The following is a 55,981-nucleotide window of genomic DNA, read 5'->3' as shown; positions in this document are numbered from 1 at the left end:
TCAGCACATCATTGCCCGCCTCTCCGAACACCTGATCGTCATTCCCCGCGCCATTGAGCGTATCGTTGCCTTCGCCCCCGCGCAGCAGATCGTTGCCGAAACCACCGTCGATGCGGTCGTCGCCCAGACCGCCTTCGCCCTGATCATCGCCTTGTCGCAGAAGGATCTCGTCAGCGCCGTCGCCGCCGAAGACCACATCGCTGCCAGAGCTGCCCTCGAACGTATCGTCACCGCCCAGCAGAAAGGTCGTGAGGTCCGGGCCTGCGGCGGTCAGCGCATCGGCGTCTTCGGTGCCAAACACGTCGCTGACCAACACAGGGGCCGCGACGTCATCTTCGTCATCGTCCTCCGCCCCGTTCACCAACGGGACAAGAAACCCCAGCAGGAAGAAGAGCGCATTCCCAATATCGGCCCAATACACGTCCAGATCGCCTCTCGGATTTACCTCAGGCAGGTCTCTAAAGCAGTGGGCTTAAGGAGCGATTAAAGCGCGTAGAGGTCCTCGAATTTCGCCTCAAGGTAGTCCAGCAGCGGCGCCTCGCTCGGCTCGAACCCGCAGGCATGCACGATGGTGTCGCGGGGCTCGCGCAGGCCGCCATATTGCTGCAGGTGCTCACGCAGCCACGCCGTGGCCTTGGTCGTGTCGCCCTGCGCCAAGTCCGCGTCCAACGACGGCACGGCCTTGCGCAAGGACTGGTACAGGCAGCCCGCATAGACATTGCCCAGCGAATAGGTCGGGAAATAGCCAAACAGGCCGAACGACCAATGCACGTCCTGCAACACGCCGTTGGACGGCTTGTCGACCGCGACGCCGAAATCGGCTTCAAAGCGCGCGTTCCAGGCGTCTTCAAGGTCGGCGACCTCCAACTCGCCCGCGATCAGCTGGCGCTCCAGATCAAAGCGTAGCATGACGTGCAGGTTGTAATGCACCTCGTCGGCCTCGGTGCGGATGTAGCCGGAGGACGCGCGGTTCACGACCTTGTAGAACGCATCCTCATCCGCCACGCCGAAATCACCGAACTGGTCGCGCATTTGGCCGTAGAGCCAGCCGGTGAAGGCCCGCGAGCGGCCCAGCTGGTTCTCGTAGATCCGCGACTGGCTTTCATGCACGCCCATCGACACACCCGCGCCCAAGGGCGTCAGCGCATACGCGTCGCGCACGCCCTGCTCGTAGCAGGCATGGCCGACCTCGTGCACGGTGGAGTAGAAGCAGTTGAACGGATCGCGCGGGCTGGTGCGCGTGGTGATCCGCACATCGGTTCCGGAGCCGCTGGAAAACGGGTGCACGGCCTTGTCGATGCGGCCGCGCGTCAGGTCATAGCCAAAGGTGGCGGCCAGTTTTGACGACAGCGCCATCTGCCCTGCCTCATCGAATTCCCGGTCCAACGGGGCGGGCGCATCCGCCGCCAGCACCCGCGCGCGCAGGTCCACCAGCCGGGGGCGCATGGCGTCAAACATCGCCTGCAACTCGGCCCCGGTCATGCTGGGCTCGTAGTCATCCAGAAGCGCGTCATAGAGATCACCACCCGCGGCAAGGCACGCGGCCTCTTCCCGCTTCAGCTCGATCATGCGGGCCAGCGTCGGCGCGAACGACGCGAAGTCGTCCTCCGCCCGCGCCTTGGCCCAGATGCCTTGGCCTGCCGAGGTGTGACGGGCGATATCCGTCGCCAGCTTCTCGGGGATCTTGGTGTTGCGCGCGAAGGAGCGTTTGAGATGGCGCAGCTTGGCCTTGTCTGCCTCGTCAGAGGCTTCGGCCTTCATCAGCCACTCGCCCAGACGCGGGTCGGTGCGGCGGGCGTGCAGCACGCTTTCCAGCGCCGCCATCTCCTCGGACCGCAGCGCCGCTGCCCCTTCGGGCATCACCGTTTCCTGATCCCAGCCCGTGCGGCCCGCGACCGAGGCCAGCGCCTGCGTCGTGCGGTCAAACTCCATCAGCGCGTCGAATGCGGAAGATGCGGACATGGGGACTTAGCTCCTGAGCGATTGGGCGGGCGGGTAAAGCGCCATGAAGCGCGCCCGCAGGATCAGGCAGATCAGCACGACCGCCCCGAATTGGTGGACGATGGCGAGGTGCCAGGGGGCCGCGTAAAGCACCGTGCCGATGCCCAGCACCATCTGGCCGAACATCATCACCGCGACCCAGTCGAAGGATTGCTTGACCGCCCGGCTCGCCGCCCCGCGGGAGCGCCACCAGACGAACAGCCCGAAGGCGAACAGGATGTAGCCGAGGATGCGGTGGTTGAACTGCACCAGAGCCTCGGACTCGAAGAAGTTGCGCCACCACGGCTCGACCTCGAAGGCGAGGCCGGGGAAGAACTCACCTGCCATCAGCGGCCAATCGGTGTAGGTGCGGCCCGCGTCGATGCCCGCCACCAAGGCGCCCACGACGATCTGCAGGTAGGCCAGCGGCACCAGCACGGTGGTCAGCCCCACCAGGGACGCCACGCCAGAGCGACGCGCCTGCATCAAATCCGCCTCCGTGCGGCCCAGCGTATAGACGTACCACGCGATCAGCCCAAGGATCACAAAGGCGAGGCCCAGATGCGTCGCCAAGCGGTAGGAGGCCACATCGAGCATCGTGCCCGTCAGCCCGCTCGACACCATCCACCAGCCAATCGCGCCCTGCAGCCCGCCAAGCGCGCCGAGGCCCAGCAGACGGCCTGTCCAGCCGGTGGGGATTTGCTTGCGCAGCAGGAACCAGAAGAAGCCCACAGCCCAGACCAGACCGATCACACGGCCAAGCTGGCGGTGGCCCCATTCCCACCAGTAGATCACCTTGAACTCGGACAGGCTCATGCCCTTGTTTTGCAACTGGTATTCGGGGATCGCGCGGTATTTTTCGAATTCGCTTTCCCATTCCGCTGCAGATAGTGGTGGGATTGAGCCCGTCACGGGTGCCCATTCGGTAATCGACAGCCCTGAATCCGTCAGGCGGGTCAGCCCGCCCACCGCGATCATCACCACGACGAGCGCGAACAGCACCATTAGCCACGCGCGGATGCCGCGGCGGTTCCCGCGGGACGCCGCACGGTCGATCGCGCCGGGCTGCGCCACGGGCTTCTCTGCGCTCGCTACTTCCTCGAAAATACTACGTTTTTCGGCCATCCCGCCCTCTTATCTGTCTTTGTGCGCAACGTAAGCCTGCCCCCCTCGGGCGGCAAGTCAGTCGCCACGTTCCTTCCAGCGCACAAATTGCCGCAGCATGCCGTGGAAGGTCTGCACATCCATCTGGGTCAGCGGCATGCGCGACAGCATGTTGCGCAGGTTCATCTGCATGGAGTCCGCCTTGTGGTCGGGGAAGAAGAAGCCCGCATCGTCCAGCCTCTGCGCGAAATGCTCGAACAGTTTTTGCACCTCGACCTGGCTCGCAAACTGCGTGCCGGCCATCTCGACCACCTCGGGGGCGTCCTCGCCCGTCTGACGTCGCCACTCATAGGCCACCAGCAGCACGCATTGCGCAAGGTTCAGCGACGCAAAGCCCGGGTTCACCGGGACCGAGACGATGGCGTTGGCCTGCACGATATCGGCGTTCTCCAGCCCGGCGCGTTCCGGCCCGAACATCACGCCCACGCGCTTGCCCTCACCGATCAGGGCGCGAGTATGGGCCATGGCGCGCTCGGGCGTCATCACGGGCTTGGTCAGGTCGCGAGAGCGCGCGGTCGTCGCAAACACGTAGTCCAGATCGCCCAACGCGTCCGCCGTGCTCTCGAACACGCCCACATGGTCCAGCACCCGCGACGCGCCGGATGCCGTCGCCACGGCGGCGGGGTTCGGCCAGCCATCGCGCGGGGTCACGAGCCGCATCCGCTCCAGCCCGAAATTCCACATCGCGCGGGCGGCAAAGCCGATATTCTCGCCCATCTGAGGTGCGACCAGCACCATAACGGGCTGTGGTCCGCTCCAGTCCGCCTGTGCGCCGTGGTCTGTGCCTGACATGATGCTCCCTCGCGGCAAAGTCGCCCGGGTTTAGGCCTACGCGCCCGCCATCGCAACAGCCTTGTGAGGGCGCAGCCGGGCCGCTATGAGAGGCCAAACAAAGGGATAAACACCAATGGCCCAGACCGACACCGCCCAAGAGGCCCCCGAGACCCCGCAAACCTACCTGATCACCCCGCCGGAGTTCGAATTATCGAGCTTTCCGGCCACGTTGGCGCGCGTGCTGGACGACCACGAGATCGCCTGCATCCGCCTGAGCCTGGCGACCCGCGACGAGGACCGCATCTCGCGCGCAGCCGACCTGATCCGCGAGCAGGCCCATGCCCGCGACATCCCCCTGATCATCGAGGCGCATTTCCTGCTGGTCGAAAAGCTAGGCCTCGACGGGGTGCATCTTCTCGACGGTGCGCGCTCCGTGCGCAAGGTGCGCAAGGAAATCGGCCCGGACGTGGTGATCGGGGCCTTCTGCGGCCCGTCCCGCCATGACGGCATGTCGGCGGGTGAGGCAGGCGCGGACTATATCGCGCTCGGCCCCGTGGGACAGACCGCTTTGGGCGACGGCGAAGTCGCCGAGACGGAGGCCTTCGAGTGGTGGTCGCAAATGATCGAGCTGCCGATCGTGGCCGAAGGCGCGCTGAGCGTCGAGGCGGTGGAGCGGCTCGCGCCCTACACGGATTTCTTTGCCGTGGGCGACGAGATCTGGGGCAGCGATGATCCTAGCCGTGCGCTGACAGATATTCTTGCGCCTCTGGCGTAAGTTCCAGCCCGCCCCGCACGATCTTCTCGCAGGCCAAGGCCAGCTCCTTGCGGCTGGCATAGTCGGACACTTTCAAAGGTGCGTGGTACGTCACGGTAATGAGGCCCTGCGGCCGCGCGGCAAGCGTCTGCAACAGGTGCGGCGCAAACTCCATGTCGCCCCACCACCCATAAAGCCGCGGATCGCCGCCGCCGGGCGCGCTGTAGGACAAAGTGGCGGGTTGGATATAGAGCTTATCACGCAGATTATCCGTGAAGAACGCCGCGAAGAGCGTTGATTTAAATGGCAAAACCCGCAAGCCATCCGTGCTGGTGCCCTCGGGGAAGAATAGCAGCTTGTGGCCCGCAAGCAGCCGATCCTCGAACACCTGCTTTTGCGCCCGCGCCTGCTTGGGGTCGCGGTCGATGAAGACGGTTCCGGTGGCGCGTGCGAGCCAGCCGATGCCGGGCCACTTCGCCACCTCAGACTTAGAGACGAAATAGACCCGCTTGCGTGCATTCAGCGAGAAGATGTCGAGCCAGCTGCAATGGTTCGACACCACCGCGCCGGGCTGGCTCATCGGGCTGCTCTTGGAGCGGAACTTGATCCCCAGAAGGATCAGCGCCGTGCGGCAGACCACCCGCGTGATATGCGGCGTCCAGGGGCGGTGCAGCCCGTGAATCGGTGCCTCGACCAGCCTCACCAGCAGCAGCACCGCCAGCCCGCCGAAGACCAGCAGCGCCAGCGGCACCGCGCGCAGCACCGCGACCGCCCATTGCGCAGGTCCCAGCCGCAGATGCGGCGGCGCGTCGGGGCTTTCCCAGGTGCTCATTGCGCGGGCGCGGCCTGGCTGCGCGGCTTGGAGTAGATATCGCGGTGGCGCTTGGACATGCGCGCCGTATCCATCACAAGACACACGTCTATCGTGTTGAATTCATGGTCAATATAGGCGCCGTCCCCCACCGTGCCGCCAAGGCGCAGGTAGGCTTTGATCAGCGCGGGCGTGTCGCGCATGGCGGCGGGGCGGTCGATCTGATCGGGGGGGATCAGGTCCATCGGCTGATGGACGGTCGCGCGCGGGCGCAGCGGCTCTGGGGCGAGATGGGCGTGGTGCAGGTGGGACAGCGACTGCGCCACCGCATCCACGTCAGTGCCGTGGAAGCTTGCGACCCCGAACATCACCTCGATGCTGTGGGTTTGGACATACTCGGCCAGCCCCTGCCACAGATGATACATCGCCGTGCCGCCGCGATAATCGGGATGCAGGCAGGAGCGGCCCAGCTCCATCACCCGGCGGCCCGAGCCTTTGAGCGCCGACAGGTCATACTCAGCCTCGCTGTAGAAGCGCCCGCCATCGGGCAGCATGTCGCCGCGCAGCAGGCGGTAGACGCCCACCACGGGCGCGTCGCAGCGCGCATGGTCGAGCAGGATCAGGTGGTCGTAGAGCGGGTCGAACGCGTCGCGCTCCAGCCTAGCCTCGTGGTCGACCAGCGGACCATCGCCGCCCAGCTCTTCGACGAAAACCTTGTAGCGCAGCTGCTGGGACGCGCGCAGATCGCCCGCGTCGCGGGCAAGCCGGGTCTCGAACACTGGCGCGTCAGAAGTCATCGAAAGTCGCTGTGGCCCCACTTTTGCGCCTCAGATACGCGCCGCGGCCGGTTCGCGCAATGGTTAGACGTCAAATTGCAAGGTCAGGTCTACCCGCGTTGCGTCGAGAGTCATTTTGCCCATATTCTCAAAGTTAACTGTAATTTTACCGTTTATGTTGGATTGAACTTGTCCAAGGCCCCAATCGGGTTCGGCCGGGTTTCGCACCAGCATCCCCGGCTCCAGCAAGGAGTTCATATTGTCCGACATTGCCCGCTCTCCCGTGTCCGAGGATGACGCCCCGAAGGTTGTGCACGACACCGCCTCTTTGCTGGCCTCGCGCATCTGTCATGATCTAATTAGCCCCATCGGCGCAATCAGCAACGGCATGGAGCTGTTGGTGATGTCCGGCCTGCCTCGCTCGCCGGAGCTGGCGCTGATCGAGGAAAGCATCGCCAACGCCAACGCGCGCGTGCGGCTGTTCCGGCTGGCGTTTGGTACGGCCAGCGAGGGGCAGAAATTCTCGCGACAGGATGTGGTGAAGCTGCTGGCCGATTGCTACGGCACAGGCCGCGTCTCGGTGCAGTGGGAGCCGGTCTCTGACCTGACCCGGGTGCAGGCCAAGCTTGCCCTGCTGGCGGTGCTGTGCCTCGAGGTCACCCTGCCCCTTGGCGGCCAGATCGTCGTGCGGTGCGAGCGTGACCAATGGCAGATGCAGGCCTACGGCGAAAAGATCCGCTACGACGATGATGTCTGGGCGACGCTCAACAGCAGCCTGCGCGGCGCGCTGGCACCGGCCCATGTGCAGTTCATCCTGCTGCGCGAGGCATTGGACCGGCTCGGCGCGGAGCCGATGTGCGGCCATTCCGACAGCGCCGTGTCGATCCGCTACACGCTATAGCGCCTGCAGCCCGTCGCGGAAGCGGCGCATCTTGGCCTGATAGCCGAGAGCGGAGTTGAGCAGCATCTTCTGCGCGCTCGCATCGAGATCGCGGATGACCTTGCCCGGCGCGCCCATCACGAGCGCGCCATCGGGGATGTCCTTGCCTTCGGTGATCAGCGCGCCCGCGCCGATCAGGCAGCCTTTGCCGATCCTGGCCCCGTTCAGCACAGTGGCCCCCATGCCGATCAACGTCCCCTCGCCGATATCGCAGCCGTGCAGCATCGCCTTGTGGCCGATGGTGCAATTGGCGCCGATGACCAGAGGGTAGCCGATATCGGTGTGCAGCACGCAGTTCTCCTGCACGTTCGAGCCGCGCCCGACGGTGATGCGCTCATTATCGCCGCGCAAGGTGGCGCAGAACCAGACCGAGACGTCTTCCTCGATCACGATGTCGCCGATCAGATTGGCGTCCGGCGCGATCCAGAACTCATCGCCCTCGGGCAATTGGGGCGCCACCCCATCCAGCGCATAGAGCGTCATGTGCGGGCCTCGTATTCCTCGTTCAGGTCGCGCACCAGCGTCATCAGACCGGGCTGGCGCGACCGCTTCAGCCGCTCGGCGGTCAGGATCGCCTGCAGCTCTGCCTCGGCCACATCGAGATCGCGGTTGATCAGGCAGTAATCATATTCGGCCCAATGGCTGATCTCGTCGCGGCTTTTCTTCATCCGCGCCGCGATCACCGCGTCGCTGTCCTGCGCGCGGCTGCGCAGGCGCTTTTCCAGCTCCACAATCGAGGGCGGCAGGATGAAAATCGACACCACGTCTTCTGCAAGCCCGGAGTTGCGGATCTGCTGCCCGCCCTGCCAGTCAATGTCAAAAATCACGTCACGGCCGGCCGAGATCGCCTCCTCCACCGGGCCGCGGGGGGAGCCGTAGAGATTGTCGAAGACCTCGGCGTGCTCCAGCATCTCGCCTTCGGCAACCATGGTCTGAAACTCCTCGCGGGAGCGGAAGAAGTATTCGCGTCCGTCCTGCTCGCCCTCGCGCGGGGCGCGCGTCGTGGCCGAGACCGAGAAGGACAGCGTGTCGTCCCAGGCCATCAGGCGGCCCGCGAGCGTCGACTTCCCCGCGCCCGAGGGCGAGGACAGGATGATCAGAATGCCGCGCCGCGCTGTCGGTGCTGCCATTGGGGCCTACTCCACGTTTTGAACCTGCTCGCGCATCTGGTCGATCACCGCCTTGAGGTCAAGGCCTGTGCGGGTCAGCTCCGGCGCGCCGGATTTCGAGCACAGCGTGTTCGCCTCGCGGTTAAACTCCTGCATCAGGAAGTCGAGCTTGCGGCCCACGGGGCCGTCGCTGTCCAGAAGCGCCTCGGCGGCGGCGACATGGGCGATCAGGCGGTCGATCTCTTCCGAGACATCCGCTTTGACGGCCAGCATCGCCAGTTCCTGCGCGACCCGATCCGGGTCCGCGCCGTCCACATTGTCCATCACGCGCGCCAGATTGGTCTTCAGGGTCTGCGCCATCTGCGGCTTGCGCGCCTCGGCCTGTGTCGCGGCCTCGCCTGCGAGCCGGGCGATCTGGGCCAGCTGGTCGCGCAGCACGACATCAAGCGCCGCGCCTTCCGAGCGGCGCATGGACGCGAAATCGGCAATCGCGGCATCGAGTGACGCCATGATCGGCTCCACCGGCATCTCGGCGCCCGCGGCGTCGGTGCGGATCACGCCGCGCAGGCCCATGTAGTCCGCCGCCGACGCCTCGATCAGGCGCAGGCCGATATTCTTGGCAATCGTACGCCCGCGGATCGCGGCGCGCACATAGGCCTCGAACACGTCCTCATCGAGCTTGGGCAGGCTGGCGGCGGCCTCTTCCTCGATGCGCAGGGTCAGGCTGATATTGCCGCGGGCGAAGTTTTTGGACAGGCGTGTGCGCACGGCCTGCTCGTGTTCGATCATCCGCTCGGGCAGACGCAGGCGGATATCGAGCCCCTTGGCGTTCACGCCGCGCATCTCGAGCGTCCAGGACAACCCGCGCGATTGGCCGGTGGTGGATGCGAAGGCGGTCATGGAAGAGATCATGGCGAATTAACCTATTAACACTTTAGAAACCCACTTTGGGCCACATTTGTGCCATATTAAGACAACGGTAACGATTTGGGACTCGGCGTAGCAAACCGCCCCCCGGATCACAACCACCACGACACATCGGCGCCGCGGCGTCGGCCATATTCAAGGGGGCGCGGTGCCACGGCTGAGGGGCCACATCCGCATCCCGAAGGGGTAGACAGATGACACATCGCGACGGCCCGTCCTCGGGCGCACGCAAAGATGGCGAACGGGGCGCGGAGATCGTCTCGCTCTGGCAGCATCAGGCCAAGACGGAGCATTCCGCCCTGTCCGAGATGCGCAGCTACTGGGAAAGTCTGCGCGCCGGGCGGCTGGTGCCTTTGCGCTCGGAGATCGATCCGCGCGAGATTTCCGGCGCGCTGGAATTCGGCTTCATCCTGGAGCGTATCCAGCCCGGCGCGGTACGCTTTCGGCTCGCCGGCATGCATCTGTGCGATCTGATGGGCATGGAGGTGCGCGGCATGCCGCTGCGATCCTTCATCTCGCCCACCAGCCGCGCGGCCTTTTCCGCGACGCTTGATCGGGTGTTCACGAAGCCGCAGATCCAGGAGCATTCCATGGTGTCCGAGGACAGCCGCGGTGCCAAGCTCAACGCGCGCCTGCTGATCCTGCCCCTGAAAAGCGACAGCGGTCAGGTCGACCGCGCGATCGGGTGTTTCACGACGGACGGGATTGTGGGGCTTGCGCCGCGCCGCTTCCGGGTGCTTGAGACGCGGGTGACAAACCTGCTGACCGGCGCCGAAACCCGCGAAGATTCGACACCTGAGCGCGACACCTCCGCGCCGCAACCCGTAGCTGGCTTTGCCGAGCCGCAGGAGGATTTCACCCCTGCCCCGACGCAAAAGGCCGAGCGCCCGCAGCTGCGCCTTGTGGTCAGCAATCGAGACGAGATGGTCTGACCCACGCCTCACATCGCGAAGACGAAAAAGGCCGCGCCCCCATTCCGGGACGCGGCCTTTGTTCATGTCACATCCGGCGCGATTAGACGGCGGCGCGCTCCTGCTCGGCGCGGCGGGCCACCAGCTCCTCGGCGACGAGGAAGGCCAGTTCCAGCGATTGCGACGCGTTCAGGCGCGGGTCGCAGGCGGTGTGGTACCTATCCGACAGGTCCTCGTCCGTGACGGCACGGACACCGCCGGTGCACTCGGTCACGTCCTGGCCGGTCATCTCGAAATGCACGCCGCCGGGGATCGTGCCCTCGGACGCATGGACCCCGAAGAACTCGCGCACCTCGCGCATGACGCTGTCGAAGGGCCGGGTCTTGTAGCCGGTGGACGACTTGATTGTGTTGCCGTGCATCGGGTCGCAGGACCAGACGACGTTGGCCCCCTCTTCCTTCACCGCCTTGATCAGGCGCGGCAGGTGCTCGCCCACGGAACCCGCCCCGAAGCGCGCGATCAAGGTCAGACGACCTGCCTCGTTCTCGGGGTTCAGTTTTTCCATCAGGACCTTAAGGTCGTCTGCGGTCGTGGTCGGGCCGCATTTCAGGCCGATGGGGTTCTGCACACCGCGGCAGAACTCCACATGCGCACCGTCGGGCTGGCGCGTGCGGTCGCCGATCCAGATCATATGGCCAGAGCCTGCCAGCGGCAGGCCGGAGGTGCTGTCGATCCGGCACAGCGCCTCTTCATACTCCAGCAGCAGCGCCTCGTGGGAGGTGTAGAAATCCACCGACTGCAGCGTGTGTGCCGTGTCCTGGTTGACGCCCGCAGCCTTCATGAAGTCGAGCGCGGCGGAGATGTTGTGGGCCATGTCGCGGTATTTCGAGGCCTTCTCGCCCTCGGTGAAGCCCAGGGTCCAGGCATGGACCTGATGCACGTCGGCGTAGCCGCCGGTCGAAAACGCGCGCAGCAGGTTCAGCGACGCGGCGGCCTGCGTGTAGGCCTGCAGCATCTTGCCGGGATCGGGGATACGGGCCTCGGGCGTGAAGGCCAGCTCGTTGATGATGTCACCGCGGTAGCTTGGCAGCTCGACGCCATCCTTGACCTCCGTGGGGGCCGAGCGCGGCTTGGCGAACTGGCCCGCCATGCGGCCAATCTTGACCACGGGCACCTTGGCGCCATAGGTCAGCACCATCGCCATCTGCAGCATCACCTTGAACGTGTCGCGGATATTGTCGGCGGAGAATTCCGCGAAGCTTTCGGCGCAATCCCCGCCTTGCAGCAGGAAGCCCTCGCCGCGCGACACGGCAGCCAGCTGGGCCTTCAGCTTGCGTGTCTCGCCTGCAAAAACCAGCGGCGGATACTTGGAAAGCTGCGACTCCACGGCCGCGAGGGCTTGCGTGTCGATATAGTCAGGCATCTGCACGCGAGGTTTGTTGCGCCAGTCCGACTTTTTCCAGGCTTGAGCCATGGTTCTATGCTCCATTCATGATAGCGGTACCAAATCAGGGTTCGGGTATAACCCCAGCACCCGGGGCTTGCCAATGTCGAAAACTCAGCTAAGGGTGGCTTTCGAGGCGTAATATTTTACACTCGACGAAACGACACCTGCCCGAGAGCACCTGGATTGGGAGGTCCGCTGCTTGACCGACGCCTCGCCCCCGGACGCACGCGACAAACCGCGCGGCTATGTCTTTGTTCTGATGGACAACTTCACGATGCTCAGCTTCGCCGGGGCGGTCGATGCGCTCCGGATCGCCAATCGCATGGTGCCGGGCAGCTACAGCTGGGTTCTGGCGGGCGAAGGCGGCGAGACGGCCACCTGCTCGGCCGGGATCAGCTACAAGCTGGACATGGACCTCGAAGAGGTGAGCCGGGACAACACGATCATCCTGTGCGGTGGCACCTCGGTGCAGGACGCGACGACCAAGCGCCTGCTGAACTGGCTGCGCCGCGAGGCCCGCCGTGGCCCGCGCATCGGCGCGCTCTGCACCGCCTCCTACGCGCTGGCGCGGGCGGGCCTGCTTGATGGCAAGCGCGCCACCATCCACTGGGAAAACCAGGACAGCTTTCTGGAGGAATTCGAGGAGGTCGAGCTGACCAAATCGGTCTTCGTCGTGGACGGCAATCGCATGACGACGGCGGGGGGCACCTCGTCGATTGACCTGATGCTCAAGATCATTGCCTCCGATCTGGGGGAAGACGTCGCAAACATGGTCGCGGACCAGCAGATCTACAGCTCGATCCGCACCGATCAGGACCAGCAACGCCTATCGATCCCCACCCGCATCGGGGTGCGCCACCCCAAGCTCAGCCGCGTCATCCAGATGATGGAGCAAAACATCGAAGAGCCGATCAGCCCGTCCCTGCTGGCCAAGGAGGTCGGCATGTCGACCCGGCAGCTGGAGCGGCTGTTCCGCCGCTACCTGAACCGCTCGCCCAAGCGCTACTACATGGAAATCCGGCTGCAAAAGGCGCGCAACCTGCTGATGCAGACCGATATGAGCGTGATCAATGTGGCGCTGGCCTGCGGCTTTGCCTCGCCGTCGCATTTCTCGAAATGCTACCGCGCGCATTACGACACCACCCCCTACCGCGAGCGCGGCAGCCACGCGGCGCGGGCGGCGGAGGCCTGAGCCCCCGCCTGCCGGGCTATTCGGTGACGGTGATCGTGATGACCTCGGTCTCGACCGAGGGCTCGAACGGCACATGGTTGAGATCCGCAAACACGATCTGCAGCGTGTGCTCACCAGCGGGCAGGTCCAGCGTGGTTTCGGTCTGGCCGCCGCCGTAATGGATCAGATTGTCGGAGCCCACGAGCCCATACTCGTATTCCTCCATCCCGTCCTCACCCTGACCGAGCGCGGGGCGGTTGATCAGCAGGTGGTGATGGCCGGTGCCGTCCTTCTCGACACCCGCGGGGGCCACGCCCATGCCCTTGATGCCGAAACGCACGGTCACGGGGGTTTGCACGGTGTCGCCGTCGCTCAGGCCGATGAAATAGGCCTCTGCGCCGTCGACCGGCGCGCGGTCACCGGCAAAGGCCTGTGCGGCCAGGAATACGGCCCCGGCAAGGGTCAGGCTGAGACAAGTCGTTTTCATGATAGGGTCCTCCCGAATGAATGTGGCGTGTGTCGCATCTGTCGCGTTGCGATCTTCACTGGCCTGGAGGTAGCCCAAATTCACCGGATTTAAATGAATTGACGACATAAGCCTCCGAAGCACGGACCGCCGCGCCCGGAAAGCGTCACCGCATGAGCCCAAGCGATACCGACATCAGCGACGAGACCCTGACCGCCTATCTGAACGGCGCGCTGAGCCAGCCGGAGGCGGATATGGTGGCGGATGCGCTGATCGACAGCCCCGCGCTGGCGGCGCGGCTGTCGGCGTTGGAGGTGCCGATCTCCGAGCTGCGCCCGGCGCTCTCGCAGATGCTCGAAGAGATGCCGCCGGGCGTGTTGCCGCCCTCGCATGATCGCTCCACGCAAGGTCGCCGTGGTGGCCTGATCATGGCGGGTTTCGCGTTGCTCTTAGGCCTTGGGATCGGGGCATTTGCGATCCCGCGACCGCCCCCCGGCTGGCACGACGACGTCGCGCGAATTCAGGCACTTTATGTGGCCGATACGCTGAGGGTGACGGACCAGACGCCCGAGGCCACGGCCGATCAACTGGCCCTTGTCGCCGCCCGTCTCGGACGCTCACTCGCCCCCGCAACGGACGTGCCGGGGCTTGCATTCAAGCGCGCGCAAATTATGGGCTTTCGGGGGCAAGCACTGGCGCAGCTGGCCTATCTGGCCGAAGACGAAACGCCGATCGCGCTGTACGTTCTCAAATCCGCCGAGAAAGCGGCGTTGACGACGACGCGGCTGGAGGGGCTGGACGCTGCAAGCTGGTCGGACGGTGCGTACGCTTTTCTGTTGATCGGTGGAACGGATCCCGCACGCATCAAGGCCGCCGCGTTGCATGTGCAAGCGGCGCTATAGGCACGGCGTCATGTCGCCGGGCCTGCCGGCCCGTCGATCCGCTGGGGGCCCTGCCCCCAGACCCCCGCCGTATTTCTGGAACAAAGAAAGGGTGTGTTGGTCAGTCTTGCGGCGTCGTTAAAGCGTGAGATCACCGGAGTTTACCTCCCCGGGCCTCTTTGCATATGCGTCAGGCGGTGGTTTCCCACCTGATCTACACTGGTTTTTGTGCCCCGGATGCCAAGCCGGGACGAATGGGTACCCAAGGCGGCGTTCTAGCGCGGCTGTGTTAAGGATGTCTTGCGGCGGCGCGCGGCAGCCTAGACCTGGCGCAACGCCAGCACCGCATTCATGCCGCCGAAGGCGAAGGCATTGGAGAGTGCCACCTTGACGGAGGCCGCGCGCGCCTCGTTCGGGACCACATCGAGCGCGCATTCCTCGTCCGGCTCGTCGTAGTTGATCGTTGGCGCGACTATGCCGTCCTTCAAGGCCATGATGCAGGCCAAAAGCTCGATTGCGCCGGTGCCGCCAATCACATGGCCGTGCATCGACTTGGTGGACGAGATCATCAGCTTGTCGGCATGGGAGCCGAACACATTCGCCACCGCCGCGCATTCCGTCTTGTCGTTGGCGGCCGTTCCGGTGCCATGGGCATTGATGTAGCCCACGTCGGCCGGGTCGATGCGCGCGTCCTTCATGGCGCCCGCGATGGCGCGCGCGGCACCCTGTTTGGACGGCATGACGATATCGGCGGCGTCTGACGACATGGCGAAGCCGATCACCTCCGCCACGATGTCCGCGCCACGGGCTTTCGCGTGCTCGTATTCCTCGAACACAAAGATCGCCGCGCCCTCGCCCTGCACCATGCCGTTGCGGTTGGCCGAGAACGGGCGACAGACGTCGCGGGTCATCACGCGCAGGCCTTCCCAGGCCTTCACGCCACCAAAGCACAGCATCGATTCCGCGCCGCCGGTGACCATCGCCTTCGTCAGGCCGGACCGAACAAACTGGAACGCCTGCCCCATGGCGTGGTTCGACGAGGCGCAGGCGGTCGCCACTGTGAAGCTGGGGCCGCGCAGGTTGTATTCCATCGACAGGTGCGCCGCGGCGGCGTTGTTCATCAGCTTCGGGACCACGAAGGGGTGCACGCGGTTTTTGCCCTCTTCGTAGACGGCGCGGTAGTTCTCATCCTGGGTGTTCATGCCGCCACCGGCGGTGCCCAGCACCACGCCTGCCTCGTCGGCGAGCTGGCCCACGAAATCGAGCCCGGATTGCGCTATCGCCTCCCGCGCGGCCAGCAGCGAGAACTGTGTGTAGCGGTCGTAGAGCGCGATTTGCTGGCGGTTGAACTCGGCGTGGGGATCGTAGTCGCGCACCTGGCCGCCGATCTGGATCGACAGGCGGTCGACGTCGCGGATGTCGAGCGGGCCGATACCGCAGCGGCCTTCGCGGAACGCCTCGAGCGTGCCCGCCACGTCACGGCCGAGCGCGTTGATCGTGCCCTGCCCGGTGATGACGACGCGTTTCATCGGCTCTAGCCTTTTTGCTCGGCCACGAGTTTCTCGACCGCCTTGACGATGCTGGCGACGCTGGAGATGTCGAACTCGCTCTCGGACGGGTCGTTGGCGTTGAAGGGCACGGAGATGTCAAAGGCTTCTTCGATGGCGAAGATGCTTTCGACCAGCCCGAGGCTGTCGATGCCCAGCTCTTCAAGGGTGGCAGTGTCGGACACGTCCGACGGCTCCAGAACCGCCTGTTCCGCGATGATGTCAATCACTTGATCTCGAACGTTGCCGGACACCGTTGCCCCCAGACCTCAGCCATTCCACTTCACGCCCATGTAAGGACAAACCCGGCGGTTTGCCACAGGCTATTTGTCGCCTTTCGCCGCCGCCATGAAGCGCGGCAGGCGGCGCAGGGCCTTTTGCATTTCGATATGGCTTTCCATCTTCACCGCCGGATAGCCCAGCAGCACCCGCCCCGCGGGCGCGTTGGTGAAGATCTTGCTGGCCCCGCCCGCGATCACGTCATCGCCCACGAAAATGTTGTCATTGACCCCGCATTGGCCCGCCATCACGACCCGATTGCCGATGCGCGACGATCCGGCGATGCCCACCTGACCGCAGAGCAGGCAATCCTCACCCACCTGCACATTGTGGCCGATATGCACAAGGTTATCGAGCTTCGTGCCATTGCCGATAGATGTGTCGCGGATGGTGCCGCGGTCGATGCAACTGTTTGCGCCGATTTCCACGTCATTGCCGATGGTTACGGCCCCAAGTGAATGTATCCGCGTCCAGCTCTGCTGCGCCGCATCGCCCTGATCGCCCAAGGATTTGCGCACATTCTCGACGCCGCTTTTCTCGGGCGTGACAAAGGAGAACCCGTCAGAGCCCACCACACAGCCGGGCTGGGCAATGAAGCGGTCCCCGATGCGCACCCGCGCGCCGATGCGCGCGCCCTGCAGAATCAAGGCCTGCGCGCCGATCTGCGCGCCCTCGGCAATGGAGACATGGGAGGCGATCCGCGCCCCCGGGCCGATCACCACGTCCCGCCCGATGGTCACGAAAGGCGCAATCGCGGCCCCCTCGCCGATCCGGGCGCTCTCGTGGACCACGGCCATCGCATGCACGCCGGGTACGATTTCGGGGCCCGGGTCCATCAGGCTCGTGAGACCGGACATGGCGTAACGCGGGCGCGGCACGAAAATCGCAGCCTCGAGCCCCAGCGACTTCCAATCCGCGCCGTCCCACAGGATCGCGGCCTTGGCATGCCCCTTGGCCAGCCCGTCGCTGTATTTCGGATCCATCGCCAAAGCGAGCTGGGAGGCATCCGCCGCCGCAGGTTCTGAGGCGCCCCGCACCCGCAGCTCTGCATCGCCCTGCACTTGCGCCCCAAGGGCCGCGGCGATCTCGTTGAGCGAAAAATCCGTCATTCCCGTAGCCTCTGTCCGTCCGCAAAAAAGGGCGCGCCGCGGGTCACCGCCGCGCGCCCCCTCAATCTAGGTGCATAACGCCTAGCTTTGAACCGCTCTCAGCGAAACACCTGCATTTTGCAAGGCGCGGAAGATCGTGCGGTCGCGGCCGTAGATGTCGTTGCGGTAATGCGCGCGCCCCTTGGGGTCTACCCAGGCGGTGTAGTAGGCCAGATGCACGGGCAGCGGCTCGCGCAGATCGACCCGGCGCTCGCGGCCGGTGCGCAGGGTGCTTTGGAAGAACCCTTCCGGATCGCTCTCCTGTGCTTTCAGCAGCGCATAGGCGAAGTCGAACGGCTTGTGCACCCGCACACAGCCATGGCTGAACGCCCGCGTCTCGCGCCCGAAAAGCGATTTCGACGGCGTGTCATGCAGGTAGATGTTGTACTTGTTGGGAAACATGAACTTCACCAGACCAAGCGCATTGCCCTTGGAGGGAGGCTGCTTCATCGAGTAGGGAAAAGTCTTCTCGTTATACTGCGCGAAGTTGATCGCGCTGCGGCTTACGGGCTTGCCATTGCGCCCGATGATCTGAAGCTGTCCCGCCGCGTTTCGGTTGCGCTTCATCAGCGGCAGGTATTCCTTGGTCACGATCGAGCGCGGCACGTACCAGCTGGGGTTGATGACCATGAACTCCATCACGTCGGAAAACTCCGGCGTGCGGCGATCCTCGGTGTTCTTGCCCACCACCACGCGGGAGCGGAAGGTCGACTTGCCATTTTGAATGATATCAACGTGGTAGTCAGGGATGTTCACGTAAACATGCTTCTTTTCAAGCGGGCGCGCGTTCCAGCGGTTGCGCTCCATCGCGACCAGCACCTGGCTCAGGCGGTCCTCGACCTGTGCATTCACCTGCGCCAGCGTGGAGGCGCCGGCCACCCCATCGGGCGCCAGCCCGTGTTGCACCTGGAACTTCTGGACCGCCGATTGCAGATTGGCGTCATAGGTTTGCGTGGCCGTCTTGCGCATGTAGCCCATGCGGATCAGCCGGTTTCGCAGTTGCACCACCGCCCCGCCCGACTGGCCGGGCTTGAGCGCCTTGGCCTGCACCGTCTCGCCCCAGCCGCCGCGGGCCAGCAGCTTTTCAAGGCGCAGCTTTTCCTTTTGCAGGCGCACATATTCCGGCTTGCGCGGTGCGAGCTTCTTCAGAAACGCCTGCGGGTTGGATTTCGAGAACGCATCGATCGTCGAGGTCCGGTCGTAGCGCGGCACATCCATCACCAAGCCACGGTCGACGCGGCGCGGGTTCAACACGCCAGATCGCATGTGATCGGCATAATCCAGCAGCCGCTTGGCGGCCTCCACCTCGACCCGACCCCGATCACTGGGCGTGCGGGCCTGCTTCATCATCCCCTTCAGGCCCTCGGCGTCATAGGCGCTGCCCGGCAGGCCATGATCATCGGCCTTGGCCAGCGCCTTGAGCAGCGCGCCCCGGCGGCGGCTGTCGCTCTTGCCCACGAAGATCGGCTTGAAATCCCGTGCGCGGTAAAATGCCGAAAGCGCTTCGTCGCGCGCGGCGGCCTCGGCTATGGCTTGCTTCATCGCGGTGACAGCCGCGTCCGCGCGCCCCGCGAACAGGCCCGGCAGCGCCGCGCTCAAGGCGCCTGCGGCGAGATATTTCACAGTGGTGCGGCGGGTCAGAAAACCGGTCATCGGGAACCTCGAAATTTACTGCTCATCAATTGCGAATGACTAAATTTGAGCATGCCTTCGGAGTCCACGCTCAATTGTGTCTTTTCTGAGGCGCGTGGCGCGCAGGCAACCCCTTGGGCCCGAAATCGCGCGCCCATGGTCTCAAATTTGCATCACCCGGCGTCAATTCGAATTCTGGGCAAATTTTCGCCTATTCGCATCATATTAACGCCCGCTTTGCACTGTGTCCTTGGCGAAAGAATCATTTTGTGGCATAGGACGTGGCATCTGGGGATCAAAAAACAGGCCGGCGTACCGGCTCGGGCAAACGGGACAGGCTTAACCTGATGAGCAAAAGCACATCCGCATTGATCACGCGGCGCGCACTTCTTGGTGCATTCGCCGCGACCACTCTCACGGCAGCACCGGTCTATGCCAACGCGTTCGGCTTTTTGCGCGGCGCGGGCGACGTTCGCCGCATCAAGATGTATTCCGGCCGCACCGGCGAAAAGATCGACATGATCTACTGGATCGAAGGCGAATACATCAAGGAAAGCCTCAAAGAGGTGAACTATTTCATGCGTGACTGGCGCCAAAACAGCGCCTTCAACATGGACACCCGTACCATCGACATCATGTCCGCAGCCCATAACCTGATGGACGTCTCGGAGCCTTACATGCTTCTGTCCGGCTACCGCTCCCCCCAGACCAATCGCATGTTGCGCGCCCGCTCGCGCGGTGTCGCCAAGAACTCCCTGCACATGAAGGGTCAGGCCGCAGATCTGCGTCTGAACTCCCGCTCCGTGGGCCAGATCGCCCGCGCGGCCGCCTCTTGCGCGGCGGGCGGTGTGGGCCGGTATTCCGGCTCCAACTTCGTGCACATGGATTGCGGCACGGTCCGCACCTGGGGCCGCTAAGCGGTCAAAACTTCCAAGGAGATTTGGCGCACCCAAGAGGATTCGAACCTCTGGCCTCTGCCTTCGGAGGGCAGCGCTCTATCCAGCTGAGCTATGGGTGCCTAGACAAGGGCTATACAAGCGCGCAGCCCCTGCCGCAACGCCAAATCTGTCCTTCTTTGTTCCCCAAATACGGAAAGCGCAACACGGCAAGCACCGCCACGCCGGACCAGCCTTATCGCGGTGCAACTGCGCGTATCAGGAACGCGCGGTCGCGCACATTCAGATCACGCGAACAGGTCGTGACAAAGTTCCAACGCGTCAATCAGGACGTCGACCTCCTCGGTCGTGTTGTACATCGCAAAGGACGCGCGGCAGGTTGCGTTCAGCCCCATATGCTCCATCAACGGCTGCGCGCAATGCTGGCCGGCCCGCACCGCGACGCCCTTCTTGTCAAGCACGGTCGAGATGTCGTGCGCATGAGCCGCGCCATCCAGAACGAAGGAAAAGATCGCCCCCTTGCCCGCTGATTTGCCCTGGACCTGCAGCCAGTTCAGCCCGTCGAGCCGCGCCCGCGCATAGTCGCGCAAAGACCGCTCATGGGCCGCGATGTTCTCCATCCCCAGCCCCGTCATGTAGTCCAGCGCCACGCCCATGCCGATGATCTGGACGATCCCGGGCGTGCCCGCCTCAAACTTCATCGGCGCGTCGTTGTAGATCACCTCGTCCTTGTGCACATCGCGGATCATGTCGCCGCCGCCGATGAAGGGCCGCATCTCGGCCATCCGCTCGGACCGCGCATAGATCGCGCCAGAGCCCGACGGGCCGTAAAGCTTGTGCCCGGTCACAGCATAGAAGTCACAGCCCAGATCGCGCACATTGACGGGCATATGCACCGCCGCCTGACTGCCATCGACCAGCACCGGCACGCCCTTGGCCTGCGCCTGCTCGCAGATCGTCTTGATGTCGACCACCGTGCCCAGCACGTTGGACATATGTGTAATTGCGATCAGCTTGGTGCGGGGCGTGATCGCATCGATCACCTTCTGCGGGTCGAGATCGCCATTGGCATCCACATCGACCCAGACAATCTTTACCCCCTGCCGCTCGCGCATGAAATGCCACGGCACGATGTTGGCGTGGTGCTCCATCACCGACAGGATGATCTCGTCGCCCGCCTCCATCCGCGGCATGGCCCAGCCATAGGCCACCATGTTGATGCCCTCGGTCGTGCCGGAGTTGAAGACGATCTCGTCCTCCGACCCCGCCCCCAGAAAGGACGCGACCTTGCCGCGCACGGCCTCGTATTTGTCGGTCGCGAGATTGGACAGGTAATGCAGCCCGCGGTGCACATTGGCATATTCATGGGCGTAGGCCTGCGTCACCGCATCGATGACCACCTGCGGCTTCTGCGCCGAGGCACCGCTGTCGAGATAGACGAGCGGTTTGCCATTCACCTCACGCGCCAGGATCGGGAAGTCGGCCCGCACCGCTTTGACGTCAAACATTGGTCTGTATCTCCAATCCAAACAGCGCGGCAATTAGCCCGAGAAGCAGGCTCAGGCCGAACAAGACACCGATGGCCGAGACGATGGCCCCGGCAAACACCAGCCCCAGCGATTTGAAATCATGCATCACCAGCACGAAATTCAGGAACACGTAGAACACGTATAGCGCCACGAGGTAGCCGATCAGCACCGCCAGCAGCGGCGAGATCACGAACAGCGCCAGCTGGCCCACCTGCACCACCAGCATCACGAATTGCAACCAGACCGTCGCGAGCAAGGCCTTGTCCAGCGTGCCCGCGCCATCGAAGGCGCGGCCGATGTAGTGCGTGGAAAACACCGTTACCACCAGCAAGCCCCAGATCACCAGCGCCAGCACGATGGGCGATTGCGGCAGTGGGCTTTGGCTGTTGACCATCTCGTCGGGCACAAAGGCCAGCGTCAGCTGGCTGCCCAGCACAGACACGATCGACACCAGCATCAACGCAAGCCACAGCGAGCTGCGGTCAATCTGGAACTCCAGCACCCGCGCGGCGGTCTCGCGGGGGCTGCGCAGGGTCTCGAGGACCAGCATCAGGACGTTATTTATCATGGCCTGCGGCCTCCACAGGGGTGCCAAGGGCGATCAACCCGTTCACCCAGACCCAGAAGAAGGCCACGAAGGCCGCAAGGGCAAGGATACTCGCCGCAGGCCCTGTCCCGATCAGCCCCGACAGCGCGCCCTGGATCAACACCAGCGGCGCAGAGGCGAGAAGCCCCCAGAACATCGCCAACCGCGCGTCCGTGACCGTTCCGCCCCAGCCCACCGCCCGCGCGATATAGCCAGACACGGAGGCCACCAGAAAGATCACGATCGGTGCCAGCAAAAGCGTGCCGAAAAACGTGCCCAGGGCCAGCCCGAAGAACGGGGTGTCGCCGCCGCTCAGATGCGCGGTGCGCTGCAATTCCGGCAGCTGCGCCAAAAAGAACAGGATACACGCCCCAAAGAGCCAGCCCAAACCGGTGCCGTCATCCGCACCTGCGTCGCGGAAGGAGCGCGCCACCGCGCGGGGCGCGCGGTAGCTGCGGAATATGGCACTCGCCGTGGACATGGGGGTCTACTTATTTTCGATGGCGCGAAAGCCAACCCTGCAGGCGGCCCAAAAGTGCCTCTGCCAGCGCCTCGTCCTCGATCTCTTCCAGCGCCTCGGCCAGGAAGGCCAGCACCAGTAGGTCCTGCGCCTCGGATTCGGGCACCCCGCGCGAGCGCAGATAAAACAGCGCCTCTTCGTCGATCGCACCCGAGGTCGAACCGTGGGAGCACGCCACATCGTCGGCGTAGATCTCTAACTCCGGCTTGGCCAGGAACTGGCTGTCATCGTCGAGGAGCAGCGACTGGCTGATCTGATAGCCATCGGTCTTCTGCGCGCCCGCTTTCACCAAGATTTTGCCTTGAAAGACACCGGTCGCGCCGTTGCGCAGCACCTTCTTGAACACCTGACGGCTTTCGCAATTCACCGCGTCATGGGTGATGAACACCGTGTCGTCATGGTGGAAATTGCCATCACCCACAGCGGCGCCCGCCACATGGGCGGTCGCGTCGTCGCCGGTCAGCTCGATCACACATTCATTGCGGGTCAGCACACCGTTCACCGTCAGGGTGAACGACTTGAACGTGCTCTCCGTCCCAAGCCGGGTGAAGATATGCGTGGCGGCCCGGCGCTCGTGATCGCGACCTTGGGCGCGCACGTGATGGAAGGCCGCGCCATCGGCGATGTCGACCTCCATGCATTTGTTGAAGCGCGCGGCGGCGGGACCGTTTTCGATCACCGTGATGTCGCCGCCCTCTTCCACCTTGATGCAATGGTGCAGGATCGCGTCAGATTGCGGGTCCTGATGCAGGTAGGACAGGTGCACGGGCTTGGAGACCTTGCCCGTCACCCGGATCAGGATGCCATCGGTGGCGTAGGCCGTGTTCATCACCGCGAGCGGGCGCGCGACGGGCGATTGCCCGCGCGCCTCGAGCACGCCGTAAAGGTCCTTGGCCCAATGGATATCGGTGCCCGCCGCATCGGCGAGACGCGCGATCTCGATATTCTCGAGGCTGAGATCGCTCGACGCCTCTGCATCAAACTCCCCATCCACGAAGACCACGCGCAGCGTTTCCATGTCGGAAAACAGCGGTGTCTCGTCATGCACGAAGACTTCTGCCGCCGGGGCCTCAACCGCCGTCAGCGTCGTGGGATCGGTGTATTTCCAATACTCGTCGCGCTTCTTGGGCAGGCCCATTTCCATGAGCCGTGCCGCCGCATCACCACGCGCGGCCTGCGCCCATGCGCCTTGGCCCAGCGGCAGCTCGCGCAATGTCCCGGCGTCGGTGTTCGCTGTTGCAGATAGCCCTGTCATCTCAGGCCACCTCGGCCAGCAGGTCGGCGTAGCCGTTGTTTTCGACCTCAAGCGCCAGCTCCGGGCCGCCGGATTTGATAATCCGGCCATTGGCCATAATGTGCACCACGTCGGGTTTGATGTGGTCCAGCAGGCGCTGGTAGTGGGTGATCACGAGGAAGGAGCGCCCTTCCGAGCGCAGGGCGTTCACGCCCTCGGCCACAAGCTTCATCGCGTCGACGTCGAGGCCGGAATCGGTCTCGTCGAGGATGCACATCTTCGGCTCCAGCATCGCCATCTGCAGGATTTCGTTGCGCTTTTTCTCGCCGCCGGAGAAGCCCACATTGACCGGGCGCTTGAGCATATCGGCGTCGATCTGCAGCTCCTTGGCCTTGGCGCGGATGAATTTCAGGAAGTCCCCCGCCGACATCTCATCCTCGCCGCGGGCCTTGCGCTGCGCGTTCACTGCGGTGCGCAGGAAAGTCATGTTGCCCACGCCGGGGATTTCGACGGGGTATTGGAACGCCAGGAACAGGCCCGCCGCGGCGCGCTCTTCGGGCTCCATGTCGAGGATATCCTCGCCGTCCAGCGTGGCGGAGCCGTCGGTGACCTCGTAGCCGTCCTTACCGGACAGCACGTAGGACAGGGTCGACTTGCCCGAGCCGTTCGGGCCCATGATCGCATGCACCTGCCCCGCATCCACGGTCAGGTCCACACCTTTGAGGATTTGCTTGTCCTCTTCTTCCAAAGCGACGTGCAGGTTTTTGATCTCTAGCATGGGGTCCTCTTGTCACAGCAAAACGGACGTCGCCGCGCGACGCCCGTTGGATTGAATTGAAAATCGAGTTGTCTTGCGCGCGCCTAGAAGGGCAGCACGTATTCCATGATCCGCGCGGTGCGGAAGTCTGTCGTGTCCAGCACGAAGCGCGTCCAGTCCGGATCGAAGATCAGCGAGAAGGTTTCGGGCCAGATATGTACCAGATTGTGCATCGACGCGACCATCACCGCCACGCCCGCAGCTTGGGCGGACGCCCATTCCGCGCCCTCCATCGAGAACATCTGCTTGAAGCAAAAGCCGATGGCCAGCGCCATGCCGCCATCCGCGACGGTCGCCAGAAACAGATCGGCCTCCGGATCCGCGATGCCCAGCAGATGAAAGCGCGCGAAGCGGCTGAAGAACACTGCCAGCAGCCCTAGCAGGAACGCGCCCACCAAGCTGGCCGGATAGGCCGCGTTTTCCAGGATTGAGCCATTGAGATTGATGTCGTCCGAGCGCCTGCGCGGCGCGGGCTGCATTTCCGCCTGCGTTTGCTGCTGCGGGGCCTCTTGCTGCATGCCAAGGCGCGCGAGCCGGGCCTGAAAGTCGTCCTGAGCCATATCCACCATGCTCCACTATCCAATGTGGAGCCAAGGCTGCCGCCCCATCAGGGCAGGAATTGGACAGGTTTTGGGTCTTGTCTTGGCGGCGGCTCAGCCGCTGGGCAGGCCCAGATCGACCGGCAGCGACACGCCTTCCGGCAGGCTCAGCCCGGTCGGCAATGCGAAGCCCGCGGGCATCACCGCGTTGATCTGCGCCGACTGCGCGATCGCCTTGAATTTGAGCGCATCCGCGTGCTCCGGCGAATACATCTGCGACCACAGCACCGGCGCGGTCTGCGCCATGTGCGGCTCTGCGTAATGCGTGGCGAAAAAGCCCAGCACCATCGCGCCGACCAGCCACATCGAGCGGAAGCCCGAGATATAAAGAAGCAGCATCGCCAGAAGGCCGGACATGCCGACGGGGCCCAACGCCTCGACCAGCGGACGGTATTGATCGAATTCCGAGGGCACCGAATTGGTCGCATGAAACGCGCCAAGGCTTCCGCCGAAGAACGACACGACCCCAAGCAGCGCAGCGATCAGCACCCGCTTGACCGGCAGGCGTTTCTTGACCGGCACACCCATCGTGGCGGGTGTCGGTGCGCGGCCCTTCTCCTGCCGCTTGCGGATGGTGTTCAGGTCGCCATTGCCCAAAAGCCCCTCGGCCACGAAGCCCTGCCCCGAATTGATCCGCGCCAAGCGCTCCTCGAATGCCGTATCCGCCATCGCCAATACCCGTCCCTGCGTGTGTTTCCACGACAGGAGCTACCGACCCTATAGGGCGGCAATGTGACGAGATACTGGAGTTATTGCGCATGGTTTTGCTCAATTTCGCCGGAATTACCGGACAGTCCCATCGGGGGTGACGCTGACGGCCGTGCCGGAGGCCGAGACCATCAGCATCGACTGGCCGACCACTTCATAGTCCAGATCGACGCCCACGACCGCATCGGCCCCAAACTCGCGCGCGCGGTCTTTCAGCTCGCTGATCGCCGTGTCGCGGGCGTCCTGCAGCTTGGCCTCATACATGCCTGAGCGGCCACCGACGATGTCGGTGACCTGCGCGAAGAGATCGCGCACGATGTTGGCCCCCATGATCGCCTCGCCCACCACGATGCCGTGGTAGGCCGTGACCTTGTGGCCTTCGATATTGTTCGTCGTGGTGACGATCATCCCACCGAGCCTTCCAGGGAGATCGCTACCAGCTGTTGGGCTTCCATGGCGAATTCCATCGGCAGGGCCTGCAGGACTTCCTTGCAGAAACCGTTGACTACAAGCGCCACGGCCTCTTCCTCGTCCATGCCGCGCTGGCGGCAGTAGAAGAGCTGGTCGTCATCGACCTTGGAGGTCGTTGCCTCGTGCTCCACCCGGCTCGAGTTGTTCTTCACCTCGATATACGGCACCGTGTGCGCCCCGCATTTGTCGCCAATCAGCAAGCTGTCGCATTGGGTGTAGTTGCGCGAATTCTTGGCCTTCGGGTGCATCGAGACGAGCCCGCGATAGGTGTTCTGCGCCTTGCCCGCCGAGATGCCTTTCGACACGATCCGCGACTTGGTGTTCTTGCCCAAGTGGATCATCTTCGTGCCGGTGTCGGCCTGCTGCATGTTGTTGGCAATCGCGATCGAGTAGAACTCGCCTTGGCTTTCCTCGCCGCGCAGGATGCAGGACGGGTATTTCCAGGTCACGGCGGAGCCGGTCTCGACCTGGGTCCACATCACCTTGGAGCGGTCACCGCGGCAATCGGCACGTTTGGTGACGAAGTTGTAGATGCCGCCCTTGCCGTTCTCGTCGCCCGGATACCAGTTCTGTACGGTCGAATACTTGATCTCGGCATCGTCGAGCAGCACCAGCTCCACCACCGCCGCGTGCAGCTGGTTAGTGTCGCGCATCGGCGCGGTGCAGCCTTCAAGGTAGCTGACGTAGCTCTCTTTGTCGGCGATGATCAGGGTGCGCTCAAACTGGCCGGTGTTTTCCGCGTTGATGCGGAAATAGGTCGACAGCTCCATCGGGCAGCGCACGCCCGGCGGCACGTAGACAAACGAGCCGTCCGAGAAGACGGCCGAGTTCAGCGTCGCGAAGTAGTTGTCCGATTGCGGCACCACGGAGCCGAGGTACTTCTTCACCAGCTCGGGATGCTCACGGATCGCCTCCGAGATCGAGCAGAAGATGACGCCCGCCTTCTTCAGCTCCGCCTGGAAAGTCGTGCCTACGGACACGGAGTCAAACACCGCATCCACCGCGACCTTGCGCGGCGCGTCGGTCAGATCTTCGGCGCCTTCGACGCCCGCCAGGATCATCTGTTCCTTCAGCGGGATGCCCAGCTTCTTGTAGGTTTCCAGCAGCTTCGGGTCGACATCATCGAGCGATTTTGGCTTCTCCGCCATGCTCTTGGGCGACGCGTAGTAATACTGATCCTGATAGTCGATCTTGGGGTAGTCGACCATCGCCCACTCCGGCTCGGTCATCTTTTCCCAGCGGCGGAAGGCTTCCAGCCGCCACTCGGTCATCCACTCGGGCTCTTCGTTCTTGGCGGAAATCAGCCGTACGATGTCCTCGTTCACGCCCTTGGGCGCGTAGTCCATCTCGATCTCGGTTTCCCAGCCGTACTTGTACTTGCCGCCAACTTCGCGCACCGCATCCACGGTGTCCTGATCCACGCCCTCTTTGACGTTGTCGACCACATCCTCTAGCGCCATCGGCTCTCTCCTCACTGTCACGCCGCGCGGGCGTGAAATTTCTGTTCTGCCGCCAGCCACGCATCCGCGAAGCGCAGCACCTGTTCTTCCGTCGTCTCCGGCCCCAGGGACACCCGCAGGGTGCTCGAGGCCGTGAGCGCGTCATATCCCATGGCCGTGACCACGCGGCTGGCCTTGACCTTGCCGCTGGAGCACGCCGACCCCGCCGAGACGGCAAACCCCGCAAGGTCCATCGCCATCACCTGCGTCTCGCCTTTCCAGCCGGGGGTGGCGAAGCACGAGGTGTTGGGCAGGCGTTCAGACCCTTTCCCGACAAAAATAGTATTCTTTGCGCGGGCCTCAATGGCCTTTTCTAGAATATTTCTAAGTTCCGCAACCCGATCCCAGACCCCATCGGCCAAATCTTGTGCCGCAGCCGCCGCTGCGGCCCCAAATCCGGCGATGCCGATCACGTTCTCCGTGCCCGAGCGGCGGCCCATCTCTTGCCCGCCACCCTTGATCTGGGCCCGAACATCCGTGCCTTGTTTGATCACCAGCGCGCCGACGCCTTTTGGCCCGCCGATCTTGTGCGCGGAGATGATCGCCCGCTGCGCTTGGGTCCACGAAAACGCGCACGGAATTTTGCCAAACGCCTGCGTCATGTCCGAAAAGCCCAGACCGTGGGGCAGGTTCTGGATCACGCCTGTCTCGCTATTGGCCAATTGCAGCGCGACAGTGTCGACGCGCTCGCTCACCTCCACCCTCCCGTTCCTGTCCGTGGCCAGCGTGTGCATGCAATTGCCGATCACCGCATCATGCTCAATCTCGGCGCATTCGAAAAACGCCGGGCTGTCATGGATCATCGGCCCTCCATAGAGACCAAGATCCGCCGCCTCAGTGGCCGATGAGGTGAAGATGATATCCGCCCCCGACGCCCCAAACGCGTCCGAGATCTGCGCGCGAGCCCGCTCAATCAGCCCTTTTGCCGCGCGCCCCTCGGCATGGACCGAGGACGGGTTGCCCACCACATCCATCGCCGCGATCATCGCGTCCCGCGCCACCGTGCGCAAAGGCGCCGTGGCGTTGTAATCCAGATAGACCCGCGCCATCAGGACTCGTCCACCACGGTAAAGAGGGTCGGCACTGCCGGGCACGGGGTCAACTCGTTGCCTACGACATCCGAAAGCCGGGTCTGATGCAAAAACACGTAGACATGGGCGCTCAGGCTTTCCCACAGCCGGTTGGTCATGCTCTGCGCTTTTGATCCCGACAGCGCGCCTGACGCGCCCGCGCCGGTGTGCATGGCCGATACCGTCTCGTCCACGGCCTCGAGCACCTCGGACACCCGGATCGCCTCTGGCGGGCGGGCCAGCTTGTAGCCCCCACCGGGGCCGCGCACGGACTCTACCAGCCCCGCGCGGCGCAGCTTGACGAAGAGCTGCTCGAGATAGGGCAGCGAGACGTCCTGACGTTTGGAAATCTCGCCAAGAGAGACCAGCCCGCCCGACTGGTTCTGGGCGAGGTCCGCCAAGGCGACCATGGCGTAGCGGCCCTTGGTGCTCAGTTTCATGGGCAATTCCCCCGAATTGCAGCCGGTAAACAGGCTGTTTCAGCCGATTAACATTGACGCTGTAAGGCGCAGACCTTAATTCAGCTTGACTTGCGGGCGAGCGATCGCCTCGCAACTTAGAATTGTTCTAGGTTACCCGAGCAAAGGCGTCAAGAATTGTCGTCGCTCCAAGAAAATGAGGGACCACACCGCCCATGCCCGAAGTGATTTTTCCCGGACCAGAAGGCCGCCTCGAGGGCCGTTACCATCCGCACAAAGGCATGCGCGACGCCCCCATCGCGATCATCCTGCACCCGCACCCGCAATTCGGCGGCACGATGAACAACCGGGTCGTCTACAATCTGCATTACACATTCCATAACATGGGCTTCAACGTGCTGCGGTTCAACTTCCGCGGCGTGGGCCGCAGTCAGGGCGAATACGATCAGGGCATCGGCGAGCTCAGCGACGCGGCCTCGGCGCTGGATTACCTTCAGTCGATGAACCAGAACGCCAAGCATTGCTGGGTCGCAGGCTTCTCCTTTGGCGCGTGGATCGGGATGCAGCTGTTGATGCGCCGCCCCGAGATCACCGGCTTCATCTCCGTCTCGCCGCCTGCGAACATGTATGACTTCTCCTTCCTTGCCCCCTGCCCGTCCTCGGGCCTGATCATCAACGGTCTGGGCGACCGCGTGGCGCCGCCCCAGGACACCGTGACGCTGGTCAACAAGCTGCACGAACAAAAAGGCATCACCATCACCCACCAAGAGGTCGAGGGCGCGGGCCACTTCTTCGAGAACGACCATATGGACACGCTCACCGGGTCCGTGGAAGAATATGTGCAACGCCGCCTGACAGAGAAGACGCGCTAAGCCATGGGTATCACCGACGACATTGCCGACAAGCTTGCCATCGCCGCCATCAAGGCGGAGGCCGAACTGGACGATGTGGGCCTGATCAACCAGGTGGCCCAGCTGATCGGCGCGTCCTCACAGACAACGCAGGAGGCCTTCCTGACCTCCGTGCGCGTCCGCAAGGCCGAGGCCCGCGCGTTGCAGTTCCTGGAAGATAAGCTCGCCGGTAAGAGCGTGGAAAGCGACCTCCCCAACACCGGCGACCTGATCGAGACGACGGATCACTAGGCGCTGCGCTCAGCCGTTCTACGACGACACCACTGAAACGTTGGTCTTGGCTCTATTATTCAACCAATTTCGGCGAAAGAATTTCGTCGGCAATGTAACGTGAACCCGCTTGCGTCAGATGCCCGTAATCCCAAACCAGTGGAACCGGTTCGCCCGCGTCGCCCACAACGGCAAGGCATTCCTGTCCTTCGCATAACGCATCAATCAATGACACGAATTCCACACCGTATTGGGTTGCAAGGTTTCGCAGAAACGCGTCGGCCAATGCGGTATCGTGTATGTCGGAATAGAGTAGCCGTTCGTCCTCGGTCTGCGCGCGGGCGCGCACAAGCGCTGCTGGCAGACTCGGCGACCATGTCGGCACGCCCCCCACCAACAGGATATTTGACGCCGGAGCGGTTCTTTGGATTTCGGCGATTGTCGCCTCAAGCCTGAACAGCTCTTTTCCAACGTGGGACCCCCAATGGGCGTGCAGAATGATCTGTTCTGGCTTAAGCCTTTCCAGCTCCGCAAAGTAGTGTTCCAGAATCTGACTGCAATTGGGTTGGGACAGACTCGAGTAGCCTATCAACGGCGGACACCCATGCGCTGTTAGCTGTCCTGTATCGAAAACTTCTCTAAGCCCCACGGACAAGGCCGCAGCGTGGGAATCGCCCACAATGAACATCTGGTTTTCGGCGCTGACACAAAAATCCCTAAATTCGGATGGCACTTGTGCGGTTTCGAGAAAGCAATCGCCTTCCCGGTATAGGCCGGCACTGTCGTAGTCCGAATATGCCAAAAGCTGCCGTTGTGCTGGGGAAAACCCATCTCCGATCGGACTGCCATTGCTCACATGGCCCGTCAGACCCAAAGCCAGAAATACAAACCCGCACGCACCGGACATCGAAAAAATGGCGCGGTGGCTGATTTCGGGCGATCTGAATGGCGTTTCGACAAATCGCCAAGTGAAATACGCAAGCCCGAAGGTCGCGACCGTCAAGGCGCTCATGAGCGACGCCGCGGGCTCTCCGGAGTTTTGTAATCTGGCAAACGCAAACAACGGTTGGTGCCACAGATAGAGGCTGTAGCTAATGAGGCCAATGCCAACGCATATCGGGCGCGACAAAAGGAATGTGGCCCAGGTGTCCTCCCTTGCGAACAGAATGACGAGGGCGCATCCGACCACCGGCAACAAAGTATAGAGAGATGGGAATGGCGTGCTGTGATCGTATATGAAGACTGAGGCGACGATCATAAGAAGCCCTAGGACGGACAGCCAGTTCATCCATCTGCGTCTGAGCATTTCAGGCGCAAACGCACAAAGCGCACCAACCAGAAGTTCCCACGCCCGCGTGGGGGCAAGATAGAAGTTGGCACTGGGCGAGCTGCGCCATGCCCACTCGCTCGCCGCAAGGCTCATAAGCGCAAGAAGGCAAATGGAAAGGATGACCTTTGAGCGTCCAAACTTCCAAAAGAAATACAAGAAGACCGGAAATACCAAGTAATATTGCTCTTCGACCGCAAGGCTCCATGTATGAAGCAGCGGTTTGAGCTCTGCCGCTGGAGCGAAGTAGTCGCTTTCAATCCAAAACAGGAAGTTTGATGAAAAGAGCGTAACTGCAATCAGACTTTGGGAGAAATCCTTGAACTCCGTCGGAAGCATAATGACCCATGCCGCCGGAACACAAAGGAGCATCACGAAAAAGAGTGCAGGCAAGATCCGTTTGGCACGTCGGGCATAAAACCGCACGATCGAGAAAGTATCGCGCTCCAATTCCGAAATGAGGATCCCGGCAATCAGGTAGCCGGAGATGACAAAGAATACATCAACGCCAACGTACCCGCCGCTAAACAGACCTACCCCGGCATGAAAGAGGATCACTGGAACGACGGCAACTGCTCTCAAGCCATCGACTTCTGGTCTGTACTTCACACTCGTAGAATCCAACCGTTTTACCACCCTCGGCTGTATACTAATCTCGTCAATCGAATGGTATCTTTATCGGAACGGCCAATGGAAAGCGGCCAGACTCCCTATTCCTGCATGACCGAGTGTGTCAAACCTTCGCCATGACCAATCGCCTTTCCGCCCAGATGGCCTTCCTCGTTGAGGCCGACCGCCTGAAGACCGTCCTCCGCGGCACCACGCTCAACGACGGCTCGCGGCGCGAAAACTCGGGCGAGCACAGCTGGCACATTGCCCTTTACGCCATGGTGCTGGCGGAACATTCCACCAGGCCTATCAATATCGACCGGGTGATCAAAATGCTGCTGATCCACGACCTGGTAGAGATCGACGCGGGCGACAATCCGATCCATGGCGATCACGACCCCGCCGAGATGGAAACGATCGAGCAAGCCGCCGCCGACCGCCTATTTGGCCTGTTGCCGACCGAGCAAGCGCGCGACTTTCGCGCGCTTTGGGACGAGTTCGAGGCCGCCGAGACCGATGACGCCGTCTTCGCCAAGTCCATCGACCGGGTCCAGCCGGTCGTGGCCAACCTCGAAAGCGGTGGCGGCACGTGGCCCGCATATAACGTCACGCAGCAGCAGCTGGAGACCCGCGTGGGCGTCAAGGTCCGCCGCGGCGCCCCTGCCCTTTGGGATCACCTGAGCGGAAGGATCGCGGATTGGTTCAAATCCAACGCAATCTGATGGCGACAATTCCGTATACAATAGCATACCGCCTTCACAGAAGGCCGCGCCTGCGCTATGACGCAGCGCAACAGTTCCCCTTATGCGCCGGAGAGACCCCATGAGCAAAATCAAGGTAGAGAACCCCGTCGTCGAGCTCGACGGCGACGAGATGACCCGCATCATCTGGCAGTTCATCAAGGACAAGCTGATCCTGCCCTATCTCGACATCGACCTGAAATACTACGACCTGGGGATCGAGGCGCGCGACGAGACCGACGACCAGATCACCATCGACGCGGCCGAGGCGATCAAGAAATACGGCGTCGGCGTCAAATGCGCGACAATCACGCCCGACGAGGCCCGGGTCGAGGAGTTTGGCCTGAAGAAAATGTGGCGCTCGCCCAATGGCACGATCCGCAACATCCTGGGCGGCGTGGTGTTCCGCCAGCCGATCATCTGCAAGAACGTGCCGCGACTGGTGCCGGGCTGGACCCAGCCCATCGTCATCGGTCGCCACGCCTTTGGCGACCAGTACAAAGCCACGGACATGAAATTCCCCGGGCCGGGCAAGCTGACGATGAAGTTCGTGGGCGAAGACGGCACCGTGGACGAGCGCGAGGTGTTCGACGCCCCGGCGTCGGGCGTCTTCATGGGCATGTACAACCTCGACGCGTCGATCATCGACTTCGCGCGGGCCTCGCTGAATTACGGCCTGAACATCGGCTGGCCGGTCTACCTGTCCACCAAGAACACGATCCTCAAGCAATATGACGGCCGGTTCCTGGAGCTGTTTCAGCAGGTCTACGAGGAAGAGTTCGAAGAGAAGTTCAGGGCCAAGGGCATCTACTACGAGCACCGCCTGATCGACGATATGGTCGCCTGCGCGATGAAGTGGAACGGCGGCTTCGTGTGGGCGTGCAAAAACTACGATGGTGACGTGCAGTCCGATACCGTGGCCCAAGGGTTCGGCTCGCTGGGTCTGATGACCTCGCAGCTGATGACGCCCGACGGCAAGATCGTCGAGGCCGAGGCGGCCCACGGCACCGTCACCCGCCACTACCGCCAGCATCAGAAGGGCGAGGCGACGTCCACCAACTCCATCGCGTCGATCTTTGCGTGGACCGGCGGCCTGCGGCACCGCGCCAAGCTCGACAGCAACGCGCAGCTGATGACCTTTGCCGATACGCTGGAGAAGGTGATCGTCGACACGGTGGAAAGCGGTTTCATGACCAAGGACCTCGCCCTGCTGGTCGGCCCCGACCAGAAATGGATGACGACCGAGGGCTTCTTGCAGAAGATCGACGAAAACCTAAACGCGGCGATGTAAGCGGTGCTTATGGGAAAAGGAAAAGCCCCCGACACGCGGGGGCTTTTTTTATGCTTCGGGAATGGCGGCTTTGCGGACAAAGCGGGCTTTCGCTGCGACTGCGCCAACGGCTGCTTTTGTATTTGATCGAGAACGCATAGGCTAAATTATGTTAATAATTCTGGCTCAGGAGGTTTTTTTTTGCATTGCAGACCTTAAAACCGCCAAATTGTTCATTTCGGTGCTGTGGAATTATGCCTCCGCGTAGAGACCCAAGGCTATAACAATAAGAAGGAATGAATCAGGTGTTAAAAGAATTTCTCCGTAGCGGAGGTATAACCTGCGCACTATTATTATCTGTTACTAAGCAAAGTACTGCACAAACCACTGACACAGACGCCTGCGTGTTGTTAAACCAGCATTTTTCTAACGCCATGACCCTGGCAACGAGCGGAACGCTTGTACGCTGCGATTCAACGGATGGCACCCCCGCTTGGAATGAAAACCTAGACAATGCAACCGAACCTCAACTAGTGCTTTGCATCGACGATAATAACTTTTTTGGCATAGGTGCTAAAAAAGGTGGGCTAACGTGTGGTGACAAAGGTACTTGGGAGTAACTAGCAAAGCTTTTCACCCAAAGCCGACTTTAGCGCAGCTTGCAGCATCGGTCACTTTGGGCTCTAAAGCTGCCCCTCGCGCCGTACTTTTTCCAAACTTGCATCTTTGCGGTGCCTCATCAAAATCATCGCGCGGGGCGGATTGCGGTGGGGGTGCGAACTCAGATAGGCAGGCCCCATGGCCAAACCCATCGAACACAGCCTTCTAGAAGACGCGCAGGCCTTTGTGCTTGGGACCTCGATGTGCGCGCTTGGGGTCGCTATGCTGACGCATCTGGGGCTCATCACCGGGCAGACCGCCGGGCTCGCCGTGCTGCTCAGCTACGTCACCGGCTGGTCCTTCGGCGCGGTCTTTTTCGTGGTAAACCTGCCGTTCTATGTGCTTGCCTGGCTGCAGCTTGGGCCGCGCTTCACCATCAAGAGCTTCATCGCCGTGGCGCTGCTCTCGGCCATCTCAGAAATCATGCCCGATCATCTGAGCTTTGCGCATCTCTCGCCCTGGCTAGGGGCGCTTCTGATCGGGGCCTCCATCGGGTTGGGGCTGATCGTGTTGTTTCGCCACGGGGCGAGCCTTGGCGGGATCGGGGTGCTTGCGTTGTTCCTGCAAGAGCGCGCGGGCATTCAGGCGGGGTGGGTGCAGCTTGGCTTCGATGTCGCGCTCTTTGCCGCGGCCTTCGCGGTGGTCGCGCCGGATATTGTCGCCTACTCTTTGGCGGGCGCGGTGGTGGTCAACCTGATCGTCGCCGTCAACCACCGCAAGGATCGCTACATAGGACGCTGAGCCATGCCCACCCACTACTTCTACCTGATCATCGCCGTCGCGGCGGAGACCATCGGCACCTCTTCGATCCAGGCGTCTCAGCAGTTTACGCGGTTTGGGCCGTCCCTGCTTGCGGTGATGAGTTTCGCGGTGGCGTTCTACTTCCTCGGCCTCACGCTGAAATACATGCCCGTGGGTGTGATGTACGCGCTGTGGTCGGGCCTGGGCATCGTCTTCATCGCGCTGATCGGCTGGCTCTATTTCGGTCAGAAGCTTGACCTTGCGGCCCTGCTGGGCATGGGGCTGATCGTGGCGGGGATCGTGGTGATCAACCTGTTCTCCAGCACGGCGCACCATTGAGCGTGACGGCCCTCTTGCTGGCCGGGGGCGCATCGTCGCGGATGCGTGGCACGGACAAGCTGCTGGAACAGGTACGCGGGAAAGCACTGTTGCGCGACCGGGCCGAGATGTGTCTGGCCGCGGGCCTGCCCTGCCGCGTGGTCTTGCCGCCAAAGGCCCCTGCCCGGCGGAACGCGCTGCACGGGCTCGATGTCGAGATCGTCGAGACGCAAGGATCGGAACTCGGCCTGTCCCATTCGATCCGGACCGGTCTGATCGGCCTGCGCGGCGATGCGCTGCTGGTCTTGGCGGACCTGCCGGACCTGAGCGCCACGCATCTACGCCGCGTGGTTGATGCGGCCCGCGCCCATCCCTTGAAACAGGTCTTCCGCGGGGCCACTGAAGCCGGCAAGCCCGGCCATCCCGTCTTGATTTGCCATGGGCTGTTCGAGGAATTGCGCGGGATTGAAGGCGATACCGGCGCGCAGCCGGTGCTGAAGGCGCATTCAGGCGAGACGGTGTTGGTGCCCATCGGTCCCGCGGCGCTCGCCGATCTCGACACGCCGGAGGCCTGGGCCGCCTGGCGCGAAGGCCAACGCTGAGCTAGTCCTTCAACAACGCGGCCTCATGGGCTTTCAGCGTGAGCCGCGCGGCGCCAAACGCCGCCTGCCCGGCCCTGTCCGACAGGTCCGGGAACAGCTCGAAAATCTCGCGCCGCTGGGCGTGACCGATGCCCTTGAGAGCATAGTCCCCCGGCTGGAAGCTTTCCGTCCACGCGCCGTTGGACAGGATCACCTCGTGGCTGTCGAAAAGGATGTGCCAATAGACCACGCCCGAGGCGTCGACCACATCGACGCCCTCCCGCGTGCAAAGGTGCTTGGCCGAAGAGAGCACCTCGCGTTCGTCAAAGAGCATGTCGACCCGCTCGTTCATCAGCAGGACGCGGTGGTTGGGCGAAAGTAACAGGTCGCGCTCCGGCAACCCATGGCCAAGCGAGCCGGCGCGCACCAGAACAGGGCGCAAATGCGGGGCGGCGCGCAGGGCCGTGCGGCCCACCTCCTTGCGCCCGATCCAGCGGATTTCCTGCATGCCATTGTCCCGGGTGATCACGCGGTCGCCTTCACGCAGGGCTTCGATCGGCACCTCGCCACGCGGGGTCGCGATCATCGTGCCAGTGGTGAAGCAGGGGATGATCTGCTCGATCTCGGTGAATTCGAGCCGGCCCGTGACGTTGCCGTTCGCATCCAAAAACTCGACGCGGCCGGACTGGCTGTCGCCATCGGCATCATCGGTGATGTTGACGAAGCGCAGCGGCCCTGCCCCGGTCAGATCGAGCGTGTCGAAATCGTCGCCATCCGTGCCGCCATCGACCCGGTCGCCATTGCCCTCGTCGCCCGAGGACACAATGAACGTGTCGCGGTCGTCACCGCCCGACATCTGGTCCTGCCCTAGCCCGCCCACGATGATGTCATCGCCGGTTCCGCCATCGATGCGGTCATTGCCATCGCCGCCATTGATGTTGTCGACCCCGGCCCCGCCTTCGATCGTGTCATTGCCTGCATCACCAAGGATATGATCGTCGCCCGCATCGCCGAACAGGCGGTCATCGCCCTCGCCGCCCGACACACGGTCGTCGCCCTCGCCGCCGCGCAGCTCGTCCTGACCCTGGCTGCCGCGCAGATCATCCGAGCCCTCGCCGCCGGTCAATTGGTCGTCACCCCCGCCGCCTTGCAGAACATCATCGCCCGCGCCACCGTCGATCACATCCTGTCCGTTGTCGCCAGCGACCACGTCATCGCCCGACCCGGCGGTGATCTGATCATCGCCCTCGCCGCCGGAAATCGTGTCGTTGCCATCGCCGCCATCGATCACGTCCTGACCGTTTCCGCCCTGAATGGTGTCGTCGCCGATGCCGCCATCAAGCGTGTCGCTGCCATCGCCGCCCTGGATGGTATCGTTGCCCTCCTGGCCGAAGATCGTGTCATCGCCGTTGCCGCCGTCGATGATGTCATCGCCAGGCTCGGTCGGGGTGATCACGACATCCTCAATCACGGAGCCGTTGAGCGTGTAGCCGGTCGGACCGCCCCGCGAGGTGACGGTGAACTCGATGAATTGCTGACCCTCGATCTGGGTGGAGAACCACGCATCCTGATCGCGCGCATTGGTGTTGCGCCCACCGAACGCGGAGACAGAGCCTGTGCCATCCTGCACGAACAGATCGGTGTCGTCGGACGTGCCGAAGCCGGAAATGAACTGCTTGGAAATCTCGACCCGCTCGGTGCCGTTGTTGGCCCGGTCGAGATCCCCGAAGGTGCCAACCGTGTTGAGCGCAATGGGCTCGCCGGTGTCCTGGTTGAAGAATTCGAGCCGCAGCTCCGCGGTCTCGCCCCGCTGGCTGCCATCGCGATTGTTGTTGAGCAGGATCTCGCCCCCGGCCCTGCCGGTCAGATCCACCTGCAGGTCGTCGTCGGATTTCGACAGCAATGTCAGCTTCGCCAGCACCGGCGTGCCGTCGTCCAGCACCGCCACGTTGCGATATTCGACGGAGGTGCCGTCGGCGCTTTCATTCTGGGCATTGGCGAATTGCAGGCTGAGCGGTGTGGCGTCAAACCCTCCGGTGGTCGTGCCGCCGCCGGGGCCAAAATCGCCAAAGATCGTGTCATTTCCATCGCCACCATTGATGGTGTCATCAAGGCCGTTGCCGGTGATCGTGTCGTCCTCGTTCGTGCCGTTCAGGACGTCATTTTCATTGGTGCCGTTGATCGTCGCCATGATCTTTCCTCGCGCTGCGCCGCAAATGGTGTGGGACGCAAGGATGGTATCGCATAGCCAGACAAGGTCCACGGGCACGCATGATCACGGTTTGGAAACGGAGTGTTTCCGCCGACTTGATCGGCCCATTGCTGCTCAAGCGCAAAGAAAAGAGGCCGTTCGCAATCGAACGACCCCTCCCCAGCACAATTCAACTCATTACGATCTCCCCGGCGCCCGCCCAGAGTGAAGGCCGGGCGCCGGGTAGCTGCATATCCTATTTGAAGAGCAGTTTGGCCTCGTGCTTCTTCAGGGTCAGGCGGGCGGAGGCGTAGGCCTCGCGTCCTGCTTCGCCCTGCAGCTCAGGGAAGAGTTCGAAAATCTCGTTCCGCTGCGCGTTGCCAATACCCTTCAGGCTGTAGTCACCCGGCTGGAAGCTCTCCGTCCAGGCGCCGTTCGACAGCACGACCTCGTGGTTGTCGAACATGAAGTGGATGTAGGTTGTCCCCATCGAGTTGATGGACTGCACCCCTTCGGTCGGGTTGACCAGATGCTTGGCCGAGACCAGCACCTCGTTCTCGTCGAAGTACAGCGACACGCGGTCGTTGTTGACCAGCATCCGGTGGTTCGGGCTGACCAGCATATCGCGCTCCGGCAGACCATTGCCAAGGCTTCCCTTCTGGATCAGCACCGGCTGCAGATGCGGGTTGTTTTGCAACTCGCGCCCGTCCATGCGCTTGGCCCCGATCCAGCGGATCTCCTGGATGCCATTGTCGCGGGTGATGATCTTGTCGCCGACCATCAGGTCTTCGACCAGAACCTCACCGCGCGGCGTGGCAATCGAGGTGCCCGGCGTGAAGCACGGCACGATCTGCTCGATCTCGCTGAACTCCAGCGTTCCGATCACGTTGCCGCCCACCCCGTCGAGGAACTCGACCGTGCCGGAGGTGGAGTTGCCATCAGCATCCACCGTCTCGCCCACGATCCGCAGCGGGCCAGCACCGGTCAGGTCGAGGACGTCGAAGTCATCGACATCGCCCGCCGCGGTGGAGCCCGTGCCGCCGTCGACCACATCCCCGATCGCATCCTCGGCATTGTCCACGATGATCGTGTCGCGATCATCGCCGCCGGAAATGGTGTCCGCGCCCTGACCGCCGATCAGCGTGTCATTGCCCGTGCCACCAGAGATGGTGTCGTCGTCCACGCCGCCGTCGATGAAGTCATCGCCCGCGTCGCCGTTCAGCACATCATCGTCATCGGCCCCGAAGATCGTGTCGTTGCCGTCGCCGCCATTGACCACGTCCTGCCCGTTATTGGGCACCAGATCGCCGTCGACATCGGCGATGTCGAGGTTATCCGGCAGGCCGAGATCGGGGTCGATGCCCGCGTAGACCACGTCGTCGCCCGCGCCTGCATTGATGACATCGGAGCCTTCGCCGCCGACAATACGGTCGTCGCCGTCACCGCCATCGATGGTGTCGGCATCGAGCCCGCCATCAATGGTGTCATTGCCCGCGCCACCGATGATCGTATCCGCATCGTCGCCGGTGGAGATGATGTCATCCCCGTCACCGCCATCCACGAAGTCGATATCGTCATTGGGGTTCGGATCGCTCGGGAACAGGCCCGGGTAGCCGAGATCGGGCAGCGGCGCATGGCCGGAGGTGTCGATGACGTCGTCACCTTCGCCGCCGAAGACGGTGTCATTGCCGTCATTGGTGGTGATGGTGTCGTTGCCCGCGCCGCCGGTGACCGTGTCGTCGCCGGAGCCAGCGCTCTCGACCACATCGTCACCGTCGCCCAGATCGATAACATCGTCGCCAGAGCCTGCTTCGGTGACAGTATCGTTACCTGCACCGCCGGTGATGGTGTCATCGCCCGCGCCGCTGGAGATCGTGTCATCCCCCTCGCCGCCGTCGATGGTGTCATCGCCGTCATTGCCCTGAATGTCGTCATTGCCGAGGCCACCGATGACCGTATCGTCGCCGTCGCCGGCCTGGATCGTGTCGTCGCCCTCGCCGCCGTCGATCTCATCATTGCCGCTGCCGCCGCCGATGGTGTCATCGCCGTCGCCACCGTCGATGACGTCGTCACCCTGGTTGGCCCGGATCGTGTCGTCGCCGGCATTGCCTTCGATGGTGTCGTTGCCGGTGCCGCCGATGATCTCGTCATCATTGTTGCCGCCGATGATTTCATCGTCGCCCGCGCCGCCATCCAGCAGGTCGGTGCCCGGCCCGCCCAGCAGCGTGTCGTTGCCATCCTCGCCAAACAGCTGGTCAGAGCCCTGACCCGCATCGAGCACGTCGTCGCCGTCGCCGCCGGAGATGATGTCATCCCCCTCGCCGCCGGACAGGTAGTCATCGCCCGCCTCGCCATTGAGGATGTCGTCGCCGTCCTGGCCGTAGACCTCGTCATCGCCTTCGCCGGCATTGACGGTGTCATTGCCATCGCCCGCAAGGATGATGTCATCCTGTGGGCCTTCGCCCGGCAGGAATTCATCATTGTTGTCGACCATGTCGCCCTCTGGGTCGTCCATGTAGTCCACGTCGATCAGATCATCGCCGGCTGTGCCTTCCACGATTCCGTCATTGACCCCCACGGTCACGATGGCCGTATCAAAGCCGCCATTTCCGTCGGTGATCGTGTAGGTGATCGTCGCCACTCCGCCGAACTCCGGCACCGGGGTGTATTCGAGCGTACCATCGGGATTGATGGTCACCTCGCCCACATCCACCGAGGCCTCGGTGACGGTCAGCGGATCGTTCTCCGGATCGGTGTCATTGGCCAGCACCGCAATGGTGACAGGCGTCAGATTGTTGGTCGAGGCGCGGTCATCCACCGCGTCCGGCCCGTCATTCACCTCGCCCACGTTGATCGTGATCGTGGCCGTGTCGGTGCCGCCATTGCCGTCCTCGACGGTGTAGGTCAGCATATCCTCGCCCGAGAAGTCCGGGTCCGGCGTGTAGGTGATCGTTCCATCGGGGTTCAGCACAGCTTCGCCATTGGCGGGCTGGGTGATCTCCGTGATGGTTAGCGTGTCGCCATCCACATCGCTGTCATTGGCCAGCGGGGTGATATCGACCGGCGTGTCCTCATCGGTCTCGACCGTGTCATCCTCGGCGACGGGATCATCATTGACCGGCGCCACGTTGACCGTGACGGTCGCGGTGTCCTCGTTGCCGTCGGGATCGGAGACCGTGTAGGTGATCGTCGTCTCGCCGTTGAAGTTCTCGTCGGGTGTGAAGGTGATCGTGCCATCGGGGTTGATCGTGACCTCGCCATCGGGGCTGGTGGCCTCGGTGACCTCCAGCGGATCGCCATCGGGGTCGCTGTCATTGGCCAGCACGTCGATGGTGACCGGCGTGTCCTCGTCGGTCTCGGCCGTATCATCCTCGGCCTCCGGCGTGTCGTTGACCGCCGTGACGTCGATGGTGTGGATCGCAGAATCCTCCAGCTCGCCATCGGAGATGGTGTAGCTGATGGTCGCCGTGCCGTTGAAATCGGGCGCGGGCGTGAAGGTCACGGTGCCGTCGCCATTGTCCACGAGCGTGCCCTGATCGGCGGGCACGGTGGCCTCGATCACGGTCAGGTCGTCGCCGTCGACATCGCTGTCATTGGCCAGCAGATCGACGGTGATCGCCGTGTCCTCGGTGGTCGTGTCGCTGTCGTCGACCGCATCCGGTGCGTCGTTGACCGGGGCCACATTGACCGTAACCGTCGCGGTGTCCTCATTCCCGTCGGGATCAGAGACCGTGTAGGTGATCGTCGTCTCGCCGTTGAAATTCTCGTCCGGCGTGAAGGTGATCGTGCCGTCGGGATTGATCGTGACTTCGCCGTCGGGAGACGTCGCCTCCGTGACCTCCAGCGGATCGCCGTCGGGATCGCTGTCATTGGCCAGCACGTCGATGGTGACCGGCGTGTCCTCGTCGGTCTCGGCCACATCATCCTCGGCCTCGGGGGCGTCGCCCTCGGGGGTCACGGTGATGGTGTGAACCGCGGTGTCGGTGCCGCCGTTTCCGTCGGAGATCTCGTAAGAGATCGTCGCTTCGCCGTTGAAGTCAGGCGCGGGCGTGAAGGTGACGGTGCCGTCGCCATTGTTCAACAGCGTGCCTTGATCGGCCGGAACCGTGGCGGAGATGACGGACAGGTCATCACCATCGGCGTCGGTGTCATTGGCCAGCAGATCGACCGTGATCGGCGTGTCCTCTGCGGTGGTGTCGCTGTCATCGACGGCATCAGGACCATCGTTGATTGCGCCGACCGAGACGATCGCCTCGCCTTCGTCCTCGCCACCCTGACCGTCGATGACGGTGTAGGTGATCGTCGCCGGGCCGTTGAAGTTCGGCGCGGGCGTGAAGGTAACGGTGCCGTCGCCATTGTCGACCACGGTGCCCTGCTCGGGCGGAACCGAGACGGAGCCGACGGACAGATCGTCGCCATCCACATCGGTGTCGTTGGAGATCAGGTCGATAGTGATCGGCTCGTCTTCATCCGTCGTCTCGACATCATCCACGGCGACCGGGTCATCATTGACCGGCAGCACGGTCACGACGACCTCTGCGGTATCGGTGCCGCCATTGCCGTCTGTGATCGAGTAGGTGATCGTCGCTTCGCCGTTGAAGTCAGGCGCCGAGGTGAAGACCAGCTCGTTGCCGACGATCTCGACACTGCCCTGATCGCCGGGCACGGAGGCGCCGGTGATCGTCAGGTCATCGCCCTCGAGGTCGGTGTCATTGGCCAGCGCGTCGATGGTGATCGGCGTGTCCTCGTCGGTGGTGACCGCGTCATCCACCGCATCGGGGCCGTCATTGACGCCTTCGATGAAGACATTGACGGTCGCACCGCCGACATCCTCGCCACCCTGGCCGTCGACCACCGTATATGTGATCTGGGCCGGGCCGGTGTAGTTCGGCGCGGGGGTGAAGGTCACGGTGCCATCGCCATTGTCGACCACGGTGCCCTGCTCCGGCGGCACGGAGACCGTGCCGATGGTCAGATCGTCGCCATCCACGTCGAAGTCATTGGCGATCAGATCGATCACCACGGCGGTGTCTTCCTCGGTCTCGGCGATATCATCGACCGCCACCGGATCATCATTAACCGGAAGCACGTCGACCTCATGGATCGCCGTGTCGGTGCCGCCATTGCCGTCCGAGATGGAGTAGCTGATGGTCGCGAGGCCATTGAAGTTCTCGGCGGGCGTAAAGACCACTTTGTTGTCCACGATCTCGACCGTGCCCTGCTCGGCAGGAACGGTTGCGCCGGTGACGGTGAGGTCGTCGCCATCCACATCCGTGTCATTGGCGAGCACATCCAACGTGATCGGCGTGTCTTCGTCCGTGGTGTCCGTGTCGTTCACCGCATCCGGCGCGTCATTGACCGGGGCCACGTTGACCGTGACGGTCGCGGTGTCCTCGTTGCCGTCGGGATCGGAGACCGTGTAGCTGATCGTCGTCTCGCCGTTGAAGTTCTCGTCCGGCGTGAAGGTGATCGTGCCGTCGGGATTGATCGTGACTTCGCCGTCGGGCGAGGTCGCCTCGGTGACCTCCAGCGGATCGCCGTCGGGATCGCTGTCATTGGCCAGCACGTCGATCGTGACCGGCGTGTCCTCGTCGGTCTCGGCCGTATCATCCTCGGCCTCCGGCGTGTCATTGACCGCCGTGACGTCGATGGTGTGGACCGCCGAGTCCTCCAGCTCGCCATCGGAGATGGTGTAGCTAATGGTCGCCGTGCCGTTGAAATCGGGCGCGGGCGTGAAGGTCACGGTGCCGTCGCCATTGTCCACGAGCGTGCCCTGATCGGCGGGCACGGTGGCCTCGATCACGGTCAGGTCGTCGCCGTCGACATCGGTGTCATTGGCGAGCAGATCGACGGTAATCGCGGTGTCCTCGGTGGTCGTGTCGCTGTCATCGACCGCGTCCGGCGCGTCGTTGACCGGGTTCACGGTCACGGTGACGGTGGCGGTGTCCTCGGACCCGTTGCCGTCCTCAACCGTGTAGGTGATCGTGGTCTCGCCGGTGAAGTTCTCGTCGGGCGTAAAGGTCAGCGTGCCATCGGGATTGATGGTGACTTCGCCATCGGGGCTGGTCGCCTCGGTTACGGTCAGGTCGTCGCCATCCGGGTCCACGTCATTGGCCAACACATCGATGTCGACAGGGGTGTCCTCGTCGGTTTCGGCCGTGTCGTCGCCGGCAACCAGATCGTCGTTCACCGCGTCCACGGTGACCGTAACGGTCGCGGTGTCTTCGCCGCCATTGCCGTCGGAGACGGTGTAGGTGATCGTCGTGACGCCGTTGAAGTTCTCATCCGGCGTGAAGGTGATCGTTCCGTCCGCGTTGATCACGACCTCGCCATCCGGGCTGGTCGCCTCGGTCACGGTCAGATCGTCGCCGTCCAGATCGGTGTCGTTGTCGAGCACCGGGATCGTGACGGGTGTGTCTTCATCGGTCGAGACGGCGTCATCATTGGCCACTGGGTCATCGTTGACCGGCGCGACCGTCACATCGACCGTGGCGGTGTCGGTGTTCCCGGCCTCGTCCTCGATCGTGTAGGTGATGGTGGTGTCGCCGTTGAAGTTCTCGTCCGGCTTGAAGGTGATCGTGCCATCGGCGTTGATGGCCACCTCGCCATCGGGCGACGAGGCGTCGATCACGGTCAGGTCGTCATTTTCCGGATCGGTGTCGTTGGCCAGCACGTCGATGGTGACGCTGTCATCCTCATCGACGGAGGCGGTGTCGTCATTGGCATCGGGGCCCTGGTTGACGCGGTCGCCGAGGATTTGCTCGATCTCGGTGAAGGTCAGAGAGCCGGAGACGCTGCCATCGGGGTTCAGGAATTCAACCGTGCCGGAGGTCGAGTTGCCATCGGCATCCTCGGTCTCGCCCACAACGCGGAACGGGCCTTCGCCGGTCAGATCAAGCGTGTCGAAGTCGTCAACATCGCCCGCCGCGGTCGAGCCGGTGCCACCGTCCACGGTGTCGCCCGCGCCCGCAATGATCGTGTCACGGTCGTCGCCACCGCTCAGCAGGTCATCGCCTTCCCCGCCGTCGAGCGTGTCATTGCCGCCCTCGCCGAAGATGGTGTCATTGCCTGCGCCGCCGTTCAGCACGTCATTGCCATCGGCGCCATCATCCACAACGGAGGTGTCGACATCGAAGAAGATGTCAGTGATGCGGATGCCGGAGTTGTCGTCGTCATCCTGCGTGTGCTCGACCACGATGCGTGCGACCGGACCGGGGATGTTCACCTGCAGGTTGTACTCGTCGGACGGCGTGGCGCCATAGCCGCCGTTGCTGTCGGCCGTATCCGCGCCATTGGCACCGTCGGTGTCGATCAAGGTCACACCGCTGCCGCCGCTCAGCTGCACGGGGATCTCGTTGCCGTCAGCGTCAAACGCGGTCACCTGGACCACGCCGTCGCCGTCGATGTCATTGATATTGAACTCGACATCGGTCACGGGCGTGGAAAATTCCCACTGGAACTCGCCGCGGCCATCTTCGCCATTAGTGATCGAGGTCAGGCCGCTGTCGGTATCCACCGTCTCGGAGCCGCCATCGATGCCGTCGACGTTGAGCTGCTCGGTATTGAGGAAGCTGTCGTGGCTGTCGACATCGGCGAGGCGCGTGAAGGTGACTTCTACATTGCCGGTGTCCTGCACGAAGGAGGTATCGACCTCGTTCTCGGTCTGCAGATCCCACTCGAAGCTCTCGCGCACGGAGGTGCCCGCGCCAGGGCCGGAATAGTTGCTGTCGCCGTAGATGACATCGTCGCCCGCGCCGCCGTCGACCGTGTCGTCGCCGGAACCTGCGTAGACCTCGTCGTCGCCCGCGCCGGAATTGATGGTGTCGTCGCCGCCGAACGCATCGACGATATCGTCGTCGCCGATCTCGCCGGGCAGCAGCGCGTCGTTTGCGTCGATGCGGTCCCCATCGGGGTCGCCCTCGTAGTTCACGTCGATCACTTCGGCGTCGTTCGAGCCTTCGACCACACCGTCGAGCACGGGCTCTTCCTGCTGGTCGGGGGTGCAGTAGCAGATGCCGTCGATGGCACCGGAGCCGCACAGCTCGATCTCCATGCGCGAGACGTTATCGGCATTGATGTCGACGATCTGCTGCGCGTTGTTGGAGGTCGCATCGATATGGACCGTCTTGAACAGCTTGCCGGTCTCGTCATAGAGGCGCACGGTGCCGCCCTCTTCCAGGTCGAGGCCCATGAAGTTGATGACCTCGGACGGCTCGTCGAATTCAAAGATGAACGTGCCGCCGCCCGCATTGTCGTCAGGGTCGGAGCTGTCGCCGTCCTCGGACAGGATCAGGACATTGCCCAGGTTGTCGGTGGCAAGATCGTGGTCGCCGCCCGTGGGGTGGCTCGTGTCGAACACCATCGGGGGCGTGTGCGGGTTGGCGGAGCTGATGGTCACGCCATTGGAGCTATACTGGCCGTTAACAATATCACCGGCATGAAGGTCTTCAAATGTAAGCAGAACGTTAGGCATTATGGTCTCCTATGAGTTCACGGACATCGGTCGATGCGCAACCGACCCCGCGACTTCAAAATACTCGTCAGCGCGCACGCGTGAGATCGATCCAATGGCGAAAGCGGCACTCAATGCCGCGATCATCGCCATCATTTCCATCACTTCAGCCATTGTGTGTCCCGGCTCGTGCAGTTCGATCTCACCCGCGATGAGCGAAGACCCGGCCTTCGGTGCGAAGACGGCCGCACTCACGCGCGTTACCAAAGCAAGGGGATTTTTACCGGGTGAAAGCCCGGTGAGATGTCGGTGACAATTACGTTCTGCGATCGTTACAACCCAACGACCACCGCAAGCGATCACACGACTATAAATCCCCGTATCCCGGCAAGGACACGATTATCGTGCGGCCGCCCCCGTGGCCTATGTCTTCACCCCCCAGTTGGGCGTATTTCGTTTTTAAGCGGAGGATGGGGGTCTCAAAAGCAAAATCTCGCCCATGTCCGGACAATGAAGCGTTATTCCCCGACGTTAACCACAAGTTATCAAACTGTTTCTTGAAATGTGGCAGCCGCGTGCTCAGCGGGCTCGCCAAGGTCAATGGCGCAGCTTTCTCGTGCCATGCCGACCTTGGAGCTAATATTTTTCGATGCTTCACAGCCACTTAACAGGCTTAATGCATGCTATGGAGGTTGTGCCATGGGGATCTGACCGCGGAGCAGGCGCGCAGGATCTCGGGTGGTATCGCGCCTTATTTCGATCTGTCAACGTAGTTAACCCTTGAGAAAGCGCATCATTTTTTCCCCTCTGGCAACAACGCTACAATAATAGGCAAACCGGCGAACTGTCCCCAGAATGTTGAATATTGGCAAATTTTCGATTCGCTTTTTCGGAAAACGAGACTCCGACAGATGCCTGCCGGACCCCCCGATTTGTTCAAGAATTGGAAACAATAGGCAGGTTTCAGCTGATCTGTCGCCCTGTGGGAACCACGGCCTCAAACTTGCCACAAACTATCCCCACCAGCGCCCTAGAGATGAACGCGCGCGACACACTGATGCCACGGACCCGTGGGCGGAAATTTCGGAGATGTGCAGCGGTTTGGTACCCGAGGTCGGACTCGAACCGACAAGCCTTGCGGCGGGGGATTTTGAATCCCCTGCGTCTACCAATTCCGCCACTCGGGCCCCTGATCTGCGCGGTGGCGCGGTAGCCGCCACCAGAGGTGCGTGCGGTGTAGCGGGTGCCGCCGCGTGCGTCAATTTCCAAAAGCGCGATCAAGCCGTTACATTTTTCTTTACCTTAAATGGAACCGATCCCGCGCTCGGCACGTATACCGAGGACCACGAGGCCGACGGAGCAACATCCCCCCTATGCGTTTCCTTGTTCAGATCATGGCGGTCCTCGCCGCCGGTGCACACAGCGCCGCCGCGTTTACCTTCCCGAGTATAGACGGCGGCCAAATTGATCTTGAGGCATGGAAGAACCGACCGGTTCTCGTGGTCAACACAGCCTCCCTGTGCGGTTTTACCTACCAGTACGATGGCCTGCAGGCGCTCTACGACCGCTACCGCGATCGCGGGCTAATCGTGCTCGCCGTGCCGTCGAATAATTTCCGCCAAGAGCTGGCGAGCGGCGATCAGGTCAAGGAATTCTGCGCGGTGAATTTCAACCTCGACATCCCCATGGCCACGATCACCGACGTCAAAGGCCCCAAGGCGCATCCGTTCTACAAGAACGTGCGCAGCCAGACCGGCTTCGTGCCGCGCTGGAACTTCAACAAGGTGCTGATCGACGGCAATGGCGATATCGTGGAGACCTACAGCTCCGGCGTGAAGCCGCTGAGCCGGACGATCACCTCGAAGATCGAGGCGCTCCTGCCCAAAAGCTAGAACATCACGCCCACGAGCCACAGCGTGATCCCCGGGAACGCCACCAGGATCACCACCCGGACGAGATCGGACGCCACGAAGGGCAGCACGCCCCGGTAGGTCTTCGAGATCGGAATGTCGCGGCCCACCTGATTGATGATGAACAGGTTCATCCCCACGGGCGGCGTGATCAGCCCCACCTCCACCACAATCAGCGCGAGGATGCCGAACCAGATCGCCGCCTCCTCCGTCGTCAGGCCGAAGTCGAGGATTTCGATGATGGGGAAGAAGATCGGAATCGTCAGCAGGATCATCGACAGGCTGTCCATCACGCAGCCAAAGATCAGGTAGCACACCAGCATCGCGATCAGCACCGTCATCGGCGCAAAGCCCTGGGTCGTCACCCAATCGGCCATCGCCTGCGGGGCCTGGGTGAAGGCGAGGAAGCTGTTGAAGACCTGCGCGCCGAAGATGATCAGGAAAATCATCGCCGAAGCCTGCGCCGTCTCGAGGATCGACGCCTTGAAGCTCTGCCAGTTCAGCCCGCCCGTCGCCACACCGTAGATGCCCGTGGCAATCGCGCCGACCGCGGCGCCCTCGGTGGGGGTGAACAGCGCCTGCACCCCGGGGCGGAACCAGTTCCAATCCCCCGCGATACCGCCCATGACCAGACCGAAGATCACCACCACCGGCCAGACCTTCACCAGCGTCTTCATGCGCGCGGCAATCGGCTTGCGCTCGGCCGTGGGGCCGGAGCCGGGCTTGACCCGCACATAGATCGCGACGGTCAGCATGTAGCCCGCCGCTGCCAACAGGCCGGGGATCAGCGCCGCGATGAACATCTTGACGATGTTCTGCTCGGTCAGGATGGCGTAGATCACAAGGATCACCGAAGGCGGGATCAGGATGCCCAAAGTGCCGCCCGCGGCGAGCACCCCGGTGCTCAGACTGTCGGAAAACCCACGCTTGCGCATCTCGGGCAAGGCCACCTGCCCCATGGTCGACGCCGTTGCCAGCGACGAGCCGCACACCGCGCCAAAGCCCGCGCAAGCCCCGACCGCGGCCATGGCGACCCCGCCCTTTCGGTGACCCAGCCAGTCGGACGCCGCCTGAAACAGCGCCGCACTCATCCCCGACTTGGTGGCGAATTGCCCCATCAGCAGGAACAGCGGCACGATGGTCAGCGAGTAGCTGGAGAATGTGTCATAGGTCAGCGTCTTCATCTGGCTTAGCGTCGCCGACGGCCGGCCCAGCACAATCCATGTGCCGATAAAGCCCGTGGCAAACATCGCGACGCCGATGGGCACGCGCAGGAAGATCGCCAGCAACATCAGGGCGAAGGCCACCAGGGCCAGCTCGAGACCGGTCATGGGCGCACCTCGTGGCCTGCAAGCACCCAATTGAGCGCGCGCCACACGGTGTAAAGGCTGACGACAAAGAACAGCGTCGCACCGATGGTCGCCAGCCCATAGGGGATCCACACCGGCATCTCCAGCTCATAGGTCGTCTCGGGAAAGAAGGGTTTGGAGCCCATGCCGAGCGCGCCGCGCAGGCTCTCCGAGAAGTAGGGAAACTTCTCGCCAAAGCCCAGATAGATGCGCCACAGGATCAGGCCGGAGACCACCGCCACCGTCATATCCCCGATCAGGCCGAGGGCCGCTTTTGCCCGGGCTGGCATCCGGTCCACGACGATGTCCACCGTCACGTGACCCCGCTTGAGCTGGCACCACGGCAGGAAGGCGAAGATGGCGATGGCGCAGCCCGCCTCGACCAGCTCGAAATCCCCCTTGATGGGCCCCAGCCCGAAGGACAACAGCGCGCGGCCAATAATCGAGGCCACGGTGATCGCCGCCGCCGCCACCAGGATCAAACCGCCGCCGAAGGCCAGCCAGCGGCAGACGGCCTCCAGGCTGCGCCCGATGCGCGCTTCGAGTTGCGGTGCCAGTGCCATGCGGTCCCCTTCAGATGATCGGCGCCCGCGCGTTCAGCGCGTCCACATCCATTCCCGCGACCGACTTATAAGCTTTCGCCATCGCGTCCAACTCGTCATGCGACATGACATCTTCAATTTGCGCAAACCCGTCCGGCGCGCGTTCGGCGACGAGGTCGAGCACCTTGTCCGGCCCGTCGCCGCGGTTGGCCAGAACCAGCGCGTTCACCGCGTCGCGCCGGATGTTCTCGTAGGCATGGAGCGCGGCTTGGGTGACCCCATGCTCGCGCATCGCCGCGGCCATGTGGCGCGCATCGAGGATGCATTGCGACGCCCCGTTGGAGCCGATGGGATACATTGCATGGGCCGCATCGCCCAGCAGCGTCATCGGACCGTGGGTCCATTGCGCAAGCGGGTCGCGGTCGACCATCGGGTATTCCCAGACCTGCTCCGCCCCGGCGATGATCTTGGGTATGTCGAGCCAGTCGAAATCCCAGTCCGCAAAGGCGGCGGCGAAATCCGTGCGCGCGCCCTCGCGCGACCAGTCTTGTGCGCGCCAATCGTAATCCTCGGGCATCGTCAGGTCCGCAATCCAGTTGATCCGCATACCGGTCGGCGTGCGCCCGATCGGGTAGGCCACAAACTTCTGGTCCTTCTTGCCGGCCATGACAACGGAGCAATCGCTGAGGAAAGCCGGGCCATCGGTCACGCCGCGCCACATCATCGTGCCGCCCCACTTGGCCCCGCCTTCATCGGGGAAGAGCGTCGCGCGCAGGGTCGAATTGATGCCATCGGCGGCGATCAGGACCGTACCCTCCTCCGCGCCGAGCGTCTCGCCGCTGGCGCGGTCAGTGAGCGTGACAGAGACGCCCTGCCCTGTCTCTTCCCACGTGGTGACCGCATGCCCGGTGGTGATCACCTTTGGCCCACAGCGCGCGATCAGCGCATCATGGAGCGCCATCTGCAGCCCGCCCCGGTGGATCGAGAATTGCGGCCAAGCGTACCCCGCCGCCTGCCCGCGCGGCTCACGCCAGATCAGCTGACCGTGGGCAGAAAAGTAGCAGACCTCCTGCGTGCGCAGGCCGACCACGTCCAGCGCGTCTTCCAACCCCAGCTCGAACAGCTCGCGCGCGGCGTGGGGTTGCAGGTTGATGCCGACGCCCAGCGGCTTGATCTCGCGCACCGCCTCGAAGATGCGAAACGGGATGCCGACCTGATGCAAGGACAGGCCAAGGGCCAGCCCGCCAATTCCTGCGCCTGCGATCAGAACCGTCATGAGTTGCCCCTAGCAAAAAGGCCCCGCACCGGGGTGCAGGGCCTTATGATATCGAACCGAGATCAGTTGGCGTGTTTCGCCACGAGTTCCTGTGCGTCCTTGACCATTGCCGCGCCATCAAGGCCCTTTTCGGTCATCTCGGCGATCCAGGCGGCAGTCAGTTCCTCGCCGATCACCTTCAACTCGGCCACGGACGCATCATCAAGCGTCACGACTTTGTTGTCGGTGCCTTGGGTCACTTCCAGACCGGTCTTGTCGCCCGTATCCATGGCGCGGCCCGCGGCGGCGGAGACCTCGATGCCGGAATTGGCGTCGATCACGGCCTTCAGGTCATCGGGCAGCCCGTCATAGACGGCCTTGTTCATGCCCCACACGAAGAAGGTGTTATAGAGCGCACGATCACCACCGATCTGGGTGTGGCTGTCGGCCAGCTCATGCACTTTCAGCGGCGGCACGATTTCCCACGGGATCACGCCGCCATCCACGACGCCCTTGGACAGGGCCTCAGGGAAGGCCGGCACCGGGATGCCCACGGGCGTCGCGCCCAGGGTTTCCAGCAGTTTGTTGGCCTGGCGCGACGGACCGCGCAGTTTCACACCCGCCAGATCGGACGGCTTCATGATCGGGTCACCCTTCTTGTGGATGACGCCCGGCCCATGCAGATGCGTGGCCATCAGGTGGATGTCGCCCATCCGCTCCGTGAGGTATTTCTGGCTGTACTCCCACACCGCCTTGGAGCTGTCTTCGGCGCTCATGGAGGTCATGAAGGGCAGCTCGAACACTTCCGATTCCGGGAACCGGCCCGGCGTGTAGGCGGGCAGCGCCCAGCCGCAATCGATTACGCCATCGCGGATCTGGTCATACAGCGCCGGGGGTTTGCCGCCCAGTTGCATCGCCGGGTACAGCTCGACCTTGATGCGGCCGCCACTGTCGGCCATGACCTTCTCGGCCCAGGGCTCCATGAAATATTGCGGCACGGAGGCTTTCGGCGACAGGAAGTGCTGGCAGCGCAGGGTGACCTCTTGCGCAAAGGCGGCGCTTCCGGTGACGCCCATGATGGCCGCAAGGGCTGCGGATTTAAGCAGGTGTTTCATGTGGTCTCCTCCCAGAGTGTTGTGCAGGCCCGTCTTCCGCGGGCCATGTCCTATTTGAACGCTAGGCAAATTGATTGACATTGCCAATGAAATTTTTTGTGTCCTACAAACGATCCGTCCCGAAGGTGTCGCAGCTCTGCAGGCTGGCCTGCTGAAAGCCCTGTCGAAACCAGCGCTGGCGCTGCTCGGACGTGCCGTGGGTGAAATTGTGCGGATTGGGCGCGCGCCCGGCATTACGCTGCAGCGTGTCGTCGCCGATCTGCTTTGCGGCATTGATCGCCTCTTCCAGATCGCCACGCTCGAGCGCGTTGAACCGCGCCTGCGCGTAGCGCGCCCAGATGCCGGAGTAGCAGTCGGCCTGCAGCTCGATGCGCACGGAGATCGCGTTGCTCTCAGACTGGCTGACCTGGCGGCGGATCTGGTTGGCCTTGCCAAGAATGCCCAGCTCGTTTTGGACGTGATGGGCCACCTCATGGGCGACCACATAGGCGGCAGCGAAATCGCCTGATGCCCCCAAGCGGCGCGACAGCGTCGTGAAGAAATCGGTGTCGAGGTAGGCCTTGCGATCCGCCGGGCAGTAAAACGGCCCCGACGCGCCGCTGGCCCCACCGCAAGGACTTTGCGTCGTCCCCTTGAAGAGCACCAGCGTGGCGGGTTGGTAGGGCTGTCCCAGCTGTTCGCGGAAAATCTCGGCCCAGACCTCTTCGGTGTCCGCCAGTACGACGGAGACAAACTCCCCCGCCTCGCGGTCAGCCTGCGTGATCTCGCCCGATTGCTGCGTGGCCGGTCCCAATTGGCCGCCGCCTTGCAGCAAGGGCGTCACGTCGATCCCCAGAAAATACCCGATGACCAATACGGCAATCAGCCCGACGCCGCTCAGGCCACCTGTGCGGCCCATGCGCCGCCCCCCGCCCTGTCTGCGACGGTCTTCAATGTTGCGGCTGGTACGCCGTCCTTTCCAGCGCATATGGCGCCCCCCTGTCTGGACATAGGCCCCTTGAGCGGGGCATGGTGCATTGAAGGCAAACCAGACCCATTTGGCAACCGGCATATATAAAGCTGGAGCCCACCAGAGCGAGCGCAGCAGACCCCGATGAAACGTCTCTACGACTGGACCATGTCGATGGCCGACCACCCCTATGCGCTTTGGGTGCTGGCGGTGGTGTCTTTTGCGGAAAGCTCGATCTTTCCGATCCCCCCCGATCTGCTGATGATCCCGATGATCATCGCGGCGCCCCACCGCGCCTTTCTGATTGCGGGGGTTTGTCTAGCGGCCTCGGTGCTGGGGGGGCTGGCGGGCTACGCCATCGGCGCGCTCGCGTTCGAGCAGGTCGGTCGTCCGATCCTCGAGGCGCTCGGCAAGGGCGAGGCCGCGATGGAGTTCAACACCCGCTTCAACGATATGGGCTTCTGGCCCGTGCTGATCGCGGGGCTGACCCCCTTCCCCTACAAGGTGATCACGATCATGTCGGGCTGGACCGGCATGCCGCTGGCAACTTTCATCGTCACCTCGATTGTCGCACGGGGCTTGCGCTTCTTTCTCGTTGCCGCACTCTTGTGGAAATTCGGCCCGCCGATCCGGGACTTCATCGAGCGCCGCCTTGGCCTCGCGCTGAGCGTCTTCGTTTTGATCCTGTTGGGGGGCTTCGCCCTGGTGAGGTACATATGACCTTGAGCCGCATTCAACTGGTACTCGTCGCCGCGGGCGGCTCCGCCGCGCTGCTGGGGGGCGCGTTCCTGTTCCAGCTGGCGGGCTATCCACCCTGCAAGATGTGCCTGTGGCAGCGCTGGCCCCATGCCGCGGCGATTGTCGTCGGGGCGCTCTTTGTGGTGCTGCCGAGCCGTATCTTGGCGCTGATGGGCGCGGGCGCCGCACTGATCACGGCCGGGATCGGCGCATATCACGCGGGCGTGGAGCAAGGTTGGTGGGAAGGCCCGAGCACGTGTTCTTCGGGCGACATCTCGAACCTGAGCCCGGAGGAGTTGCTGGAGCAGATCCTAAATGCAACATTGGTCCGTTGCGACGAGATCGCGTGGCAGCTGGCGGGCATCTCGATGGCAGGCTGGAACGCGATCCTATCTTTAGGGCTCGCCCTGATCTGGATAACAGCAGCGCGTCGCAGCCTCTGAGCGCCAAAGCCCGTTCGAACGGGCTTTGAGAATGCGATTTCGAAATCGCATTCAAACCGCCTTTGGAAGGCGGTTTGGAAAGCCGCGTCGACGCGGCTTCCCGCTCGACACTGCACGCCTAATTCAGTCGAAACTCCTGCACGACGTTTCGCCACTCCCCCGCGCGGATCATCTTGCGGTGGGTGAAGCGGACAGAATGGAGCGGCCCGTCGAGCTTTTCCTGCCAGAATTCGATGAAGCCGAACAGTTTCGGATAGTCCGGCGCGAGATCGTAATCCTGCCACACAAAGCTGTTCAGCACGCTTTGGTGGTCGGGCATCCGGTAGTACATCTCCGCCGTGGTCAGCCCGTAGCCTTTCAACATCAATTCCGTCTCTGATCGGGGCATTTGCGCCTCCTCTTCTGCTCGTCCGGGACCAGCTTTCCATATCGAGATTAAAAATCAATAAAAACATGCTGTTAGCACTCTACCGACTTCGGTGACAATCATGTCGCGCCTGCCCCATTGCACCCCAAACCTAGGTTGGGCTATAGTCAACACAACAAGATATAGAAGGCCGCCCGCGCGCCCAGAGCAAGATCGGACCCCACGTGAACGACACGCC

At 63.0% G+C, this 55,981-nt stretch carries 54 protein-coding genes and 2 tRNA genes (2 of these 56 running past the window's edge); 17 read left to right on the top strand and 39 right to left on the bottom strand.

Annotation, left to right across the window (positions count from 1 at the left end):
- The 4 genes from C8N43_RS02635 to C8N43_RS02620 form a co-directional block, all read right to left on the bottom strand.
- Positions 1–421 carry the beginning of a calcium-binding protein gene (locus C8N43_RS02635; RefSeq protein ID WP_107844122.1) on the bottom strand. It extends 440 nt beyond the left edge of the window, so 421 of the gene's 861 nt are visible here — the first part of the coding sequence; it begins with the start codon at positions 419–421; its stop codon lies beyond the left edge, outside the window.
- 62 nt (positions 422–483) lie between these two features.
- Entirely contained in the window at positions 484–1,962 is a 1,479-nt protein-coding gene (locus C8N43_RS02630) for a carboxypeptidase M32 (RefSeq protein ID WP_107844121.1), read from the bottom strand.
- 6 nt (positions 1,963–1,968) lie between these two features.
- Complete coding sequence (gene ctaA / locus C8N43_RS02625; protein ID WP_107844120.1) at positions 1,969–3,105, bottom strand: heme A synthase; 1,137 nt, start codon at positions 3,103–3,105, stop codon at positions 1,969–1,971.
- A 57-nt stretch (positions 3,106–3,162) separates the two neighbouring features.
- Positions 3,163–3,936, bottom strand: a complete 774-nt coding sequence (locus C8N43_RS02620; RefSeq protein WP_107844119.1) for an RNA methyltransferase — start codon at positions 3,934–3,936, stop codon at positions 3,163–3,165.
- A 115-nt stretch (positions 3,937–4,051) separates the two neighbouring features.
- Here C8N43_RS02620 and C8N43_RS02615 point away from each other — a divergent pair, with 115 nt between their 5' ends.
- On the top strand, positions 4,052–4,693 hold the full coding sequence (locus C8N43_RS02615) for a thiamine phosphate synthase (protein ID WP_107844118.1): 642 nt from the start codon (positions 4,052–4,054) through the stop codon (positions 4,691–4,693).
- Here C8N43_RS02615 and olsA read toward each other — a convergent pair.
- The 3 genes from olsA to C8N43_RS02600 form a co-directional block, all read right to left on the bottom strand.
- A complete protein-coding gene (olsA, locus tag C8N43_RS02610) occupies positions 4,653–5,504 on the bottom strand; it encodes a lyso-ornithine lipid O-acyltransferase (RefSeq protein ID WP_107844117.1) in 852 nt (283 codons plus the stop codon). The genes C8N43_RS02615 and olsA overlap by 41 nt on opposite strands.
- Entirely contained in the window at positions 5,501–6,280 is a 780-nt protein-coding gene (gene olsB, locus C8N43_RS02605) for an L-ornithine N(alpha)-acyltransferase (RefSeq protein WP_107844116.1), read from the bottom strand. The genes olsA and olsB overlap by 4 nt, the downstream gene beginning before the upstream one ends.
- 63 nt (positions 6,281–6,343) lie before the next feature.
- The gene (locus C8N43_RS02600) at positions 6,344–6,517 is read right to left on the bottom strand and encodes a DUF3553 domain-containing protein (RefSeq protein WP_107844115.1); all 174 of its coding nucleotides are present in this window, start codon (positions 6,515–6,517) and stop codon (positions 6,344–6,346) included.
- A gap of 1 nt (position 6,518) precedes the next feature.
- Here C8N43_RS02600 and C8N43_RS02595 point away from each other — a divergent pair, with 1 nt between their 5' ends.
- On the top strand, positions 6,519–7,160 hold the full coding sequence (locus C8N43_RS02595) for a histidine phosphotransferase family protein (RefSeq protein ID WP_107844114.1): 642 nt from the start codon (positions 6,519–6,521) through the stop codon (positions 7,158–7,160).
- Here the strand turns inward: C8N43_RS02595 and C8N43_RS02590 are convergent.
- The 3 genes from C8N43_RS02590 to C8N43_RS02580 are packed head-to-tail and all read right to left on the bottom strand — an operon-like array spanning position 7,155 to position 9,208.
- Positions 7,155–7,682, bottom strand: a complete 528-nt coding sequence (locus tag C8N43_RS02590) for a gamma carbonic anhydrase family protein (RefSeq protein ID WP_107844113.1) — start codon at positions 7,680–7,682, stop codon at positions 7,155–7,157. The two genes, C8N43_RS02595 and C8N43_RS02590, sit on opposite strands and share 6 nt — an antisense overlap.
- Positions 7,679–8,329 carry a guanylate kinase gene (gene gmk / locus C8N43_RS02585; protein ID WP_107844112.1) on the bottom strand — a complete coding sequence of 217 codons (651 nt, stop codon included), beginning with the start codon at positions 8,327–8,329 and terminating at the stop codon, positions 7,679–7,681. Before gmk ends, C8N43_RS02590 begins: the two co-directional genes overlap by 4 nt.
- 6 nt (positions 8,330–8,335) lie before the next feature.
- Positions 8,336–9,208: a YicC/YloC family endoribonuclease gene (locus C8N43_RS02580; RefSeq protein ID WP_245912883.1), complete on the bottom strand. Its 873-nt coding sequence runs from the start codon at positions 9,206–9,208 to the stop codon at positions 8,336–8,338.
- A 221-nt stretch (positions 9,209–9,429) separates the two neighbouring features.
- Between C8N43_RS02580 and C8N43_RS02575 the strand changes: the two genes are divergently transcribed.
- On the top strand, positions 9,430–10,167 hold the full coding sequence (locus tag C8N43_RS02575) for a PAS domain-containing protein (protein WP_107844110.1): 738 nt from the start codon (positions 9,430–9,432) through the stop codon (positions 10,165–10,167).
- A gap of 82 nt (positions 10,168–10,249) precedes the next feature.
- On the opposite strand, the gene C8N43_RS02570 is transcribed toward C8N43_RS02575, so the two are convergent.
- Positions 10,250–11,620, bottom strand: coding sequence for a class II 3-deoxy-7-phosphoheptulonate synthase (locus C8N43_RS02570; RefSeq protein ID WP_107844109.1), 1,371 nt, complete (start codon positions 11,618–11,620; stop codon positions 10,250–10,252).
- 232 nt (positions 11,621–11,852) lie between these two features.
- Here C8N43_RS02570 and C8N43_RS02565 point away from each other — a divergent pair, with 232 nt between their 5' ends.
- Positions 11,853–12,785 (top strand): GlxA family transcriptional regulator, encoded by a 933-nt coding sequence (locus tag C8N43_RS02565; protein ID WP_107846208.1) that lies wholly within the window; start codon positions 11,853–11,855, stop codon positions 12,783–12,785.
- A 16-nt stretch (positions 12,786–12,801) separates the two neighbouring features.
- On the opposite strand, the gene C8N43_RS02560 is transcribed toward C8N43_RS02565, so the two are convergent.
- Positions 12,802–13,251, bottom strand: coding sequence for a DUF4399 domain-containing protein (locus tag C8N43_RS02560; protein WP_107844108.1), 450 nt, complete (start codon positions 13,249–13,251; stop codon positions 12,802–12,804).
- 152 nt (positions 13,252–13,403) lie between these two features.
- Between C8N43_RS02560 and C8N43_RS02555 the strand changes: the two genes are divergently transcribed.
- Complete coding sequence (locus C8N43_RS02555) at positions 13,404–14,132, top strand: anti-sigma factor (protein ID WP_107844107.1); 729 nt, start codon at positions 13,404–13,406, stop codon at positions 14,130–14,132.
- Between the two features lie 299 nt (positions 14,133–14,431).
- Here the strand turns inward: C8N43_RS02555 and C8N43_RS02550 are convergent, their stop codons facing one another.
- The 4 genes from C8N43_RS02550 to C8N43_RS02535 form a co-directional block, all read right to left on the bottom strand.
- On the bottom strand, positions 14,432–15,640 hold the full coding sequence (locus C8N43_RS02550; protein WP_107844106.1) for a beta-ketoacyl-[acyl-carrier-protein] synthase family protein: 1,209 nt from the start codon (positions 15,638–15,640) through the stop codon (positions 14,432–14,434).
- Positions 15,641–15,645: 5 nt separating this feature from the next.
- A complete protein-coding gene (locus C8N43_RS02545) occupies positions 15,646–15,912 on the bottom strand; it encodes an acyl carrier protein (RefSeq protein WP_107844105.1) in 267 nt (88 codons plus the stop codon).
- A 69-nt stretch (positions 15,913–15,981) separates the two neighbouring features.
- Positions 15,982–17,046: a UDP-3-O-(3-hydroxymyristoyl)glucosamine N-acyltransferase gene (locus C8N43_RS02540; RefSeq protein WP_107844104.1), complete on the bottom strand. Its 1,065-nt coding sequence runs from the start codon at positions 17,044–17,046 to the stop codon at positions 15,982–15,984.
- Positions 17,047–17,127: 81 nt separating this feature from the next.
- Entirely contained in the window at positions 17,128–18,738 is a 1,611-nt protein-coding gene (locus C8N43_RS02535; protein ID WP_107844103.1) for a L,D-transpeptidase family protein, read from the bottom strand.
- 326 nt (positions 18,739–19,064) lie between these two features.
- Here C8N43_RS02535 and mepK point away from each other — a divergent pair, with 326 nt between their 5' ends.
- On the top strand, positions 19,065–19,634 hold the full coding sequence (mepK, locus tag C8N43_RS02530) for a peptidoglycan L,D-endopeptidase MepK (RefSeq protein ID WP_107844102.1): 570 nt from the start codon (positions 19,065–19,067) through the stop codon (positions 19,632–19,634).
- Between the two features lie 24 nt (positions 19,635–19,658).
- On the opposite strand, the gene C8N43_RS02525 is transcribed toward mepK, so the two are convergent.
- The 12 genes from C8N43_RS02525 to iscR all read right to left on the bottom strand — a co-directional run bounded on the left by C8N43_RS02525 (position 19,659) and on the right by iscR (position 29,086).
- Positions 19,659–19,735 (bottom strand) — tRNA-Arg (locus tag C8N43_RS02525).
- A 165-nt stretch (positions 19,736–19,900) separates the two neighbouring features.
- The gene (locus tag C8N43_RS02520) at positions 19,901–21,121 is read right to left on the bottom strand and encodes a cysteine desulfurase (RefSeq protein ID WP_107844101.1); all 1,221 of its coding nucleotides are present in this window, start codon (positions 21,119–21,121) and stop codon (positions 19,901–19,903) included.
- Entirely contained in the window at positions 21,114–21,710 is a 597-nt protein-coding gene (locus tag C8N43_RS02515) for a Yip1 family protein (protein WP_107844100.1), read from the bottom strand. Before C8N43_RS02515 ends, C8N43_RS02520 begins: the two co-directional genes overlap by 8 nt.
- Positions 21,700–22,209: a YIP1 family protein gene (locus tag C8N43_RS02510; RefSeq protein ID WP_107844099.1), complete on the bottom strand. Its 510-nt coding sequence runs from the start codon at positions 22,207–22,209 to the stop codon at positions 21,700–21,702. The genes C8N43_RS02515 and C8N43_RS02510 overlap by 11 nt, the downstream gene beginning before the upstream one ends.
- A gap of 10 nt (positions 22,210–22,219) precedes the next feature.
- Positions 22,220–23,503 (bottom strand): Fe-S cluster assembly protein SufD, encoded by a 1,284-nt coding sequence (gene sufD / locus C8N43_RS02505; protein WP_107844098.1) that lies wholly within the window; start codon positions 23,501–23,503, stop codon positions 22,220–22,222.
- A gap of 1 nt (position 23,504) precedes the next feature.
- Positions 23,505–24,260, bottom strand: coding sequence for a Fe-S cluster assembly ATPase SufC (gene sufC / locus C8N43_RS02500; protein ID WP_107844097.1), 756 nt, complete (start codon positions 24,258–24,260; stop codon positions 23,505–23,507).
- An 83-nt stretch (positions 24,261–24,343) separates the two neighbouring features.
- A complete protein-coding gene (locus tag C8N43_RS02495; protein ID WP_146174146.1) occupies positions 24,344–24,859 on the bottom strand; it encodes a hypothetical protein in 516 nt (171 codons plus the stop codon).
- Positions 24,860–24,952: 93 nt separating this feature from the next.
- Positions 24,953–25,567, bottom strand: a complete 615-nt coding sequence (locus C8N43_RS02490) for a hypothetical protein (protein ID WP_107844095.1) — start codon at positions 25,565–25,567, stop codon at positions 24,953–24,955.
- A 114-nt stretch (positions 25,568–25,681) separates the two neighbouring features.
- Positions 25,682–26,014, bottom strand: a complete 333-nt coding sequence (locus C8N43_RS02485) for a YbjQ family protein (RefSeq protein WP_107844094.1) — start codon at positions 26,012–26,014, stop codon at positions 25,682–25,684.
- A complete protein-coding gene (gene sufB, locus C8N43_RS02480; RefSeq protein WP_107844093.1) occupies positions 26,011–27,537 on the bottom strand; it encodes a Fe-S cluster assembly protein SufB in 1,527 nt (508 codons plus the stop codon). Before sufB ends, C8N43_RS02485 begins: the two co-directional genes overlap by 4 nt.
- A gap of 17 nt (positions 27,538–27,554) precedes the next feature.
- Positions 27,555–28,625, bottom strand: a complete 1,071-nt coding sequence (locus C8N43_RS02475; protein WP_107844092.1) for a cysteine desulfurase family protein — start codon at positions 28,623–28,625, stop codon at positions 27,555–27,557.
- Complete coding sequence (gene iscR, locus C8N43_RS02470) at positions 28,625–29,086, bottom strand: Fe-S cluster assembly transcriptional regulator IscR (protein WP_107844091.1); 462 nt, start codon at positions 29,084–29,086, stop codon at positions 28,625–28,627. Before iscR ends, C8N43_RS02475 begins: the two co-directional genes overlap by 1 nt.
- Positions 29,087–29,280: 194 nt before the next feature.
- On the opposite strand from iscR, the gene C8N43_RS02465 reads away from it, so the two are divergent.
- Entirely contained in the window at positions 29,281–29,937 is a 657-nt protein-coding gene (locus C8N43_RS02465; protein ID WP_107844090.1) for an alpha/beta hydrolase, read from the top strand.
- Positions 29,938–29,940: 3 nt separating this feature from the next.
- Positions 29,941–30,207, top strand: a complete 267-nt coding sequence (locus C8N43_RS02460; RefSeq protein WP_107844089.1) for a hypothetical protein — start codon at positions 29,941–29,943, stop codon at positions 30,205–30,207.
- Between the two features lie 55 nt (positions 30,208–30,262).
- On the opposite strand, the gene C8N43_RS02455 is transcribed toward C8N43_RS02460, so the two are convergent.
- On the bottom strand, positions 30,263–32,122 hold the full coding sequence (locus C8N43_RS02455; RefSeq protein WP_107846207.1) for an acyltransferase family protein: 1,860 nt from the start codon (positions 32,120–32,122) through the stop codon (positions 30,263–30,265).
- 137 nt (positions 32,123–32,259) lie between these two features.
- Between C8N43_RS02455 and C8N43_RS02450 the strand changes: the two genes are divergently transcribed.
- The 5 genes from C8N43_RS02450 to C8N43_RS02430 all read left to right on the top strand — a co-directional run bounded on the left by C8N43_RS02450 (position 32,260) and on the right by C8N43_RS02430 (position 36,453).
- Positions 32,260–32,844: an HD domain-containing protein gene (locus C8N43_RS02450; RefSeq protein WP_107844088.1), complete on the top strand. Its 585-nt coding sequence runs from the start codon at positions 32,260–32,262 to the stop codon at positions 32,842–32,844.
- Positions 32,845–32,944: 100 nt separating this feature from the next.
- The gene (locus C8N43_RS02445) at positions 32,945–34,153 is read left to right on the top strand and encodes an NADP-dependent isocitrate dehydrogenase (protein ID WP_107844087.1); all 1,209 of its coding nucleotides are present in this window, start codon (positions 32,945–32,947) and stop codon (positions 34,151–34,153) included.
- 777 nt (positions 34,154–34,930) lie between these two features.
- Positions 34,931–35,533 carry a YitT family protein gene (locus C8N43_RS02440; protein ID WP_107844086.1) on the top strand — a complete coding sequence of 201 codons (603 nt, stop codon included), beginning with the start codon at positions 34,931–34,933 and terminating at the stop codon, positions 35,531–35,533.
- A gap of 3 nt (positions 35,534–35,536) precedes the next feature.
- Positions 35,537–35,872, top strand: a complete 336-nt coding sequence (locus C8N43_RS02435; protein WP_107844085.1) for a DMT family transporter — start codon at positions 35,537–35,539, stop codon at positions 35,870–35,872.
- Positions 35,873–35,874: 2 nt separating this feature from the next.
- Complete coding sequence (locus C8N43_RS02430) at positions 35,875–36,453, top strand: nucleotidyltransferase family protein (protein WP_245913009.1); 579 nt, start codon at positions 35,875–35,877, stop codon at positions 36,451–36,453.
- Position 36,454: 1 nt separating this feature from the next.
- Here C8N43_RS02430 and C8N43_RS02425 read toward each other — a convergent pair whose 3' ends face one another.
- From C8N43_RS02425 to C8N43_RS02370, 4 genes are all read right to left on the bottom strand, one after another.
- Entirely contained in the window at positions 36,455–38,623 is a 2,169-nt protein-coding gene (locus C8N43_RS02425) for a Hint domain-containing protein (protein ID WP_107844083.1), read from the bottom strand.
- A 256-nt stretch (positions 38,624–38,879) separates the two neighbouring features.
- On the bottom strand, positions 38,880–47,096 hold the full coding sequence (locus C8N43_RS19535) for a cadherin-like domain-containing protein (RefSeq protein WP_158269896.1): 8,217 nt from the start codon (positions 47,094–47,096) through the stop codon (positions 38,880–38,882).
- 9 nt (positions 47,097–47,105) lie between these two features.
- Positions 47,106–47,249 carry a hypothetical protein gene (locus tag C8N43_RS19530; RefSeq protein WP_158269895.1) on the bottom strand — a complete coding sequence of 48 codons (144 nt, stop codon included), beginning with the start codon at positions 47,247–47,249 and terminating at the stop codon, positions 47,106–47,108.
- 928 nt (positions 47,250–48,177) lie between these two features.
- Positions 48,178–48,262: transfer RNA gene (locus C8N43_RS02370), tRNA-Leu, on the bottom strand.
- A 186-nt stretch (positions 48,263–48,448) separates the two neighbouring features.
- On the opposite strand from C8N43_RS02370, the gene C8N43_RS02365 reads away from it, so the two are divergent.
- The gene (locus C8N43_RS02365) at positions 48,449–48,967 is read left to right on the top strand and encodes a glutathione peroxidase (RefSeq protein ID WP_107844081.1); all 519 of its coding nucleotides are present in this window, start codon (positions 48,449–48,451) and stop codon (positions 48,965–48,967) included.
- Here C8N43_RS02365 and C8N43_RS02360 read toward each other — a convergent pair.
- The 5 genes from C8N43_RS02360 to ypfJ all read right to left on the bottom strand — a co-directional run bounded on the left by C8N43_RS02360 (position 48,964) and on the right by ypfJ (position 54,213).
- Positions 48,964–50,316, bottom strand: a complete 1,353-nt coding sequence (locus C8N43_RS02360; RefSeq protein ID WP_107844080.1) for a TRAP transporter large permease — start codon at positions 50,314–50,316, stop codon at positions 48,964–48,966. The two genes, C8N43_RS02365 and C8N43_RS02360, sit on opposite strands and share 4 nt — an antisense overlap.
- On the bottom strand, positions 50,313–50,897 hold the full coding sequence (locus tag C8N43_RS02355; protein ID WP_107844079.1) for a TRAP transporter small permease: 585 nt from the start codon (positions 50,895–50,897) through the stop codon (positions 50,313–50,315). Before C8N43_RS02355 ends, C8N43_RS02360 begins: the two co-directional genes overlap by 4 nt.
- Positions 50,898–50,907: 10 nt before the next feature.
- Positions 50,908–52,152 carry a flavin-dependent oxidoreductase gene (locus C8N43_RS02350; protein WP_107844078.1) on the bottom strand — a complete coding sequence of 415 codons (1,245 nt, stop codon included), beginning with the start codon at positions 52,150–52,152 and terminating at the stop codon, positions 50,908–50,910.
- A gap of 62 nt (positions 52,153–52,214) precedes the next feature.
- Positions 52,215–53,246 (bottom strand): TRAP transporter substrate-binding protein, encoded by a 1,032-nt coding sequence (locus C8N43_RS02345; protein WP_107844077.1) that lies wholly within the window; start codon positions 53,244–53,246, stop codon positions 52,215–52,217.
- Positions 53,247–53,349: 103 nt separating this feature from the next.
- Complete coding sequence (gene ypfJ / locus C8N43_RS02340; protein ID WP_107844076.1) at positions 53,350–54,213, bottom strand: KPN_02809 family neutral zinc metallopeptidase; 864 nt, start codon at positions 54,211–54,213, stop codon at positions 53,350–53,352.
- Positions 54,214–54,339: 126 nt separating this feature from the next.
- On the opposite strand from ypfJ, the gene C8N43_RS02335 reads away from it, so the two are divergent.
- On the top strand, positions 54,340–54,915 hold the full coding sequence (locus C8N43_RS02335; RefSeq protein WP_107844075.1) for a YqaA family protein: 576 nt from the start codon (positions 54,340–54,342) through the stop codon (positions 54,913–54,915).
- A complete protein-coding gene (locus C8N43_RS02330; RefSeq protein ID WP_107844074.1) occupies positions 54,912–55,376 on the top strand; it encodes a disulfide bond formation protein B in 465 nt (154 codons plus the stop codon). The genes C8N43_RS02335 and C8N43_RS02330 overlap by 4 nt, the downstream gene beginning before the upstream one ends.
- A 118-nt stretch (positions 55,377–55,494) precedes the next feature.
- Here the strand turns inward: C8N43_RS02330 and C8N43_RS02325 are convergent, their stop codons facing one another.
- Positions 55,495–55,764 (bottom strand): usg protein, encoded by a 270-nt coding sequence (locus tag C8N43_RS02325; RefSeq protein WP_107844073.1) that lies wholly within the window; start codon positions 55,762–55,764, stop codon positions 55,495–55,497.
- Positions 55,765–55,967: 203 nt separating this feature from the next.
- Here C8N43_RS02325 and gyrA point away from each other — a divergent pair, with 203 nt between their 5' ends.
- Positions 55,968–55,981, top strand: the 5' portion of a protein-coding gene (gyrA, locus tag C8N43_RS02320; RefSeq protein ID WP_211308552.1) for a DNA gyrase subunit A. It continues 2,737 nt past the right edge of the window; the window shows 14 of its 2,751 coding nt (coding positions 1–14); the start codon lies at positions 55,968–55,970; the stop codon falls past the right edge of the window.

The sequence above is a fragment of the Litoreibacter ponti genome, assembly GCF_003054285.1.
In the GTDB taxonomy this organism is placed as follows: domain Bacteria; phylum Pseudomonadota; class Alphaproteobacteria; order Rhodobacterales; family Rhodobacteraceae; genus Litoreibacter; species Litoreibacter ponti.
This window is presented reverse-complemented; position numbering and strand designations above follow the sequence as displayed.

Coding starts and splice junctions, on each gene's coding strand:
- C8N43_RS02510 (WP_107844099.1), bottom strand. CDS start 22,209: ATGTCCACGGCGAGTGCCATATTCCGCAGCTACCGCGCGCCCCGCGCG.
- ctaA (WP_107844120.1), bottom strand. CDS start 3,105: ATGGCCGAAAAACGTAGTATTTTCGAGGAAGTAGCGAGCGCAGAGAAG.
- iscR (WP_107844091.1), bottom strand. CDS start 29,086: ATGAAACTGAGCACCAAGGGCCGCTACGCCATGGTCGCCTTGGCGGAC.
- C8N43_RS02565 (WP_107846208.1), top strand. CDS start 11,853: ATGGACAACTTCACGATGCTCAGCTTCGCCGGGGCGGTCGATGCGCTC.
- C8N43_RS02325 (WP_107844073.1), bottom strand. CDS start 55,764: ATGCCCCGATCAGAGACGGAATTGATGTTGAAAGGCTACGGGCTGACC.
- C8N43_RS02345 (WP_107844077.1), bottom strand. CDS start 53,246: ATGAAACACCTGCTTAAATCCGCAGCCCTTGCGGCCATCATGGGCGTC.
- C8N43_RS02590 (WP_107844113.1), bottom strand. CDS start 7,682: ATGACGCTCTATGCGCTGGATGGGGTGGCGCCCCAATTGCCCGAGGGC.
- gmk (WP_107844112.1), bottom strand. CDS start 8,329: ATGGCAGCACCGACAGCGCGGCGCGGCATTCTGATCATCCTGTCCTCG.
- C8N43_RS02550 (WP_107844106.1), bottom strand. CDS start 15,640: ATGAAACGCGTCGTCATCACCGGGCAGGGCACGATCAACGCGCTCGGC.
- mepK (WP_107844102.1), top strand. CDS start 19,065: ATGAGCAAAAGCACATCCGCATTGATCACGCGGCGCGCACTTCTTGGT.
- C8N43_RS02495 (WP_146174146.1), bottom strand. CDS start 24,859: ATGGCTCAGGACGACTTTCAGGCCCGGCTCGCGCGCCTTGGCATGCAG.
- olsB (WP_107844116.1), bottom strand. CDS start 6,280: ATGACTTCTGACGCGCCAGTGTTCGAGACCCGGCTTGCCCGCGACGCG.
- sufB (WP_107844093.1), bottom strand. CDS start 27,537: ATGGCGCTAGAGGATGTGGTCGACAACGTCAAAGAGGGCGTGGATCAG.
- C8N43_RS02570 (WP_107844109.1), bottom strand. CDS start 11,620: ATGGCTCAAGCCTGGAAAAAGTCGGACTGGCGCAACAAACCTCGCGTG.
- C8N43_RS02540 (WP_107844104.1), bottom strand. CDS start 17,046: ATGACGGATTTTTCGCTCAACGAGATCGCCGCGGCCCTTGGGGCGCAA.
- C8N43_RS02465 (WP_107844090.1), top strand. CDS start 29,281: ATGCCCGAAGTGATTTTTCCCGGACCAGAAGGCCGCCTCGAGGGCCGT.
- C8N43_RS02620 (WP_107844119.1), bottom strand. CDS start 3,936: ATGTCAGGCACAGACCACGGCGCACAGGCGGACTGGAGCGGACCACAG.
- C8N43_RS19530 (WP_158269895.1), bottom strand. CDS start 47,249: ATGGCTGAAGTGATGGAAATGATGGCGATGATCGCGGCATTGAGTGCC.
- C8N43_RS02475 (WP_107844092.1), bottom strand. CDS start 28,625: ATGGCGCGGGTCTATCTGGATTACAACGCCACGGCGCCTTTGCGCACG.
- C8N43_RS02435 (WP_107844085.1), top strand. CDS start 35,537: ATGCCCACCCACTACTTCTACCTGATCATCGCCGTCGCGGCGGAGACC.
- C8N43_RS02350 (WP_107844078.1), bottom strand. CDS start 52,152: ATGACGGTTCTGATCGCAGGCGCAGGAATTGGCGGGCTGGCCCTTGGC.
- C8N43_RS02555 (WP_107844107.1), top strand. CDS start 13,404: ATGAGCCCAAGCGATACCGACATCAGCGACGAGACCCTGACCGCCTAT.
- C8N43_RS02425 (WP_107844083.1), bottom strand. CDS start 38,623: ATGGCGACGATCAACGGCACCAATGAAAATGACGTCCTGAACGGCACG.
- C8N43_RS02355 (WP_107844079.1), bottom strand. CDS start 50,897: ATGGCACTGGCACCGCAACTCGAAGCGCGCATCGGGCGCAGCCTGGAG.
- C8N43_RS02485 (WP_107844094.1), bottom strand. CDS start 26,014: ATGATCGTCACCACGACGAACAATATCGAAGGCCACAAGGTCACGGCC.
- C8N43_RS02360 (WP_107844080.1), bottom strand. CDS start 50,316: ATGACCGGTCTCGAGCTGGCCCTGGTGGCCTTCGCCCTGATGTTGCTG.
- C8N43_RS02520 (WP_107844101.1), bottom strand. CDS start 21,121: ATGTTTGACGTCAAAGCGGTGCGGGCCGACTTCCCGATCCTGGCGCGT.
- C8N43_RS02615 (WP_107844118.1), top strand. CDS start 4,052: ATGGCCCAGACCGACACCGCCCAAGAGGCCCCCGAGACCCCGCAAACC.
- sufD (WP_107844098.1), bottom strand. CDS start 23,503: ATGACAGGGCTATCTGCAACAGCGAACACCGACGCCGGGACATTGCGC.
- C8N43_RS02330 (WP_107844074.1), top strand. CDS start 54,912: ATGACCTTGAGCCGCATTCAACTGGTACTCGTCGCCGCGGGCGGCTCC.
- C8N43_RS02440 (WP_107844086.1), top strand. CDS start 34,931: ATGGCCAAACCCATCGAACACAGCCTTCTAGAAGACGCGCAGGCCTTT.
- C8N43_RS19535 (WP_158269896.1), bottom strand. CDS start 47,096: ATGCCTAACGTTCTGCTTACATTTGAAGACCTTCATGCCGGTGATATT.
- C8N43_RS02560 (WP_107844108.1), bottom strand. CDS start 13,251: ATGAAAACGACTTGTCTCAGCCTGACCCTTGCCGGGGCCGTATTCCTG.
- C8N43_RS02335 (WP_107844075.1), top strand. CDS start 54,340: ATGAAACGTCTCTACGACTGGACCATGTCGATGGCCGACCACCCCTAT.
- C8N43_RS02515 (WP_107844100.1), bottom strand. CDS start 21,710: ATGATAAATAACGTCCTGATGCTGGTCCTCGAGACCCTGCGCAGCCCC.
- sufC (WP_107844097.1), bottom strand. CDS start 24,260: ATGCTAGAGATCAAAAACCTGCACGTCGCTTTGGAAGAAGAGGACAAG.
- C8N43_RS02630 (WP_107844121.1), bottom strand. CDS start 1,962: ATGTCCGCATCTTCCGCATTCGACGCGCTGATGGAGTTTGACCGCACG.
- olsA (WP_107844117.1), bottom strand. CDS start 5,504: ATGAGCACCTGGGAAAGCCCCGACGCGCCGCCGCATCTGCGGCTGGGA.
- C8N43_RS02575 (WP_107844110.1), top strand. CDS start 9,430: ATGACACATCGCGACGGCCCGTCCTCGGGCGCACGCAAAGATGGCGAA.
- C8N43_RS02365 (WP_107844081.1), top strand. CDS start 48,449: ATGCGTTTCCTTGTTCAGATCATGGCGGTCCTCGCCGCCGGTGCACAC.
- C8N43_RS02535 (WP_107844103.1), bottom strand. CDS start 18,738: ATGACCGGTTTTCTGACCCGCCGCACCACTGTGAAATATCTCGCCGCA.
- C8N43_RS02580 (WP_245912883.1), bottom strand. CDS start 9,208: ATGACCGCCTTCGCATCCACCACCGGCCAATCGCGCGGGTTGTCCTGG.
- C8N43_RS02460 (WP_107844089.1), top strand. CDS start 29,941: ATGGGTATCACCGACGACATTGCCGACAAGCTTGCCATCGCCGCCATC.
- C8N43_RS02600 (WP_107844115.1), bottom strand. CDS start 6,517: ATGAACTCCTTGCTGGAGCCGGGGATGCTGGTGCGAAACCCGGCCGAA.
- C8N43_RS02445 (WP_107844087.1), top strand. CDS start 32,945: ATGAGCAAAATCAAGGTAGAGAACCCCGTCGTCGAGCTCGACGGCGAC.
- C8N43_RS02450 (WP_107844088.1), top strand. CDS start 32,260: ATGACCAATCGCCTTTCCGCCCAGATGGCCTTCCTCGTTGAGGCCGAC.
- C8N43_RS02490 (WP_107844095.1), bottom strand. CDS start 25,567: ATGGCGGATACGGCATTCGAGGAGCGCTTGGCGCGGATCAATTCGGGG.
- ypfJ (WP_107844076.1), bottom strand. CDS start 54,213: ATGCGCTGGAAAGGACGGCGTACCAGCCGCAACATTGAAGACCGTCGC.